Genomic DNA, 57671 nt, shown 5'->3' on the forward strand with positions numbered 1-57671 from the left:
GAACTCCCCTTCGCCCACCCGCCCACCCGACTCGGTCGGCTGCGAGGGCGCCGTAGAGGGTGATTCCGCTTGCCGGTGTGGGTTGGTTCGGAGTGGGCTGCCCGCTGGTCCGGCTCGGTCGGCTGTGGGGGTGCCGTTGAAGGTGATTCCGCTTGCCGACGTGGATTGGGTTCGGGTGCCGTCAAGGCGGTGTTGGTGCGGCCCGCCTGCGGGTCGGGGGCGGGTCACGGCAGGTGGCGGCGGGCGTGTGTCGCGGGGCCGCCGAAGCTCGTCGGGGGGCCTCCGTCCGGTTCCTCGGCCAGGAGGATCCCGCCCAGCACGGCGCCCGCGAGTCCGGCCGCGGAGCCGTCCGCCGCGGCGTAGGGGTTCCCGTGCACCCCCACGTCCCGTTCGGCCAGCTCACGGGCCTGGCGGGCCAGCGTGTCCGCCTCACCGGCGGCGCCCGAGCCGAGCGCCCGGCCCGCCTCCGCCAGCCGTGCCCGTGCCGGTGCACCCACCGCCCCCCGGTGCACGGCGACGAAGTCCTCCGCCCCGCCCACCGCACTGCGCGCCACGAGCAGCGCGGCCGCCCGCACCACCCCGGACCGCCCCGACTCCAGCCGCTCCACGGCCCGTGCGACGCGCCGCAACGCGTCCAGCGGGTCGTACGGCCCCTCGGTCAGCTCGGTGCGTACGGCGCCGAGCACGCCGTCGGCGTGGGCGAGCCGGGCGTGCAGTTCCCCGGCCGTCAGAGAGGTCCGCCCGGTCTCCTTGCGGGCCTCGGCGATCTCCGCCTCCCCGCCGGTCAGCGCGGCCGGCACCAGCGCGGCCGCCTCCCGCAGTCGTGCCGAGAGCCGCTCGACCCCGCCGACGAGAACACCGGCCTGGGCGATGGCACCCTCGGCCGCGCGCAGCTGCCGGGCCGCCTGCGCCCCACCGCCCGAATCGGCGGCCTGGCGTGCTTCGTTGAGCCGTGACGTGGCGAACAGCAGCCGGTCCTGGGCCTGTTCGACACAACCGGTCACGGGGGCCCCGGCCGAAGGCGCGTACCGCCGGTGCACCTCCGCCGCCGTGGTCCGGGCCGCCGCCGTCCGCGCGGTCAGCTCCCGGAACCGTCCCTCGGCCACCGCCAGCGCCGGACCCGTGTCCTGCTCCAGCCCCCGCAGCCGGTCCAGCGCCGTCGCCTCGGCGTCCAGCCGCCGCCCGGCCTCCGCACACCGCCCGATCACTCCCACCAGCGCCTGCCGCCGGGCGTCCTCGTCCCCCGGAACCCCCTCCTCGTACCGCCGCCATATCGCGAACGCGGCCGAAAGCTCGGTCTCCGCGGCCCGCAGCGCATGCCCGAACGGCTCGGCCGCCTCCTGCCCGAACAGCTCCTCGACGAAGGGAAGTTCCTCCGCGCTGCCGCGTACACAGTCGTCGGCCAGCACCAGCGCGGCACGGGCCTGCCGCTCGGACTCCCGCGGCGTGGGCACGGGCGGCGCCGCCGAGACCACGCCCGGTGTCGTCCGGGTCCGGGCCCGCCGGGTGCGCCGCAGGTACCCGTATCCGGCCAGCGCCCCGGCCGCGCCGAGCGCGACGAAGGGCATGACGAGGTCGGTCGCGGACGTCCCGTCGTGCTGTGCCGCGGCGGCGGTCGCGACCGGCCCGCACGGGTCGGCGGGAACCGGATGCCGGTCACCGACCGTCATCACCGGCAACACCAGCCACCCGGCCCCCACGAGGGCACCCACCACGGCACGCGTCACCCGCATCCGTATGTGGGCCGTGGCGCGCCGGGGCCGGCCCCGAATCAGGGAGGACGTCACATTTTGGAGCGTATGGGCAGGTAGGCGCCGCCGCGAGCGGGATGGATACGGGTGGGGGAAGAAGGAGACAGGGGGACAGAAATGGTCGAGGAAACCAACGAACGGCAACCGGACCCGACGCCGGCCGAGGTCGGAACACCCTCACAAGGACGCCCCGCGCCGACCGACAGCGAAGGCCCCCCGAGCGAGCCCCCCACGGCCACCGACGCCGCGGAGTCCCAGGGAGGGGTTCCCGTGTCGGCGGATGGCGCAGAGTGCCCGGGAAGAGTTCCCGTGTCGGCGGATGGCGCGGAGTCCCCAGGAGGGTCTCCCGTGCCGGTGGATCCTGCAGGTTCCCCCGGAGGGGTTTCCGCGTCGGGGGAGGGTGCAGGTTCCCCGGAAGGGGTTCCCGTGTCGGCGGAGGGTGCAGAGTCCCCGCCGGAGCACACCGCGGCAGCCGGCGGCGTGAAGCCGTCGCGCGAGCGGCCGGCAGACGAGGGCGGGTCGGCAGACGAGGGCGGGCCGGCGGCGGCGCAGGGACGGCCGGCGGTCGCCGACGGCGAAGGCGCCGCACAGGGGCCACCCGCGCCTGACGACGAAAGGTGCACGGGTGGTGCGGGTGGGAGCGCGAAGACCGATGGCGAAGCCGAGGAGGCGAAACGTTCCCGCCGTCTCCGTCCCGGTCTCCGCCGCCGCCCCCGCCGCACCCTCCTCGCCACCGCCCTCCTCCTCCTGCTCCTCCTCCCCCTCCTCACCGCCGAAGCGGCCCTCCGCCTCAACTACACCGGCACCCCCGGCCCCGGCACCCACACCCGCGGCAAGGACACCCTCTGGCTGGGCCACGCCTGGGTGGACGGCCGTAAGACCGCCGGGGACGTCCGGACGCTGGCCCACCGCCTCAAAGACACCGGCATCCGGGACGTGTACGTCCACGCGGGCCCGCTGGAGCACGACGGCACCCTCCCGAAGTCGGCCTACCCGAAAGCACGTTGGTTCATATCGGCCCTGCACGAAGCGGCGCCCCGGGTCCGCGTGCAGGCCTGGCTCGGCGACAAGCTGGCCACCGAGAGCCCCGACGGCCTGCACCTGGACCGCGCCGCCACCCGTGCCGCGATCCTCACCTCGGCCGGCCAGATCCTCGCGGCCGGCTTCCAGGGCACCCACTTCGACCTGGAGCCCCTGCACTCCGGCGACCGCGACTACCTCGCCCTCCTGGACGACCTGCGCACCCTCACCCACGCCCACCACGCACTGCTCTCCGTGGCCGCCCACCAGATCGACCCGCTCCCGGCCTTCCACTCCTTCTGGGGGGCGACCACCGGCCACCCCAAGTGGTGGTCGCAGGCCTACTTCGGGCAGGTGGCCCGCCGGGTGGACCAGATCGCCGTCATGTCGTACGACACGATGCAGCCGCTGCAGAGCCTGTACGGCGGCTATGTGGCCGAGCAGACGAGCCTCGCCCTGGAGGTCACCCCGGACTCCACCGACCTCCTGATGGGCCTGCCGTTCTACCACGAGAACCGCTTCGGGCACTGGGCCCACGCGGAGACCGTCCCGGCCGCCGTACGGGGCGTACGCCTGGGCCTGTCCCGCTCCGACGCCGGCCGGTCCCGTTTCGGTGTCGCCCTGTACGTCGACTTCGCGGCCACGGAGGCGGACTGGCGGGCGTACCAGGAGGACTGGGTGGGGTGACACCCGGACCGGCCAGGACCGCGCACGCCTCCCTGACCACGAACACCACCCACCCCACGAACACCACGGGGGCCGTGGGGGCCACCATGGCCACCACGGCCCCCACGGTGATCACCCCCCGCGACCATCACGAGGACCTACGAGGACCTACGAGATCCTACGAAGACCTACGAGGACCGTCTCCTGATCTTCGAGCCCAGCCACACCAGCGGGTCGTACTTGCGGTCGACCGCGCGTTCCTTCAGGGGGATCAGGGCGTTGTCGGTGATCTTGATGTCCTCCGGGCAGACCTCCGTGCAGCACTTGGTGATGTTGCAGTAGCCGAGACCGTGTTCGTCCTGGGCCGTGCGTTTGCGGTCCAGGCCGCTCTCGGCGGCCGCGTCCAGCGGATGCATGTCCAGCTCCGCCACCCGCATCAGAAAGCGCGGGCCGGCGAACGCCGTCTTGTTCTCCTCGTGGTCACGGACCACATGGCAGGTGTTCTGGCACAGGAAGCACTCGATGCACTTGCGGAACTCCTGCGAGCGGTCCACGTCCTCCTGGAACATGCGGTACTCGCCGGGTGCGAGCCCCGGGGGCGGTACGAAGGCCGGGACCTCCCTGGCCTTCTGGTAGTTGAAGCCGACGTCGGTCACCAGGTCGCGGATCACCGGGAAGGTGCGCAGCGGGGTGACGGTGATGGTCTCCTCGCGTGTGAACACCGACATGCGGGTCATGCACATCAGCCGCGGGCGCCCGTTGATCTCCGCCGAGCACGAACCGCACTTGCCCGCCTTGCAGTTCCAGCGGACCGCCAGGTCGGGGGCCTGGGTGGCCTGGAGGCGGTGGATGATGTCCAGCACCACCTCGCCGTCGTTCACCTCGACCCCGAAGTCCTGAAGGCCGCCGCCCTCGACATCACCCCGCCACACCTTGAAGCGGGCCTCATAGCTGCTCACTCGTAGAGCTCCTCTTCGGCGAGGTACTTGACCAGCTCCTCCTTCTCGAAGAGGGCGAGCAGGTCCGTGCGGATGGGATCGGTGGTCTCGCGGGTGAGGCGGATCTGGCCGCGGGCCGGGTCGGTCGCCGCGAGGCCTCCGGTGGGGTCGGCCGGCGCGCACAGCAGGTTCACGTTGCGCCAGCCGCGGTCCATCGTCGGGTGGTCCTCGCGGGTGTGCCCGCCGCGCGACTCCGTGCGTTCCAGGGCCGCCCGGGCCACGCATTCGCTGACCAGGAGCATGTTGCGCAGGTCGAGGGCGAGGTGCCAGCCCGGGTTGAACTGGCGGTGTCCCTCGACGCCGGCCCGGCGGGCGCGCACCCGCAGCTCGGCCAGCTTCTGCAGGGCCTGCTCCATCTCGCCCTCGCGGCGGATGATGCCGACCAGGTCGTTCATGGTCTGCTGGAGTTCCTGGTGGAGGGTGTACGGGTTCTCCGGCGGGCCCGCCTCGCCCTCGGCCTCCGCGGAGAAGGGCCGCAGGGCTTCCGCGGAAGCCAGGTCGATCTGGGCGTCGGCGACCTCGGGGCGCTCGGCCGTGCCCGCCGCGTACTCGGCCGCGTGCCAGCCCGCGCGGCGCCCGAACACCAGCAGGTCGGAGAGCGAGTTGCCGCCGAGCCGGTTGGAGCCGTGCATGCCGCCCGCGACCTCACCGGCCGCGAACAGCCCCGGCACCCCGCGCGCCGCCGCCGTGTCGGAGTCGACCGCGATGCCGCCCATGACGTAGTGGCAGGTCGGCCCGACCTCCATGGCCTCCGCCGTGATGTCGACGTCGGCCAGCTCCTTGAACTGGTGGTACATGGAGGGCAGCCGTCGCCGGATCACCTCGGCGGGCATACGGGTGGACACGTCCAGGAAGACCCCGCCGTGCGGCGAGCCGCGGCCCGCCTTCACCTCGGAGTTGATGGCCCGGGCGACCTCGTCGCGCGGGAGCAGCTCCGGCGGCCGGCGGTTGTGCTCCGGGTCCTCGTACCACCGGTCGGCCTCCTCCTCCGACTCGGCGTACTTCTCCTTGAAGACGTCCGGGACGTAGTCGAACATGAACCGCTTGCCCTCGGAGTTCCTGAGCACCCCGCCGTCCCCGCGGACCGACTCGGTGACGAGGATGCCCTTGACGGACGGCGGCCAGACCATGCCCGTCGGATGGAACTGCACGAACTCCATGTTCAGCAGCGGTGCCCCGGCCAGCAGCGCGAGCGCGTGGCCGTCGCCGGTGTACTCCCAGGAGTTCGAGGTGACCTTGAAGGACTTGCCGATCCCGCCGGTCGCGACGACCACCGCGGGGGCCTCGAGAACGAAGAAGCGGCCGGACTCGCGGTCGTAGGCGAAGACGCCCGAGACGCGGCCGCCCGTGGCGGAGCCGCCGTCGGGCGCGGTCTTCAGGATCCGGGTGACCGTGCACTCCTGGAACACCTTCAGCCGGGACTCGTAGTCCCCGGTCTCCTCCTTGTCCTGCTGCTGGAGCGCGACGATCTTCTGCTGGAGGGTGCGGATCAGCTCCAGGCCCGTACGGTCGCCGACATGGGCGAGGCGGGGGTACTCGTGGCCGCCGAAGTTGCGCTGCGAGATCCGGCCGTCCTTCGTGCGGTCGAACAGCGCACCCCAGGTCTCCAGTTCCCACACCCGGTCCGGGGCCTCCTGCGCGTGCAGCTCGGCCATCCGCCACTGGTTGAGGAACTTGCCGCCGCGCAGGGTGTCGCGGAAGTGGACCTGCCAGTTGTCGTGTTCATTGGCGTTGGCCATGGCCGCCGCGATACCGCCCTCGGCCATCACGGTGTGCGCCTTGCCGAACAGCGACTTGCAGATCACCGCCGTACGCGCGCCCCGCTCCCGCGCTTCGATCGCGGCCCGCAGCCCGGCGCCGCCCGCACCGACCACGACGACGTCCCACTCCTGCCGGTCCACCACGGACATCAATCAGTTCCTCACTAGAAGAAGCGCGGATCGTCGAAGACCCCGGACGCGACGAGATAGACGTAGAAGTCGGCGAGCGCCACGCTCAGCAGCGACGCCCAGGCCAGCTGCATGTGACGGGCGTTCAGTTTCCCGACGAACTGCCACGCCTTGTAGCGCACGGGATGCTTCGAGAAGTGCTTGAGCTTGCCGCCGACGATGTGCCGGCAGGAGTGGCAGGAGATCGTGTACGCCCAGATCAGGGCGATGTTGACCAGGAAGACGACCGTGCCGAGGCCCATGTGGCCCCAGCGGTAGTGCGTGTCGCGGAAGGACAGCACGGTGTCGTAGGTCAGCACGCCGGCGACCAGCAGGGCGGCGTAGAAGAAGTACCGGTGGACGTTCTGCAGGATCAGCGGGAAGCGGGTCTCACCGGTGTACTTCTTGTGCGGCTCGGCGACCGCGCAGGCCGGCGGGGAGGCCCAGAAGCTGCGGTAGTACGCCTTGCGGTAGTAGTAGCAGGTCAGGCGGAAGCCGAGCGGGAAGATCAGGATGATGATCGCGGGCGAGATGCCCCACCAGCTCCCGAAGAGATCGCCGTTCGGGCCGCCGCGCATGGTCCGGCAGTTCTCGGCCAGGCACGGCGAGTAGAACGGGGAGACGTACGGCGCCGCGTAGTAGTGCGCGTTCGCGAAGGCCCGCCACGTCGAGTAGACGACGAAGGCGAACAGACCGGCCGCGGTGACGGCGGGCGCCAGCCACCAGCGGTCGGTCCGCAGATGCGGTGCGGCGATCGCGGCGCGCGTACCGGTGTGTACACCGCCGCTGTTCTGTTGATGTTCCGTACCAGTCGCCAAGGGACAACTCCGGTCGGTTCAGGGTTCAGGGGGCGTGCCGGTCGCGGGCGCCCAGACCCTCGTCGTCCGAGTCCGTCCACAGACTGATGTCGTACGGCGTGTCGGAGATGGTGACGAGGTCGTGCCGGTTCGGAGCGGCCCCGGTGGCGGCCGCCTCCCGCAGCAGCGCCACGCTCTCGCGCAGATGGTCGGAGTCCAGCCGGACCCGGCGCATCTCCAGGCCGCCGCTGCCTAGTTGCTGCTCCAGGCGCCCGAGCGACCGGTGGAGGTCGTCGAGGCAACGCTGGACCGATGTCAGTTCGTCGTGCACGGACATGACTTGCCCTCACTTCCGCGGGTCTTGCGGGCCCTGGGCGGCAACGTTCATGCGCCTTGGAGTGTTGCGCTTCGCACCTGCTGCTGTGAAGAGATGTGCACCGATTGGCCGAGGCGTACGGATGCACATTCGGGTGTATTGCGCCGCACGGGTGGCTTACCGTCCGTCGTCGCCGTGTCGCCCGCTCTCGCCGGATCCTTTCCTCTTCAGTGGGCGCATAGATCTGATCAGCTCCATATACCGCCAAAAGTGATCATAACGCCCGCGGCTTCCCGGAGGTAGCAGAGATGTCCCACGACGGCGTCGGACTGCGCGCGGTGATGCGCTCGGTCGCCTTCCTGACCGCAGGGGCCCTCGCTGTGCCCCTCCTCGCGGGCTGCGGCTCCGACGACGACACGGCGGGACACCCCCTGGCCAAGCAGGACATCGTCCCCGTCGCCCGCGACCAGGTCGCCGCGGGCGGCACCGTGAAGTGGGCCGTCGACGCCGTACCGGAGACCCTGAACACCTTCCAGGCGGACGCCGACGCGGGCACCACCCGCGTCGCCCAGGCCGTGCTGCCGGCGATGTTCCGCCTGGACGCCTCCGGACGCCCGGCGGCCGACCCCGCCTACCTGGAGTCCGCCGAGGTCATCGAGACCGAGCCGCGCCAGGTCGTGCTGTACAAGCTCAACCAGCAGGCCGTCTGGAGCGACGGCCGGGAGATCGGCGCCGCCGACTTCCTCGCCCAGTGGCGCGCCCTGTCCGGCAAGGACAGCGCCTACTGGACCGCCCGCAACGCCGGCTACGACCGCATCGAGAAGATCGAGCGCGGCGCGAACGACCTCCAGGTCCGGGTCACCTTCTCCCGCCCCTACGCCGACTGGAAGTCGCTCTTCTCCCCGCTGTACCCGAAGGACGTCATGGGCACCCCGGACGCCTTCAACGACGGCGCCCGCCGCAAGCTGAAGGTCACCGCCGGCCCCTTCGACCTGCAGAAGGTCGACACCGCGGCGAAGGACGTGGTCCTCACCCGCAACCCGCGCTGGTGGGGCAGGCCCGCCAAGCTCGACCAGATCGTGCTGCAGGCCGTACCCCGCGAGAAGCGGGTGACGGCCCTGGCCGACGGGAGCGTGGACCTGGCCGAGATCGACGCGTCGGACGCCGAGCGGATCAGCCTCGCCGCCCGCGAGAAGGGCAGCGGCACCCCGCTGCAGGGGGCCGGGAAGACCTCCGCCAAGAAGCTGCGCTCCTGGGCACTCGCGCACGGCCTCGACTCCGGCCAGGTGCACGCCGGCAGGAAGAAGCTGCGCAAGGCGATCACCCGCTACCTGGACGAGCAGCAGGAGCTGCGCGCCTTCGACGTCCGCAAGTCGCTGGAGCCCGCGTACACCCAGCTCGCCCTCAACGGCGCCGCCGGCCCCCTCACCGACGAGCGGGTGCGCCGGGCCGTCGCCCGTGCCCTGAACCGCGACGAGCTGGCCAAGCTCGTGCTGACCCCGCTGGGCCTGCCCGCCGTCCCGGTCGGCAGCCACCTCGCCCTGTCCGGACAGGCCGCCTACGCCGACGGCAGCGGCGCGCTGGGCGGCCAGGACACCAAGGAGGCGGCGGCCCTGCTCGCGGACGCCGGCTGGGTGGCCGGGGGACCGGTCAAGGAGGAGAAGAAGGGCGAGAAGGCGGCCGGCCCGCAGAGCGAGAAGCGGGCCAAGGACGAGGAGGAGCAGTCCGAGGGCGGCCAGGACGGCGAGTACATCGTCGGCGAGGACGACAAGGGCAAGCACCACGAGTCGGCCGAGGAGAAGCGGGAGAAGGGCGACGAGGGCGGCAAGCACCTCGCGCAGGACGGCAGGCAGTACTCCGGCAACAGGAGGGGCGGCGCGCCGGGCGCGTACGCGCCGAAGGGCACCGCGGCGCCGGCCGGCGCCGCGACCGGGCAGCTCGCCAAGGACGGCAAGGCGCTCGCGCTGCGGTTCGTGCTGCCGTCGGGGCCCGGCTCCGAGACGCTGAACACGGTCGCCGAGCGGATCTCCGGGATGCTGGAGAAGGTCGGGATCCGCACGACGATCATCAAGGTCTCGGACGAGAGCTACTTCAAGGACCACATCGCCGCCGGCGACTACGACCTCGCCCTGTACTCGTGGCCGTCCACCGCCTTCCCCGCGACCGACGCGCGGCCGATCTACGCGAAGCCGGTGCCGGCGGCGGACGGGTCGGCGAGCATCGAGCAGAACTACACGCGGATCGGTACCGACCAGGTCGACCAGCTCTTCGACCAGGCCGCCGGGGAGCTGGACGAGGACGAGTCCCATGATCTGATCCGGCAGGCGGACTCGCGGATCTGGGCGGAGGCAGGATCGATTCCGCTGTATCAGCGGCCGCAGCTGGTCGGCGTGCGGAAGGGTCTGGTCAATGCGGGCGCCTTCGGCTTCCAGACGCCGGTCTACGAGGACATGGGCTTCCTGAAGAAGGGGGCGAAGGCTGCGCCCGGTCCGTCCAAGGCATAGCGTTGGGGGCGGTGAAAACCGGGGCTGAGCTGCGCTGACGGAGCCCGACGAGCCACAGCGGCGGCGGCAACGTACCATGGGGTGAGGCCGTGGCGTGTCAAGCCCGGCAGGCCCGCGTCACACGGACGTACGCAGCAGGGCCTTCTCACCACTCTGGGAGTTCGCCGCACTATGGCCACGCGCCACGACATCCGCAACGTCGCCATCGTCGCTCACGTCGACCACGGCAAGACCACCATCGTCGACGGCATGCTGAAGCAGGCCGGCGCGTTCGCCGCCCACCAGCTCGAAGGCGTCGACGACCGCATGATGGACTCGAACGACCTGGAGCGTGAGAAGGGCATCACGATCCTCGCCAAGAACACGGCGGTGAAGTATCACCCCAAGGACGGCGGTGATGTCATCACCATCAACATCATCGACACCCCCGGCCACGCCGACTTCGGCGGTGAGGTCGAGCGCGGTCTGTCGATGGTCGACGGCGTGGTGCTCCTCGTCGACGCCTCCGAGGGCCCGCTTCCGCAGACCCGCTTCGTGCTGCGCAAGGCGCTCCAGCAGCGCCTGCCCGTCATCCTGTGCATCAACAAGACGGACCGCCCGGACTCCCGGATCGACGAGGTCGTCAACGAGACCTACGACCTCTTCCTCGACCTGGACGCGGACGAGGAGCAGATCGAGTTCCCGATCGTCTACGCGTGCGGCCGTGACGGCATCGCGTCGCTGACCAAGCCGGACAACGGCACGGTCCCGGCCGACAGCGACAGCCTGGAGCCGTTCTTCTCCACGATCCTGGAGCACATCCCGGCCCCGATCTACGACGAGGAAGCCCCGCTCCAGGCCCACGTCACCAACCTGGACGCCGACAACTTCCTCGGCCGTATCGCGCTGCTCCGCGTCGAGCAGGGCGAGCTGCGCAAGGGCCAGACGGTGGCCTGGATCAAGCGCGACGGGTCGGTCAGCAACGTGCGCATCAGCGAGCTGATGATGACCGAGGCCCTCACCCGCAAGCCGGCCGAGAAGGCCGGCCCGGGCGACATCTGCGCCGTCGCCGGTATCGCGGACATCATGATCGGCGAGACCCTCGCCGACCCCGAGAACCCGGTCCCGCTGCCGCTGATCACGGTCGACGAGCCCGCGATCTCCATGACCATCGGCACCAACACCTCGCCGCTGGTCGGCCGTGGCGGCACCGGCAAGGGCGCCGACAACAAGGCGGCCGTCAAGGACCGCAAGGTCACCGCCCGCCAGGTCAAGGACCGCCTCGACCGCGAGCTGATCGGTAACGTCAGCCTCCGGGTCCTGGACACCGAGCGCCCCGACGCCTGGGAGGTGCAGGGCCGCGGTGAGCTGGCGCTGGCCATCCTGGTCGAGCAGATGCGCCGCGAGGGCTTCGAGCTGACCATCGGCAAGCCGCAGGTCGTCACGAAGGACGTCGACGGCAAGACGTACGAGCCGGTCGAGCGCATGACGATCGACGTGCCCGAGGAGCACATGGGTTCCGTCACGCAGCTCATGGGCGTCCGCAAGGGCCGGATGGACAACATGTCCAACCACGGCTCGGGCTGGGTCCGCATGGAGTTCGTGGTGCCGTCCCGTGGCCTGATCGGCTTCCGCACCGAGTTCCTGACCCAGACCCGCGGCACCGGTATCGGCCACTCGATCCACGAGGGCTTCGAGCCTTGGTTCGGCACCCTGCAGACCCGTAACAACGGCTCGCTGGTCGCCGACCGCTCCGGTGCCGTCACCGCCTTCGCGATGACGAACCTCCAGGAGCGCGGTGTGCTCTTCACGGAGCCGGGCACCGAGGTGTACGAGGGCATGATCGTCGGCGAGAACTCCCGCTCCGACGACATGGACGTCAACATCACCAAGGAGAAGAAGCTCACGAACATGCGGTCCTCGTCGGCCGACTCGTTCGAGGCGATCGTGCCGCCGCGCAAGCTCTCGCTGGAGCAGTCGCTGGAGTTCTGCCGCGACGACGAGTGCGTCGAGGTGACCCCGGAGGCCGTTCGCATCCGCAAGGTGAACCTGGACGCCCGCGAGCGCGCCCGCGCCGCGAGCCGCGCCAAGCACGGCTGATCCGGAAGGCCGGCGCCGGTCCCATAACACGGCCGGACTCGGCCCCATAGCACTCCACTTGAGCCCGGGTGCCCCCAGCATGGGGGTGCCCGGGCTTTGTGCAACCCATTTTTCCGCGGCTTGTGTCCGAAATGCGGAGATCCTCGACCGATACCCATGTAACACGTCCGTTTCGCGGCCTTCACCCGGCGAACAGTTTGTCCAGTTTTTGGAAGTTGTTCGCTCCAGCTGTGACTGAATTGAGATTTAAAGACAGTGGTCGCCACCTGGCTCATGGCAGATAGTTAGCCGCGTAGCGCTCGGGTCAATGGGTCTCGCGCTGTGGGGACAGCGCCGACTCACGAGCACCAGGGGGTGTCTGACCCTCCGTCAGGGGTGTCGGAGGGAAGACGGAAACCCTCTTCCGTCGGTGAACGCGTGAAGTCATGAGGAGGAACCCCCATGTGCGGCGTCACAAGCACCAGATGGGTCCGTTCGTCACTTCCAGCGGTGTGATTCGGCCGTAGAACTACGCGCGTCCGGCTGCGGTTACGCGCGTTCTCGGAGTACCCGGAAACCTCTCACACCCATATCTGTGAAACGGACAAACCGTGACAAGTCCTATCGACATCGAGGGCGGCGGGACGTCGGTCGTCGTCGACGGCGAACCAGGGCCCCCGACGCAGACCGAGGCCAAGAAGCTCCAGGGGCGGTCCCCCGGCCAGCTGATGTGGATCCGCTTCAAGCGCGACCGGACCGGCGTCATCTGCGCGATCGTGGTCATCGGCTACTTCGTCGTGGCCCTGCTGGCACCACTGCTCGTGAAGCTGCCGGGCACCGATCCGTACACGCTGTACGGCCAGGATCCCACCTACGCCGACAAGCCCGTGCTCGATCAATTCGGGCTGCCGCTCGGCTACTTGGGCGGCGTCTCGGGCGACCACTGGTTCGGCGTCGAGCCGCAGTACGGGCGTGACCTCTACGCCATGCTGCTGTACGGGATGCGGACCTCGCTGTACATGGCGCTCGGCATCACCGTCCTGGTCATGGTCACGGGTGTCGTGGTCGGCCTGATCGGCGGCTACTTCGGCGGTCGTACGGACTACTGGATCGGCCGGGCCACCGACTTCTTCCTCTCCTTTCCGCAACAGCTGTTCTTCATCGCCTTCATGCCCGTCGTGACCTCCTTCTTCGTGAACCCGCGCGAGGAGACCCCGACGTACTTCCGCGCCCTGGCCATGCTGATCGTGCTGTGGCTGCTGGGCTGGATGGGCATGGCCCGGCTCGTCCGTTCCACCGTACTGTCGCTGCGGGAAAGGGAGTTCGTAGAGGCGGCCAAGGTCTCCGGCGCCTCGCCCTGGCGGATCGTGCGCAAGGAGATCCTGCCCAACGTCGTGACCCCGATCCTGGTGCAGTTCACATACACCCTGCCCAGCACCATCCTCAGCATCGCCTTCCTCTCCTTCGCGGGCGTCGGGTTCGTCGAGCCGACGCCCGACTGGGGACGCCTCTTCGCGGCCGGTGCCCGCTACGCCGAGCAGGATCCGGCGTTCATGTTCTTCCCCGGAGTGGCACTGGTGATCTTCGTCCTGTGCTTCAACCTCCTCGGGGACTCCGTACGGGATGCGTTCGACCCCAAGTCCGGGCGATAGGCCGTCCGTTGGGTGGGGGGTGGCTGCCGCCCCCGCCGGCCCCCGGGGCCGGCGCCCGGCAGAACTCACGGATAACAACACCGACAGGTAGGTGGATTCGCCACATGTTGTCTCACAGCTCACGCAGAGCGCGCGCCGTCGTGATAGCCCTCGCGGCCGGCTCCCTGGTCCTGACGGCGGCCTGCTCGAAGAACACGGGCGGGAAGTCCGGCACGGACTCCAAGAAGGACCAGAAGCAGGCGGCGGTCCAGTCGAAGGCGGTCACCTACGCCGACGCCGCCGGGTCGACCGGCCCCGCCAAGGACGTCCCCGGCGCCAGGAACGGCGGCACGGTCACGGTCTACCAGGAGGCCGGCCTCTCCCACCTGGACCCGGGCCAGATCTACGTCTCCGACGCCGGCCAGGTCGCCAACCTGCTCTTCCGCCGTCTGACCCAGTTCCAGGAGGACGACAAGGGCAACGTCACGGTCGTCGGCGACCTCGCCACCGACTCCGGCAAGTCCTCCGACGGCGGGAAGACCTGGACCTTCACGCTGAAGGACGGGATCAAGGACCAGAACGGCAACGCCATCACCTCGGCCGACGTCCGGCACAGCATCGAGCGCCTGTACGCGAAGTTCATCTTCGACGGCCCGACCTATCTGCAGACCTGGCTGAGCGGCGCCGACTACCGCAAGGCGCTGCCCGGCGGCGGCTTCGACGGCAAGCACCTGCCGGCCAAGGTGCTGGACACCCCCGACGACAAGACGATCGTCTTCCACTTCGACACACCGCGTCAGGACCTGCCGCAGACGCTCGCCATGGCCGGTTACGCCATCGTCCCGGCGAAGACCGACACCAAGGAGAAGTACGAGAAGAACCCGGTCGCCACCGGCCCGTACAAGATCGCCGAGAACAAGGCCGGCAAGCTGCTGAAGCTGGTGAAGAACACCAACTGGGACCCGAAGAGCGACTCCGTGCGTCACCAGTACCTCGACGGCTTCAACATCCAGTTCGGCGTCACCGAGTCGACCCAGACCAAGCGGCTGATCGCCGACGAGGGCGACAACAAGAACGCCATCCAGCTCACCGGCGGCGTCGAGGCCACCCAGATCCAGGACGTCATCAACAACCCCGAGGCCAGCAAGCGCACGGTCAAGGGCTACCAGCCCTACGTCATGGAGCTGACCTTCAACCTCGACCGGGTCAAGGACCTCAAGGTCCGCAAGGCCGTCGCCTACGCGGTCAACTCCAAGTCCCTCATCGCCGGCGAGGGCGGTGTCTACGGCGGTGACGTCGCCCCGAACTACTTCGCCCCGACCCTGCCCGGCTACGAGCCGACCTACGACCCCTACGGCCGGCTGAAGAGCCCGCAGGGCAACATCGCCAAGGCCCAGGAGATCCTCAAGGGCGTCCCGGCGTCCGAGAAGAAGATCGTCTTCGCCTACGCCAACAGCGAGAACGGCCAGAAGCGCAAGGTCGCCATCGAGGACGCGCTCACCAAGGTCGGCTTCAACGTGGTCTCCAAGGAGGTCGACGCCGCGAGCTACTACGAGCAGATCGGCAAGCTCAACAACCCGTACGACATGTACATCAGCGGCTGGGGCCAGGACTGGCCGTCCCCGGCCACGGTCGTCACGCCGATCTACGACGGCTCGCAGGTCTTCGACGGCTCGGCGAACTACTCGCACGTGAAGGACCCGAAGGTCGACGCCCTCATCAAGCAGGCGCTGACCGAGCAGCCGGCCGAGGCCGCCAAGACCTGGAAGGACGCGGAGCACTACCTGCTGGAGAACGTCGTCCCGGCGGCTCCGCTCTGGTACACGAAGCAGTTCCAGATCTCCGGTTCCAACGTGGGCGGTGCCCGCTACGGCTCGGTGTCCAGCCTCATCGACATCACCCGGCTGTACCTGAAGTCGTGACCCACGGCTGACGGCGGGGGGCACGCACCAGGCGGGCGTGCCCCCGCGTCCGGGCCGTGCGCCAGGGCCGTGCGTCCGGGGCGTGCGTCCGGGCCGTGTGTCCGGGGCGTGCGTCCGGGCCGTGTGTCCGGGGCGTGCGTCCGGGCCGTGTGTCCGGGGCGTGCGTCCGGGCCTCGCGTGTCCGGCCGTGTGTCCGGGCCTCGTGTCCAGGCCATTCGTCCGGCCGTGTGTCCGGGCTCGTGTCCGAGCGAAACCTCCCCATCGTCCGACCAGAGAGCAGCCAGCCCGCCATGCTTCAGTTCATCATCCGGCGCACGGTCGGCGCCTTCATCACGCTCTTCCTCATCGGGGCGGCGACGTTCTTCCTGTTCGTGGCCGCCCCCTCCGACTACGCGTCCCTGGCCTGCGGCAAGGACTGTTCGCCCCAGCGGCTGGCGGACATCCGCGATGCACTGGGCCTCAACCTGCCCCTGGCCCAGCAGTTCTGGGACTTCATGTCCGGCATCGTGACGGGCCGCGACTTCCCGACCGGTCACTGCTCGGCACCCTGCCTGGGCGTGTCGTTCTACTCGGGGGACATGGTCTGGAGCACCATCATGGACCGGTTCCCGCTGACCCTCACGCTGACCATCGGGGGTGCGATCGTCTTCCTGATCCTCGGCATCGGCTCGGGCATGATCGCCGCCTACCGGCGCGGGACGATGGTGGACAAGGTCGCGACGGGCGCGTCCATGGTGCTGAGTTCCTTCCAGATCTACTTCCTCGGCCCGGTCGTACTGACCGTCCTCGTCTACAGCACGGGCTGGATGGAGGACCCGAAGTACGTCCCCATCACCCAGGACCCGGTCGGCTGGTTCGTCGGCATGTCGATCCCGGTCTGCGTGATGGCGACCATCTTCACCGCGCAGTACACCCGTATGGCCCGCTCCTCGATGATCGAGCAGCTGGCCGAGGACCATGTACGCACCGCCCGCGCCAAGGGCATGTCACGCAAGTACGTCTTCTTCCGCTACGCCTGGCGCGGCTCGCTCATCCCGATCGTCACCGTCTTCGGCATCGACCTCAGCTCCATGCTGGGCGGTGCCGTCGTCACCGAACTGACCTTCTCCCTGCAGGGAATCGGCCGGCTGGCCGTGGACGGCGCGGTCAACAAGGACCTGCCGCTGACGATGGGCGTCATGCTCTTCGGCGCCTTCTTCATCCTGATCCTGAACATCCTGACCGACATCACCTACGCGTGGATCGACCCGCGCATCCGGCTCTCCTAGGAAGAACCACATTGTGACCACCATGACCAAGGCCACGGGCGAACCGGCCCCGGCCGGGCCGGACGGTTTCCTGTCGGTTCGCGACCTGCAGGTGACGTTCTCCACGGAGGACGGCCCGGTCAAGGCCGTCGACGGACTCTCCTTCGACCTGCACCGCGGGAAGACCCTCGGAATCGTCGGCGAATCGGGCTCCGGCAAGTCGGTCACCAACCTGACGATCCTGGGGCTGCACGACCCGATGTTCACCACGGTCGACGGCGAGATCCTGTTCGACGGCAAGGAACTCATCACCGCCACCGAGAAGGAGATGGAGAGGCTCCGCGGCAACCGGGTGGCGATGATCTTCCAGGATCCGCTGACCGCGCTGTCGCCCTTCTACACGGTCGGCCGGCAGATCGCCGAGCCCTACATGAAGCACCGGGGCGTCTCCAAGAAGGCGGCCTGGGAACGCGCGGTGGAGATGCTCGCCAAGGTCGGCATCCCCAACCCCGGCCAGCGGGCCCGGGACTATCCGCACCAGTTCTCCGGCGGTATGCGGCAGCGCGCGATGATCGCCATGGCGCTGGTGTGCAACCCGGACCTCCTGATCGCCGACGAGCCGACCACGGCGCTGGACGTGACCGTGCAGGCGCAGATCCTCGACCTGCTCAAGGACCTCCAGCAGGAATTCGGCTCGGCGATCGTCTTCATCACCCACGACCTCGGTGTCATCGCCGACATGGCCGACGACATCATGGTGATGTACGCGGGGCGCGCGGTGGAGCGCGGCACGGTCGACGAGGTGCTCAGATCCCCGCAACACCCGTACACCTGGGGCCTGCTGAACTCGATGCCCCGGCTGGACTCCGACCTCGGCACCCCGCTCTCGCCCATTCCGGGCGCCCCGCCGAGCCTGCTCACCCCGCCGTCCGGCTGCCGCTTCCACCCCCGGTGCACCTTTCCGGGGCGGGTCGGCGGCAACCGCTGTGCCACCGAGCGTCCGCTGCTGGCACCGGACCGCTCCTCCGCGTGTCATCTGACGGCGGAGCAGAAGCGGACCATCTTCGCAGAAGAGATCAGGCCCCGACTGGGCTAGGAGGACACCCGTATGAAAGAGGACCTGGTCCTCCCCACCACCCGTGAGGCCACCGAGAGCACGGCGCCCGAGCCGCTGCTGGAGGTCGCGGGCCTGACCAAGTACTTCCCGGTCAAGGGCGGCTTCCCGATCCGCCGTACGGTCGGGCACGTCCAGGCCGTCGACGGGATCGACCTGACCGTGCACGTCGGCGAGAGCTTCGGCCTGGTCGGCGAGTCGGGCTGCGGAAAGTCGACCACGGGCCGGCTGATCACACGGCTGCTGGAGCCGACCGACGGCAGGATCACCTACCGCGGCCGGGACATCGGCCACGCCACCCGCAGGCAGCTGGCGCCGATCCGCTCCGAGATCCAGATGATCTTCCAGGATCCGTACTCGTCCCTGAACCCGCGCCAGACGGTCGGAAAGATCATCTCCGGTCCGATGGAGATCAACGACATCAACCCGGCCGGCGGCCGGGAGAAGCGCGTGCGCGAACTGCTGGAGATCGTCGGCCTCAACCCCGAGCACTTCAACCGGTTCCCGCACGAGTTCTCCGGCGGTCAGCGCCAGCGCATCGGCGTGGCCCGCGCGCTGGCCCTGGAGCCGAAGCTGATCGTCGCCGACGAGCCGGTCTCCGCGCTCGACGTCTCCATCCAGGCGCAGGTCGTGAACCTCCTGCAGCAGGTGCAGCGGGAACTCGGCATCGCGTTCCTGTTCATCGCCCACGACCTGGCCGTCGTGCGGCACTTCTCGCAGCGCGTCGCCGTCATGTACCTCGGCAAGATCATCGAGGTGGGCGATCGCGAGTCCATCTACATCCGCCCGCGCCACCCCTACACCCATGCCCTGCTGTCCGCGGTCCCCGAGGTGAACCTCACGGACGACGAGGCGCCCCAGCACGAGCGCATCCGGCTGGCCGGCGACGTCCCGTCCCCGATCGACCCGCCCTCGGGCTGCCGCTTCCGCACCCGCTGCTGGAAGGCCCAGGACAGGTGCGCGAGCGAGGAGCCGCCGCTCGTGCGGATCTCCGGCAACCGTGCGGGCCACCTGACGGCGTGCCACTTCCCGGAGGAGCCCACGACCGAGGGCCGGGACGAGGACATCGTGCTGGATCCGGCGCTGGCGGCGCTGGAGGAGTCCTCGGAGGCGGCGTCCTCGGGGGAGGCGGCCTCGGGGGAGTAGGCCTCAGGCCCGCCGGGCCACCGTGATGATCTCCGGGCCGGCGGGGGTGAACGGCCCCCGCCCCCAGTCCCCGTACTGTTCCACGACGACCAGGCCGGCCTCGGCGAGGAAGCGGGAGAGGGCCTCGGTGCCCAGGAAGCGCAGGGTCGCCGTGCTGACCCTGGGCCGGTCCCAGCCCTCGCCCTCGAAGGTCTCGGTGAAGGTCACCCGGTCCCCGACGGGAGCGCCCTGGACCTCGTGCCGGACGCGTACGGCGGTACCGTCCGGGCGCGTCACCTCGTGCACCCGGTCCGGCGTCCAGCGCTCCCACGGCCGGGCGGCCGGATTCCGCGTCTCGAAGACGAACCGCCCACCGGGTGCCAGCGCCTCCCGCACGGCACTCAGACAGATGCGCAACTCCTCGTCCGCGAGCAGCACTTGGAAAGCGTGTCCGGTCATGACGACGAGGTCGAACTCCGGCGCCCACAGCCGTGAGCGCAGATCCCCGAGCACCCACTCCACGCCCGGCTCGGCGCGCCGCGCCTGAACGAGCATGGCGGCCGCCGGATCGAGCCCCACCAGCCGCCCCTGATGCCCCTCGGCCCGCGCCTGCCGCAGCAGCTGCCCGGTACCGCAGCCGACGTCCAGCACGCGGGGGGCGGACCTCACCAGCTCCAGATAGAAGTCATCACCCGGGCCCCAGGGATTGAGGCTGTCGTAGAGCGAGGCGAGCGAGAGATCGGCGAACGAGTGATCTACCACCGCGGCAGTGTGACACACGATGTTGAACGGTGCGTCAGGAACGGGTGCACTTCATGAACGACTTTCATCTTCCCGTGACTTGAGGGTGCGTCACCCGCCCGTCGCACCCAGTCCCGCGATGAGGAGCCCGACCAGCCGGCGTGCGTCGTAGCGGGGGTCGCTCTCGGCGCCCACGCAGAGGTTGCCCACGCCGCGCATGAGCTCGTAGGCCTCCGGGCCGGAGCGGATCTCGCCGGCCGCGGCCGCGGCTTCGAGCAGCCGGGCGCACACGGGCACGAGGCGGTCCAGGAAGTAGGTGTGCAGCGCCTCGAAGCCCGCGTTGTCGGACTGCAGCACGGCGGCGAGTCCGTGCTTGGTGACCAGGAAGTCGACGAACAGGCTGATCCACTGCTCCAGCGCCGCGAAGGGGGTCGCGCTGCTCGCCAGCAGGGCCGGGCCGGCCTCGGCGCAGGCGTCGACCTGGTGGCGGTAGACGGCGATGATGAGGTCCGCCCGGGTCGGGAAGTGGCGGTAGATGGTGCCCACTCCGACACCGGCCTCGGCCGCGATGTCCCGTACCGGCGCGTCCACGCCCGCCGTGACGAAGAGCGCGGCGGCCGCGTCGAGCAGGTTCTCCTTGTTGCGCCGGGCGTCCGCCCGCTTGGAGGGGGGTGCGCTCCCCGGGTCCTTGCCGCCGTCGTTCACCGCGCCACTCCCTTCGCCGCCGGGGCCGCATAACCGGGACGGCGTTCCGCTCCGTCGTAACGGAATGAAGTTCCGTTTGCTCATCATGCCAGAGCGGGGACCCGGCACCAAGTGGTGGCGGGTCACCGCCATGCCTGATCACCGCGGATCACCGCAGGCGACCGAGCAGCCTCGGCCGATGCGGTGGACGGGCTGCTCCGGGCTCTGCTGCCCGGCGAGACCGCCCTCTCCGCTGCACGGAGGGGAACGGCGCCTGCGCCTGTCCCAGCTGCGCGGTGACGCCGTCGACAAGGACTCTCACCCCACCTGCTTCCGCATCCAGTGCGTCAGCAAGCTCTCCTGCCCCGATGCCACCGTGGCGTCGAGCAGCGAGGAAGCGGGGAAGAGGGGAAGCTCAGGTGATCGACGCGGAACCGCTGCCCGTGCGGGTCCCGGTCGCCGGCGAACTTCGGGCCCAGGCCGGTTGGCGGGCACGCGCGGACCTGTCGGCCTGCCGCGGAATCGTGTGCGCCACCTGAGGCCGCCTCCCACGAGAAGGGCCCGCACATACAGAGATGTGCGGGCCCTCGTTCCCCTGGATCGGACACTCATGGGCTCGGGTCAATGGGCCGGTGAAAGTCCGCTCCTGAAGGGGGCGGCTGACGGAAAGGGGTGTGTCAGGCCGCCGCCTCGGGGTCCTTGGAGAGACGCGGGCCCGGAACGGTCTCCGCGGTCTCGGGGTAGTGGCAGGCGGTCAGGTGGCCGGGCTTGTTGCCCTCGACCTGGACCAGCGGCGGGGCCTCCGTCGCGCACTTCTCCGTCGCCTTCCAGCAGCGGGTGCGGAAGCGGCAGCCGGAGGGCGGGTTGATCGGGGAGGGCACGTCGCCGACCAGGCGGATGCGCTCGCGCGGCTCCTCGTCCACCGTGGCCTCGGGCACGGCGGAGAGCAGGGCCCGGGTGTAGGGGTGGCGCGGGTTGTCGTACAGGTCCTCGCGGTCGGCGATCTCGACGATCTTGCCGAGGTACATGACCGCGACGCGCTGCGAGAAGTGCCGGACGATCGCGAGGTCGTGGGCGATGAACACGAACGCGATGCCGAGTTCCCGCTGGACCTTCTGGAGCAGGTTGACGACCTGGGCCTGGATGGAGACGTCGAGCGCGGAGACCGGCTCGTCGGCGACGATCAGCTTCGGCTCCAGGGCGAGCGCGCGGGCCACGCCGATGCGCTGGCGCTGGCCGCCGGAGAACTCGTGCGGGAACCGGTTGAAGTGCTCGGGGTTCAGACCGACGATCTCCAGCAGTTCCCGGACCCGGTTCTCGCGGCCGCCGGGCGGGTTGATGCCGTTGATCTCCATCGGACCGGAGACGATCTTGCCCACCGTCTGCCGCGGGTTCAGCGAGGCGTACGGGTCCTGGAAGATCATCTGGATCTCGGAGCGGATGGGCGCCAGCTGGCTGCGGCCCGCGTGCGTGATGTCCTGGCCCCGGTAGGTGATCTTGCCGCCGGTCGGCTCCAGCAGCCGTGTGATCAGCCGGCCCGTGGTCGACTTTCCGCAGCCGGACTCACCGACGAGGCCGAGGCTCTCGCCCTCGGACACCTGGAAGTCCAGGCCGTCCACGGCCTGCACCGCGCCGACGGTGCGCCGGATCGGGAAGCCGCCCTTGATCGGGAAGTGCTTGGTCAGCCCCGAGACGTCCAGGAGGGGGGTTGTGTTGCTCATGGTCGTGAAGTCCCGTCTCGTGTCCGTCAGTTGTGCCGGGTTGCGGCGTAGTCGGCGAAGAGTTCCTGCTTCTGCTCCTGGGTGAGGTGGCAGGCGGAGCCGCGGCCCTCGACGACCTCAAGGGTCGGCCGCGTGCTGGAGCACAGCCCGTCGGACACCTTCTCCGCGAAGGTGCAGCGCGGGTGGAAGCGGCAGCCGGACGGCGGGTTGAGCAGCGAGGGCGGCGAGCCGGGGATCGGCGTCAGCGGCACGTCCACCGGCCCGTTCAGGCTCGGCATCGAGTTCAGCAGGCCGACGGTGTAGGGGTGGTCCGGAGTGCGGAGCACCTCCTGCTTGGTGCCCCGCTCCACGCACCGGCCGCCGTACATCACCAGGACGTCGTCCGCGATGTCGGCGATGACGCCGAGGTCGTGCGTGATGAAGATGATCGCGGTGCCGAACTCCTGCTGGAGGTCCTTGAGCAGGTCCATGATCTGGGCCTGCACCGTCACGTCGAGGGCCGTGGTCGGCTCGTCCGCGATCAGCAGCTCGGGGTCGCAGACCAGCGCCATCGCGATCATGGCGCGCTGGCGCATACCGCCGGAGAACTGGTGCGGGTAGTCGTCCACCCGCATGTCCGGCTGCGGGATGCCGACTCGCCGCAGCATCTCGATCGAGCGCTTGCGGGCCTCGGCCTTGGAGGCGCCCGTGTGCTTGCGGTAGGTCTCGCCGATCTGTGCGCCGATGGTGTGGTACGGCGACAGGGAGGCCAGCGCGTCCTGGAAGATCATGGCCATCTTGTTGCCGCGCAGCCGCTCCAGCTCCCTTTCGGAGGCGGTGAGCAGCTCCTTGCCGTCCAGCAGGATCTCGCCCTCGATGGCGGTGTGGGCGCGGTCGTGCAGGCCCAGGATCGTCAGGTTGGTGACGGACTTGCCGGAGCCCGACTCGCCCACGATGCCGAGGGTCTGCCCCTTGGCCAGGTCGAAGCTTAGACCGTCGACGGCCTTGACGACTCCGTCCTCGGTGGAGAAGTGGACCTTTAGGTCCTTGATGGAGAGGAACGGCTGCTGATCGGTGCTCGTCACGGGGACGCTCCTGGGGTGATGCGAGGGGTAGGGGGTGGGGCGGAGGTCAGGCGAGCCGGATCCGCGGGTCGATGACGGCGTAGACGGCGTCCACGATGATGTTGAAGATCACGATCGCGCCGGCGGACAGCAAGGTGACGCCGAGCAGCATGGGAAGGTCGCTCTGGTCCACGGACTTCAGCGCGAGCCGGCCGATGCCCTGGAGGCTGAAAACGGACTCGGTGATGATCGCGCCGCCGATGAGCGTGGCGAGGTCGATGCCGAAGATCGTGACGATCGGACCCATCGCGCCGCGCCAGGCGAACCGGAAGAACACCTTGCGCCGGGAGAGTCCCTTGGCCCGCGCGGTACGGACGTAGTCCTCAGTGAGCGTCTCGACCAGCTGGGAACGCGACATACGCGTGTAGTTGGCGGTCCAGATCAGGGCCAGCACCAGCCACGGCAGGAGCAGGCCGGAGGCCCACTGGACGGGATCCTCGGTGATGGGGGTGTACGACGGGTTGTCCAGGATGTCGAGCTTCGCGACCAGGAAGTACATCGCGATGTAGCCGACGAAGTAGATCTGCAGCGAGGAGGCGATGAGCGAGCCCGAGCTTGCGAGCTTGTCCTGCCACTTGCCCTGCTTGACCGCCGCGAGCATGCCCGCGCCGACGCCGAAGATGAGGAAGACCACGGCCGAGCCGAAGGCGAGCGAGAGGGTCAGCGGGAGCCGGTTCATGATCGTGCCGAGGACGGGCTCACGGTTGGCGAACGAGTACCCGAGGCAGGGGGCGCTGCAGTTGCCGAAGTCGCCGTAGCTGCGCCCGACGAAGATGCCCTTGAGCCAGTACCAGTACTGGACCGGGACCGGGTGGTCGATGCCCAGGTTGTGCCGGACCTGCTTGAGCATGTCGGGCGTGCAGTTCTTGCCGCAGGACATCGTGGCGGGGTCACGCGGGATGGCGTAGAAGAGCCAGAAGGTGACGGCGCTGATGATCAACAGAATGACCAGCGCGCCGAGAACTCGGCGGACAAGGAAGCGGAGCATGGGGCGTGACTTTCCGGACGGGGCGCCGTCGCCGGGGGTAGGGGGGTGGGCCGTAGGGGGCGGCCAGGTCGTGGCCGCCCCCGGAGGATCTAGCGCGCTTACTTCATCGCGTAGAGCTTGCAGAGCGCGACGCAGGTGTTGCCGGCGTCGTACACGACGTTGCCGACCTTGGAGCCGTGCATCCAGTTGCGGATGGAGTGGTAGTCCGGGACCACCGGCGCCAGCTCCATGATCTGGCGGTCGATGGCGCCCCAGGCCTTGTTGGCGGCGTCGACGTCGGCGATCTTGGCGGCCGCGTCGATCGCCTTGTTCACGCTCGGGTCGTTCAGCTGCGCGTAGTTGCTGCGGCCGTCACCGATGTTCTTGCCGCTCCAGCAGGGGTAGAAGACGGAGTAGCCGTTCGGCCAGTCCGGGCTCCAGCCGGCCGCGAACAGGTCGAAGTCGTTGTCGATCTTGCCGATCTGCGTGTAGAAGGTCGTCTTGTCGACCTGCTTGTTGACGACCTGGAAGCCGGCAGCCTCCAGGGAGTTCTTGATCTGGACGGCCTGCTTCACCGCGTTGTCGGACTGCTGGTAGGCGATGACCAGCTTCTGGCCGACCTTGCCGGCCTCCTTCAGCAGCGCCTTGGCCGCGGCCGGGTCGCCACCGGGCTTCTTGTCCGTGCCGTAGAGGTCGAACTTCTGGTAGCCGGGCGTGACCGGGCTCAGGATCGTGGTGGCCAGCTCGCTGGTGGAGGCGCCACCGCGGATGGTCTGCAGCTGCTGGTGCGGCCAGGCCAGGTTGATGGCCTTGCGGACCTTGACGTCCTTGATGCGGGTCATGTTGATCGGCCAGTAGTACGTGACCGTGTCGACCTGGGTGAGGACGCGCTTCTTCAGCGCGGCGTTGGTCATGACCTGTGCGACGCGCTCGGGCGCGACCTCGTTGAAGATCGACATCGCGTACTGGTCGTTGCCCTTGTCCGCGACATAGCGGTCGGTGGAGGCGACGAGCTCGAAGCCGAACTGGAAGATGTACTGGTCCGGGTAGGCGTTGCGGATCGCGTCCGTCTTCGGGTCCCAGTGGTCGTTGCGCACGTAGGTCAGCGACTTGCCGATGTCACGGCTGCCGATCTTGTACGGACCGAGCGCGAACGGGCGCTTGTCGTACTTCTCCTTGGTGTCGTGCTTCTTGTTGACCAGGCTGTAGCCCGCCATGGCCAGCGTGTAGTTGAAGTCGGTGCGCGGCTCGGTGAGGTGGAAGGTGATGGTCTTCCCGGAGACCTCGAGCGAGGAGAGGTGCTTGCCGTCGTACGGGCCCTTGTACTTGTCGCCGCCGACCAGCCACTGCTGGACGTAGCGCGGACCCTCGGTCACGAAGGAGGCGAAGAGGCGCTCGAAGGTGTGGCGGAGGTCGTCCGAGGAGAAGTCGGAACCGTCCTCCCACTTGATGCCGTCCTTGATCGTGAACGACCAGGTCTTGCCGCCGTCCTTCATGGTGCCGGCGTCGGTGGCGACGTCGCCGACGAGCGTGCAGCCGCCCTTCTCGTCGATCTTGTAACCGGTCAGACCACGGAGGATCGGGCGGGTGATGGCCTGCTCGGTCGAGACGTAGATCTGCGCCGGGTCCAGGTGGTCCATGTCGAACTGGTCGAGCGAGTAGATCGTCCCGCCCTTGACCGCACCCGTGACCTCGGGGGCCGGACCCGCCGAGTCGGCCTTGGTGCCGACCGGGATGTTCATGGTCTTGGCCTTGCTCACCGACGGGACGTTCTTGTCGGTGGAGCTCTTGCCGCTGCTGCAAGCGCTCAGCACGGTCGTGGAGGCCGCGGCAACACCGGTGGCGATCAGGAAGTTTCTACGAGAAAAGGACATGCTGAGCCTGCCTGTAAGGGTCGATTCGGACGGTCTGCGCCAGCCGGACGCCATCGAGCCGGGCCGGTGGAAAGGAAGTGCTACCGCTTGGACTTGGGGTCGAGCGCGTCGCGCACGGAGTCGCCGAGCAGGTTGAAGGCGACGACGAAGATCACCATCGAGATGCCCGGGAAGAGCATGAAGGTGAGGTCCTGGGAGTAGAACTGCGAACCTCGGGCGATCATGACACCCCAGTCCGGGGTCGGGTCGATGATGCCTACGCCGAGGAAGGACAGACCGGCTTCGGTGGTGACGAGCGCCGGGAGCAACAGCGTGGACTGGATGATGATCGGTGTCCACAGGTTCGGCAGCAGTTCCTTGAACACGATGCGCATCGGGGATGCGCCCGTGACCTTGGCCGCTTCGACGAACTCGCGCTCGCGCAGGCCGAGGACCTGACCGCGCAGCAGACGCGCGATGGAGGCCCAGCCGAACGTGGTCAGCACCACGATCAGGGCGATGGCGCGCAGAGATGTCGGGATGTTGTCGTCGGGGGCGACGAAGAGTCCGTAGACGACCGGCATGAACGCGATGAAGAACAGCGTCGACGGGAACGACAGCAGGATGTCGATGACCCGGCCGACCAGGTAGTCGGTCTTGCCGCCCAGGTAGCCGGCCGTGATGCCGACGATGACGCCGACGACCACGGTCAGGATCGTGGCGGCCACGGCGAGGCCGAGCGACGTCCGGATGCCGTACAGCAGGAAGGTGAAGACGTCCCGGCCGAGCTGGGGCTCGATGCCGAACCAGAAGTCCGAACTCATGCCACCGTTCGGGCCCGCCGGGTAGGCGAAGGGGTCGAGCAGGCTCGGGTCCTGGCTCGCGTACGTGGTGTACGGGTCCTTGCCGTACAGCTTCGCTATGAGCGGTGCTGCTATCGCGATCACGAAGAAGAAGATCACGACGTAGGCGGATATAACGCCCGTCCGGTCGCGCTTGAAGCGCTTCCAGGCCAGCCGGCCCGGAGAGCGGTTCTCGCTCCCCTTCAAGTCGCCCGAAGTGGTCGACTTCGCAGCGGACTCGTCGGTCACCTCAAGCGGGGCAGCCGCAGATGGAGTTGGGGGGGTCATGGTGCTCCTGGCCCACGGGAGGGTCTGATGACTCCGCAGGGCGCTCCCCTACGGGCTACGCCGGACTTTTTCAACGCAATTCATTCAAGGTCAATAAATTCTCGACGCCCTTGGGTTTCTATTTACCTTCTTTGCTTGGACTTGACCATTCTGTAGCTACGCGGGTAGCACGCCGTAATCAATCCGTGCTTCACATCGGACCAATCGGACTATTCAGTCAAGGAGTTCGATATGCGGACGCTGGTGTGTCGAAATGCGTACATCGACCTGTCGTAATCCAACGTTTCGGCATCGTTGCGCGGAGATCCATTGCGCCGCGGCGGCAAGATCGTCGGGGTGCGCCCCGGAGGCTGCCTGCATTTGGCTGACGTGTCCCTCTAAAGGCCGCTCAATCGGACGGCGGGCATGCGGTATGTCTCCTTCCAGCCGATATTGACCGGTAATGGATCATTGGTCACGGAGGAGGCACGCCATGCGGGGAACCGCGTACGCCCGATGGGCCGCCGGCGCGGCGGCAGTGGCGCTCGTGGCCACCGGCTGCGGGGGTGGCGGCTCAGGCGGCGGGAACGACGCCGCCGTGCTCAGCTCCTCCTGGGGCGACCCGCAGAACCCGCTGGAACCGGCCAACACCAACGAGGTCCAGGGCGGCAAGGTCCTCGACATGGTCTTCCGGGGCCTGAAGCGCTACGACCCGAAGACCGGCCAGGCGAAGGACATGCTCGCCGCGAGCATCGACACCAAGGACTCGCAGAACTTCACCATCAAGATCAAGGACGGCTGGACCTTCTCCAACGGGGAGAAGGTGACCGCCAAGTCCTTCGTGGACGCCTGGAACTACGGGGCGAGCCTGAAGAACAACCAGAAGAACGCCTACTTCTTCGGTTACATCGACGGTTACGACAAGGTGCACCCCGCCGGCGGCTCGCAGAGCGCCGAGATCCTGTCCGGTCTGAAGATCGTGGACGACCACACCTTCACCGTCCACCTCAACCAGAAGTTCTCCAGCTTCCCGGACACCCTGGGCTACGCGGCCTTCGACCCGCTGCCCCGGTCCTTCTTCACCGACCACTCGGCCTGGCTGAGCAAGCCGGTCGGCAACGGGCCGTACACCATCGAGTCCTATACGAAGGGCTCGCAGATGTCCCTGAAGAAGTGGGACGGCTACCCCGGGGCCGACAAGGCCCTGAACGGCGGCGTGACCCTGAAGGTCTACACCGACAGCAACACCGCCTACACCGACCTGATGGCCGGCAACCTCGACCTCGCCGACGACATCCCCGCCTCGCAGCTGAAGAACGTCAAGAGCGACCTCGGCGACCGCTACATCAACACCCCGGCCGGCATCATCCAGACCCTCGCCTTCCCCTATTACGACAAGGCCTGGAACCAGCCGGGCTCGGAGAAGGTCCGCACGGGCCTGTCCATGGCGATCAACCGCAAGCAGATCACCGACACGATCTTCCGGCAGACCCGCACCCCGGCCACCGACTGGACCTCGCCGGTGCTCGGCCCGAAGGGCGGCTTCAAGGCCGGCCTGTGCGGCACCGCCTGCGACTACAACCCCGCCGAGGCCAAGCGGCTGATCAAGGAAGGGGGCGGGCTCCCCGGCGGACAGGTGAAGATCACGTACAACGCGGACACCGGCTCGCACCGGGAGTGGGTGGACGCGCTGTGCAACTCCGTCAACAACGCGCTCGGCAATGACAAGGCGTGCGTGGGGAACCCGGTGGGCACCTTCGCCGACTTCCGGAACCAGATCGGGCAGCACAAGATGAGCGGGCCGTTCCGGGCGGGCTGGCAGATGGACTACCCGCTCATCCAGAACTTCCTCCAGCCGCTCTACTACACCGACGCCTCCTCCAACGACGGCAAGTGGTCCGACAAGGACTTCGACAAGCTCGTCGACCAGGCCAACGCCGAGACGGACACCGCCAAGGCGGTCTCCACCTTCCAGCAGGCCGAGGGGGTGGTCCGCGACAACATGGCCGCCATCCCGCTCTGGTACCAGAACGGCAGCGCGGGCTACTCCCAGCGGCTGTCCGATGTGGCGCTCAACCCGTTCAGCGTCCCCGTCTACAACGAGATCAAGGTCAGCTGAGCCGCCATGGGACGCTACGTCGTCCGGCGACTGCTCCAGATGGTCCCGGTGTTCATCGGGGCCACGCTGCTGATCTTCCTGATGGTGAACGTGATGGGCGATCCCGTCGCGGGGCTGTGCGGCGAGCGGGCCTGCGATCCGGCGACGGCGGCGCAGCTGAAGAAGGAGTTCGGCCTCGACAAGCCGCTCTGGCAGCAGTACCTGACCTACATGGGGAACGTCTTCACCGGAGACTTCGGTACGGCGTTCAACGGTCAGCCGGTCACGGAGCTGATGTCCACGGCGTTCCCCGTCACCATCCGGCTGACCGTCGTCGCCATCCTCTTCGAGATCGTCATCGGGATCACGCTCGGCGTCCTGACCGGCCTCAGACGCGGGCGCCCCGTCGACACGGGAGTGCTCCTCGCCACCCTGGTCGTGATCTCCGTGCCCACCTTCGTCACCGGTCTGCTGCTCCAGCTGCTGCTCGGCGTCGAATGGGGCTGGATCAGGCCGTCCGTCTCCCCGGACGCCGCCTTCGGCGAGCTGATCGTGCCCGGCCTGGTCCTCGCCTCCGTCTCGCTCGCCTACGTCACCCGGCTGACCCGGACCTCCATCGCGGAGAACAGACGGTCCGACTACGTCCGTACGGCCATCGCCAAGGGCCTGCCCCGCCGGCGGGTCATCACCCGGCACCTGCTGCGCAACTCCCTCATCCCCGTGGTCACCTTCATCGGTGCCGACATCGGCGCGCTGATGGGCGGTGCGATCGTCACCGAGCGGATCTTCAACATCCACGGCGTCGGCTACCAGCTCTACCAGGGCATCGTGCGCCAGAACACCCAGACGGTGGTCGGCTTCGTGACCGTCCTGGTGCTGGTCTTCCTGGTCGCCAACCTGCTCGTGGACCTCCTGTACGCCGTACTCGACCCGAGGATCCGCTATGCCTGAGCAGCCGTACGAGTCAGGCCGGGCCATCGCCGGGACCGGGGCGGGCGGGGCGATGGACCTCGCGGCGAGCGAGGCGGCGACGCTGGAGCGGACGCCCGGCGGACCGCAGGGCACCGGACCGCAGGGCAGACCGCGCTCGCTGTGGTCCGACGCCTGGCGGGACCTGCGGCGCAACCCCGTCTTCCTCGTCTCCGCGCTCGTCATCCTCTTCCTGGTCTTCATCTCCCTGTGGCCCTCGGCGATCACCACCGGCAGCCCCCTCGTGTGCGACCTGTCCAAGGCCCAGGACGGGCCCGGGCCGGGGGCCCCCTTCGGCTACGACGGCCAGGGCTGCAACGTGTACACGCGGACCGTGTACGGCGCCCGTACCTCCGTCACGGTGGGCGTGTGCGCCACGCTCGGGGTCGCTCTCCTCGGGTCGGTGCTGGGCGGACTCGCGGGCTTCTTCGGCGGCGTCTGGGACTCGCTGCTGTCCCGGACCACCGACATCTTCTTCGCCATCCCGGTCCTCCTCGGCGGACTCGTCCTCCTCTCCGTGGTGACCAGTAATACGGTCTGGCCGGTCATCGGGTTCATGGTGCTGCTCGGCTGGCCGCAGATCTCCCGTATCGCGCGGGGCTCGGTCATCACCGCCAAGCAGAACGACTACGTGCAGGCGGCCCGTGCCCTCGGCGCCTCCAACTCCCGCATGCTGCTGCGGCACATCGCGCCCAACGCCGTGGCGCCCGTGATCGTCGTGGCGACCATCGCCCTCGGCACCTACATCGCCCTGGAGGCGACCCTGTCCTACCTCGGTGTGGGGCTGAAGCCGCCGAGCGTCTCCTGGGGCATCGACATCTCCGCCGCCTCCCCCTACATCCGCAACGCCCCGCACGCGCTGCTGTGGCCCTCCGGCGCGCTGGCGGTCACCGTCCTGGCGTTCATCATGCTCGGCGACGCGGTGCGCGACGCCCTCGACCCGAAGCTGAGGTGACGGCGATGCTGCTCGAAGTGCGCGATCTGCACGTGGAGTTCCGCACCCGGGACGGGGTCGCCAAGGCCGTCAACGGGGTGTCGTACGCCGTCGACGAGGGAGAGACCCTCGCGGTGCTCGGCGAGTCGGGCTCCGGGAAGTCGGTCACCGCGCAGGCCGTGATGGGGATCCTCGACATGCCGCCGGGGCGGATCACCGGCGGGGAGGTCCTCTTCAGGGGCGCGGACGTGCTGAAACTGAAGGAGGAGGAGCGGCGCAGGCTCCGGGGCGCCGGGATGGCGATGATCTTCCAGGACGCGCTGTCCTCCCTCAATCCCGTGCTGTCCGTGGGCGACCAGCTCGGCGAGATGTTCGTCGTGCACCGGGGCATGTCGAAGAAGGACGCCCGGGCCAGGGCGGTCGAGCTGATGGACCGGGTGCGCATCCCGGGCGCGGCCCAGCGGGTCCGTGACTATCCGCACCAGTTCTCCGGCGGCATGCGCCAGCGCATCATGATCGCCATGGCGCTGGCGCTGGAGCCGGCGCTCATCATCGCCGACGAACCCACCACGGCCCTGGACGTCACCGTGCAGGCCCAGGTCATGGAGCTGCTCGCGGAACTGCAGCGAGAGTTCCACATGGGGCTGATCCTCATCACCCACGACCTCGGTGTGGTCGCGGACGTGGCCGACCGCATCGCCGTGATGTACGCGGGCAGGATCGTCGAGTCGGCCCCCGTGCACGACATCTACAAGGCGCCGGCCCACCCCTACACCCGGGGCCTGCTGGACTCCATCCCGCGCCTGGACCAGAAGGGGCAGGAGCTGTACGCCATCAAGGGGCTGCCGCCGAACCTGATGGACATCCCGCCCGGCTGCGCCTTCCACCCCCGCTGCCCGATGGTCCAGGACGTGTGCCGCACGGACGTGCCGCCGCTGCACGAGGTCTCGCAGGAGCGCGGCAGTGCCTGCCACTTCTGGAGGGAGTGCCTGCATGGCTGAGCCGATCCTGGAGGTCAGCGGCCTCGTCAAGCACTACCCGCTGGTGCGGGGGATCCTCTTCAAGAAGCAGATCGGCGCGGTGAAGGCGGTCGACGGCGTCGACTTCACCCTGGCCAAGGGCGAGACCCTGGGCATCGTCGGCGAGTCGGGCTGCGGCAAGTCGACGGTCGCGAAGCTGCTGTGCAACCTGGAACAGCCGACGGCGGGTTCGATCAGATTCAAGGGCGAGGACATCACCCGGCTGTCCGGCCGGGCCCTGAAGGCCGTCCGGCGCAACATCCAGATGGTCTTCCAGGACCCGTACACCTCCCTCAACCCGCGCATGACGGTGGGGGACATCATCGGGGAGCCGTACGAGATCCACCCCGAGGCGGCCCCCAAGGGCGACCGGAGCCGCCGGGTGCGGGAACTCCTCGACGTGGTCGGCCTCAACCCCGAGTACATCAACCGCTACCCGCACCAGTTCTCCGGTGGCCAGCGCCAACGCATCGGCATCGCCCGCGGGTTGGCGCTGCGCCCCGAGGTGATCGTCGCCGACGAGCCGGTGTCGGCCCTGGACGTCTCGGTCCAGGCACAGGTGATCAACCTGCTGGACCGGCTCCAGTCGGAGTTCGACCTCTCCTACGTCTTCATCGCGCACGACCTGTCGATCGTCCGGCACATCTCGGACCGGGTCGGGGTCATGTACCTGGGCCGGATCGTGGAGATCGGCACCGACACCGAGATCTACGACCACCCCACGCACCCCTATACACAGGCGCTGTTGTCGGCGGTCCCGGTGCCCGACCCGGAAGCCCGCGAACTCCGTGAGCGGATCATCCTCAGCGGCGATGTGCCGTCCCCGACGAACGTCCCCTCGGGCTGCCGCTTCCGCACCCGGTGCTGGAAGGCCCAGGAGCGCTGCGCCAGGGAGGTGCCGGAGCTGGCGGTCCCCGCGGAGTTCCGGGGCGCGGGCGGTCCGGTGGCCCACGACTCGGCCTGCCACTTCGCCGAGACGCTGCCGGTCAGGCACTCCGCGCCGGTGCACGGGGCGGCCCCGGAGGAGCCGCAGAAGCCCGCGCGCAACGGCAACGGGCCGGGATGACATGGCGCACCCCGGCCCGTTTCACGGCACCCGCACGGCCGTACGCTGTTCAGCCTCGCGCGTCCGCAATTCGGCACCGCTTCCGTGAAGTTACTTGCGCGTAAACGCATTTCACGGCGGTTTGTACGGCTATGCCAGCGAGCGCTTGAGGAAGTCCACCTGGAGCAGCAGCAGGTTCTCCGCGACCTGTTCCTGCGGGGTCATATGGGTGACGCCGGACAGCGGGAGCACCTCGTGCGGGCGGCCCGCGGCGAGCAGTGCCGAGGACAGGCGCAGGGTGTGGGCGGCCACCACGTTGTCGTCGGCCAGGCCGTGCACGATCATCAGGGGGCGGTGCGGTGCGGCGGGGGAGGACAGGCCCTCGTCGGTCACCAGGGAGCTGCGGAGGTAGGCCTCGGGGTCCCGGCCGGGGTCCCCCAGATAGCGCTCGGTGTAGTGGGTGTCGTACAGGCGCCAGTCGGTGACCGGGGCGCCGGCGATGCCCGCGCGGAAGACGTCGGGGCGGCGCAGGACGGCGAGGGCCGCCAGATAGCCGCCGTAGGACCAGCCGCGGATCGCCACCCGGGAGAGGTCCAGCGGGTAGCGCTTCCCGAGGTCCTGGAGGGCCTCGACCTGGTCGTCCAGGGTGAGGGTGAAGTCGCGGTGGACGGCCTTCTCCCAGGCCGGCGAGCGGCCGGGGGTGCCCCGGCCGTCGGCGACGATCACCGCGAAGCCCTGGTCGGCGAACCACTGCGAGGTCAGGTGCGCGTTGTGCGCGGCCACCACGCGGGCGCCGTGCGGGCCGCCGTAGGGGTCGAGCAGCACCGGCAGGGGAGTGTCACCGGGGTAGTCCTTGGGCATAAGCACGGCGCACGGAATTCGGCGTGCGCCCCCCTCGGTGAGCGTCACGCCGGTGGACAAACCAGGATCTTCGGCGTAGGACCGGACAGTCGCCGCCGGTTTTCCGTCACGCAGCACCTGGACACGCGAGCCCGGCCTGTCCAGTGTGGCGGACACCAGGACCGTCACGTCCGCCGCACGCACCGCCGTGTGCACACCGGGCTCCTGCGACACGCGCTCCACGCCGAGTTCGTTCACCCGGTAGACATGGATCTCGCCGGTCCGCGGGGACTCCGCCTCCTCGCCGGCCGACGCCGTGACCAGCACATCGCCGCGGCCCACGTCCAGCACCGCACGAATGTGCAACTGCGGCCCCGTCAGTGGACGTTCGCCGACCGCGAGCACCCGCGCGCCGCCCTCGTCCGCGATCCGGACAAGCTGACCGGACGGGTTCCAGCAGGGCACACCGGCGAAAAGTTCCAGCCATGTTGGATCTTCATCGGCATGCACCATCCGGGTCGCCCCGGATGCCGGGTCCACCGCCAGGAACAGCTGGCTGCGCTGGTCCCGCGCCTGTACCAGGAGCAGCGGTGCCCCCGCCTCCGACCAGTGCACACGCGCCAGATACGGATAGCGTGCACGGTCCCAGACGACCTCCGTGCGGACGCCGTCGAGGCCGAGGACGAACAGTCGTACGTCCGCGTTGTCCGTCCCCGCCGCGGGGTAGGCGACGTGGTCCGGCTCACGCTCGGGGCGGGTCGGGTCCGCGATCCACCACCGCCGCACCGGCGTGTCGTCCACGCGCGCCACGAGCAGCCGGTCCGATTCCGGTGCCCACCAGAAACCCCGCGAACGCGACATTTCCTCGGCCGCGATGAACTCGGCGAGGCCGTAGGTGACTGCGTCCGACTCCGGTTCGGCCAGCGCCCGGTCGTTCCCGCCCTCGGCGTCCACCACCCGCAGGGCGCCCTGCGCGACGTACGCCACATGCCGCCCGTCGGGCGAGGGCCGCGGGTCGATCACCGGTCCCGCGACGCGCAGTTCGCGCGCCGTACCGGCCCGCAGTTGCGCCGTGAAAAGCCGCCCTGACAAGGCGAAAGACGCCAACTCCAGGGCCGAGTCGGTGGCGTAGCCGACGATGCCGGCGCCCCCCTCGCGGCTGCGCTCCCGGCGTGCCCTCTCCTCGGGCGAGAGCTCTTCGGAGGCGCCGCCCAGGAGGGTGCGCGGGTCGGCGGCGATCCGCTCGGTACCGTCCGCCGGATCAAGAATCCACAGGGAGTTGGCCCGGTCCGTGCCCGAACCGGAACGCAGGAACGCGACACGCGAACCGTCGGGTGCCACGGTGAACGCACGCGGCGCGCCGAGCGTGAACCGCTGCGTGCGCGCGTGCCGACGGGGGAAGGAGTCAGCCTCGGTCGTCATACCCCGACCATATTGGCCATGCGCCCCCTTGTGCGGCCGTGCGCCGAGCGATGCGCGAGCACGGATAGTTATGATCACTACCGCTGAGTGGGTATGAACCCGCTGGCGTCTGCATGGATTTGGTCTACCGATCTACAACCGAGTCACAACCCCCATAGTCCGAACCCCCCGTGTACCCGGGATCTTTGGAGGTGAGCCGCCGTGGCACTCTCGATTTCGGCGGTGGTGCTGCTGGCGATCATCGTCTTCCTGCTGATCAAGAAGTCAGGGCTGAAGGGCGGCCACGCGGTGGTCTGTGTCCTGCTCGGCTTCTATCTCGCCTCTTCGACCGTCGCCCCCACGATCAGCGAGCTGACGACGAACGTGGCCAGCATGATCGGCAGCATCAAGTTCTGACGCGTTCTGCTGCCTCCTGCTGCCCGGCTTCGTAAGGTTCACCCTCCGGGGGCGAGCGAACGCTGAGGGCAGCGGGTGTACGAGCGGGACGTGGACAGACGGCTGAGGGAACGGGCGAAGGCGTCACCCGACTTCGGGCGTCCGTACGGGTACCAGCCCCTCCTCGCGATCCATGGCTCACAGGCCGAGCTCACTGTTCCGACCAACCCGAACGCCGCCTACGTCAGCGCAGGTCAGTTCGGCGAGGTGTTGGCCGAGGAGTTCGTCACCCGTACGGGTACCTGCGTCCAGGGCACGACACAGTTCGACCGCGGACCGTATGCCCAAGCGGCGAGGACGTCACGATCGCCGACTGGACGATCTCGACGGACGGGCTGCCGCTCTACAAGGACGAGAGCACCAAGGACGGCGCAGCTTCGCAGCCGCTATCCGGAGATCACTCGGCGTCGCAACAAAATCGCCCACGACGCCGACCTGATTGACGGCGATCTCGAGCAGCGCCGCCCCATGGACGAGGCGGAGGTTACCGGCGCTATCGACTGGATCGAGCGGATTGCACCGGCAGTCGCCCATGTGCTGGACGGCGAAGAGTGGGAAGCGGCCACGGGGTGGCAGGCAAGAAGGCGACCGCCTCGTAGGGTGGTCCCATGACGGAACGGCCCTCCCGGCGCCTCCTGCTGGTGCACGCACACCCGGACGACGAGTCGATCAACAACGGCGCGACCATGGCCCGGTACGCGGCCGAGGGTGCCCATGTGACCCTGGTCACCTGCACCCTCGGAGAGCGCGGGGAGGTCATTCCGCCCGGGCTGCGGCATCTGACCGGCGCCGCCCTGGGCGCGCACCGGCGCGGCGAGCTGATCGCCGCCCTGCGCGAGCTGGGCGTCGAGGACGTCCGGCTGCTCGGCGGCGCGGGCCGCTACGGCGACTCCGGGATGATGGACACGGCGGACAACGACGACCCGGGCTGCTTCTGGCAGGCCGACGTGGACGAGGCCGCCGCCTCTCTCGCGGAGGTGATCCTGGAGGTCCGCCCCCAGGTCCTGGTCGCCTACGACGACAACGGCGGGTACGGCCACCCCGACCACGTCCAGGCCCACCGCGTCGCCATGCGCGCCGTGGAACGGGCGGCCGGACAGGGCCACCGGATCGCCAAGATCTACTGGAACCGGGTACCGCGCTCCGTCGCCGAGGCCGCCTTCGCCCGGCTGGACGACGAGCTGTCCGCACTGCCGTTCGACAAGGCCGCCTCCGTCGCCGACGTGCCGGGCGTGGTCGACGACGAGCGGATCACCACCGCCGTCGACGGCACCGCGTACGCCGCGGCCAAGGCCGCCGCGATGCGCGCCCACGCCACCCAGATCGCGCTCGCCCCCGGCCGGCCTTACTTCGCGCTCTCCAACGACCTCGCCCAGCCGCTGTTCACCACCGAGTACTACCAATTGGTGCGCGGCGAGGCGCAGCCCGGCGAGACCGATCTGTTCGCGGGTGTGGAGGAGGAGTCATGAGCACCGCCGGACGCGGGTCGATGCTCGCTCAGCCGCTGCAACGCCCCTCCGCCGGGCGGACGGCCGCCTACTTCGGGCTGTTCCTGCTCGGCGCGCTCGTCGGGCTCGCCGGAACCCTGGTGCAGGCCGCCTGGTTCCCCGGCGGGCTGCTGCTCGCCCTCGCGGGCGCCGCCGGACTGTTCCTCGGCGGGGCGTACGCGCTCGGCGGGCGGGGCGGGGCGGTCGCGCCGGTCGTCGGCTGGATCATCGCCGTCATCCTGCTCGTCAACAGCCGCCCGGAAGGCGACTTCCTGTTCGGCGCAGGAGGCGGCTCCTACCTCTTCCTGCTCGGCGGCATGGCCCTGGCTGTGATCTGCGCCACTCTTGCCTCCGTGCGGCAACCCGACGGCCGCCCCGCCCGACTTGGCAAGTGACGTACCACTTCGCCGTGCGGCGCACGTGCGAGTCCGGTGTGGGTTTCCCCGGCGGTCATGGGATACGCGCCAGGCGTGGACAGTATGGTGGTGCGCGCCGCCGAGCTGCCCGCTGAGGTCGTAACGGGCGGCGGAGCCAACCGGGAGAACCTGCCTTGAGCCGTGAAACTGACACTCCGTCCTCCGGGCCCGACGGGCGCGGCGGAGCCGCTTACCCCTCGGGGACGCCGCCGTACGGGACCCCCATGGCTTCCGACGCCGGTGCGGACGCGGGCCGTTCGGCCACCCGGCCGGAGGAACGCAAGACCGAGACCACGCTGACCACCCGGATCCGGATCAACATTCCCGGATCACGGCCCATCCCGCCGGTCGTCGTGCGCACACCCGTCACCGACGGCGAGGGCGCCGGGGGGGACACGGGCGCCGAGACGCGCCCGGCCCCTGCCGCCGCGCCGCCCGCGGGAGCCGCCGAGCCGCCCGCCGAGCCCGGCCCGCAGGCCGAGGAGAAGACCAGCGACTGGTTCGCGCCCCGCAAGTCCGGCGCGCCCAAGGGCGGTCCGGGCGGCGGCGGTACGAACGGCGCCGGAATGCCCGGCGGTTCCGCGGCTGCCCCGGGCGGTCCGGCCGCCCCGGGCGGTCCGGCCGGGCCGGGTGCCGGCGGTACCCGCCCCGGTGGCGGCCGTCCCGGCGGTGTGGTCGGCTCCATGAGCGCGCCGGGCGCCCGGCCCGGCGGTACGAACGGCTCGGGCCTGCCGGGCGCCACCGGCGGCCCCGTGGCCCCGGGTCACGGCGGCGGCACCGGCTCCTTCGACGTCACCGAGGCACTGGCCGCGGGCCCGCTGGGCGGCCCCCGTCCCGGCGCCTCCGACGGCGAGCCCCGCCGCGACGATCTGCCCTACTTCGCGGAGAACGGCGGCCAGGGCGGTCTCGCCGGTGCCGGCGGCACGGCCGGCCAGGGCGGCCCCGGCGGCCCCAGCGGCTTCAACGGGCCGAACGGACACGGCGGCCCCGGCGGCCCGCAGGGCCCCGCGGGCCCGACCGGCGGCCCGGTCACCGGCGACGGCCCCCTCGCCCCGCCCGCCAGCTCGCTCACCGACCTCGTCGGCGAGGTCTTCGACGGCCCGGGCGGCTACGGCGGCCCCGGTGGCTCCGGCGGCCCCGGCGGCGCGAACGACCGTGACGGCCGCGGCGGCCCGCTCGTCCCCGGTGCCCACACGGGAACGGGCGTTCCGGGAGTCCCCGGCATTCCAGGCATTCCGGGTGGCGGGCTCAGTGACGACACCGCGATCCTCACCCCGCAGAAGCCGGCCCCCGACCCGGGCACGCCCGGATACCGAGCCCCGGACAACGTCTCCGGACACACCGTCACCAGCGGTATCCCGGTCGTCCCGGCCTCCGGGAACTCCCCGTTCGGCACCGGCACGAACCCGGACGGCCCGGTGCCCCACACGGCACCCAAGCTGCCCGATCCCGCTCCGCAGCCCAAGGCGGCGGCCAGGCCGAAGAAGAAGGGCCGCAGCAAGCTCGTGCTGCTCGGCGTCGGCGCGTTCGTCGTCGCGGGCGGTGCCTACGGCGCCGGGCTGCTGATGAACCACACCGACGTGCCCAAGGGCACCACCGTGCTCGGCGTGGACATCGGCGGCGGCACCCGTGACGACGCCGTCAAGAAGCTCGACGACGCCTTCGGCACCCGGGTGAACAAGCCGCTGAAGCTCTCCGTGAACGGCAGGACGGTCTCCCTCACCCCGGACAAGTCCGGCCTGCAGTTCGACTTCCAGACCACGGTGAGCGCAGCCGCGACGAGCGACTACAACCCCGTCTCCGTGATCGGCTCCCTCTTCGGGCAGAAGCGGGAGGTCGAACCGGCCATGCCGGTGGACGAGGAGAAGCTCCAGGCCGCGCTCCAGCAGGCCGGCGGCGGCTCCGGTTCCGGCTCGGTCACCGAGGGCACCATCAAGTTCGAGTCCGGCAAGGCCGTGGCCGTCCACGGCAAGGCGGGCAAGGCCATCGACGCGACCCAGTCGGGCCGGGCGGTCGAACAGGCCTATCGCACGCTGGTGGAGACGGGCACCGCGACCCCGGTCGCCGTGCCGACCGCCACCAAGCAGCCGGCCGTCTCCAACGCCGAGGTCGACCGTGAGATGAAGGAGTTCGCCGAGCCGGCGATGTCGGGCAAGGTGACGGTGCAGACCGACGCGGCGCACTCGGTCCCGATGAGTCCGCAGAACTCGCTGTGGAAGTTCCTGCGGGTGAAGGCCACCCCCGACGGCAAACTGACCGACGCCCCGGACCTCAACGCCCTGCAGCAGCTCTACGGCCAGGCGTTCGACGGGGTGCTCATCACCCGGGCCAACGGCAAGAAGACGGCGGTCACGCCCCAGGACGTCTACGTCGCCCTGCGCCAGGCGCTGATGAGCAAGACCAACCGGCTCGCCGTCATCGCCACCAACCCGAACTAGTCCGTCTCACCAGGGGGGCGTCCACGGGGCGCCCCCCTTTTTCCTGTCTGTCATCCGATCCGCATGACATCTGTCATCCCACACCGGGGACCCCCGACACTGCCGGGATCCGGGCCCCCTCGGCCAGCATGGAGGGCATGACAACGACAGCGGCACCGGCCACCACCAGCCCGGTGGTCGGGTTCGACCAGGTGACCAAGACGTACGGGAACGTGAAGGCCGTCGACGGCCTCTCGCTCCGGCTGTACCCGGGCGAGACCGTCGCCCTCCTCGGCCCGAACGGGGCCGGCAAGTCCACCACCCTCGACCTGCTCCTCGGCCTCAAGCAGGCCGACGGCGGCACGGTGAGCCTGTTCGGCTCCACCCCGCGCGAGGCGATCGTCGCCGGCCGCGTCGGGGCCATGCTGCAGAGCGGCGGGCTGATGGACGAGGTCACCGTGGCCGAACTGGTGAAGCTGGCCTGCTCGCTGCACCCGAAGCCGTACCGGGCCGCGGACGTGATGGCCCGCGCCGGCATCGCACAGATCGCCGACCGCAAGGTCAACAAGCTCTCCGGCGGTCAGGCCCAGCGCGTCCGGTTCGCCCTGGCCACCGCAGGCGACAGCGACCTGATCATCCTGGACGAGCCGACCACCGGCATGGACGTCTCCGCCCGCCAGGCCTTCTGGGCCACCATGCGCGAGCAGGCCGACCAGGGCCGTACCGTCCTCTTCGCCACCCACTACCTCGAAGAGGCCGACGCCATAGCCGACCGGGTCCTGGTGCTGCACCGCGGCCGGCTCCTCGCCGACGGCACCGCCGCCGAGATCAAGGCCAAGGCGGGCGCCCGGAGGGTCTCCTTCGACCTGGAGGGCGCGATCGACGAGACCGCCCTGCGCGCCCTGCCGTTCCTGACCTCGATCGACGTGTCCGGCCAGACCGTCCGCGTCCAGTCGTCCGACGCCGACGCCACCGTCCACGCGCTGTACGGCCTCGGCGTCTACCCCCGCAACCTCGAAGTCGCCGGCCTCGGCCTGGAGCAGGCCTTCGTCGCCATCACGGAGGCCGAGGAGGCCAAGCAGTCATGAACGCCCTGATCAAGCTCGAACTCGCACGTGCCCTGCGCAACAAGAAGTTCCTGTTCTTCTCGGTGCTCTACCCGTCGTTCATCTACCTGATCTTCTCCAGCAGCTCCGGCTCGAACGAGAAGGTCGACGGCACCGGACTGACCGTCGCCACCTACCTGATGGTCTCCATGGCCTCCTTCGGCGCCCTGACCGCCGTTCTCATGGGCAACAGCGAGCGCATCGCCAAGGAGCGCGAGAGCGGCTGGGTACGGCAGCTGCGGCTCACCCCGCTGCCCGGGCGCGGCTACGTCCTCGCCAAGACGGCCAGCGCGGCCGTGGTCAGCCTGCCGTCGATCATCATGGTGTTCCTGGTCGCCGCCGTCGTGAAGCACGTACGGCTGGACGCCTGGCAGTGGCTCGCCCTCGCCGGCGTCATCTGGGCGGGCAGTCTCGTCTTCGCCGCGCTCGGCGTCGCCATCGGCTACGTCGCCTCCGGTGACGCGGTCCGCCCGATCACGATGATCGTCTACTTCGGGCTGTCGATCCTCGGCGGACTGTGGATGCCGTCGACCACGTTTCCGCAGGTCCTGCAGGACATCGCCAAGTGGCTGCCCACCCACGCGTACGCTGCACTGGGACGGGCGATCGAGCAGAGCCAGGCGCCCAGCGCGACGGACGTCGCCATCCTCGCCGTCTACTTCGTCCTCTTCGCGGGCGGCGCGGCCTGGCTGTACCGGAAGGACACGCTGAAGGCGTGAGCACGATGACGGAAGACCCACTGGCCCGTGAGACGGGGCCCGAAGTGCAGGTGCGGATCGGCCAGGGCGTCGGCAACCGGCGCGAGGTGCTGGTGAAGGCGCTGTGGATCGGTGTCTGGCTGGTCTTCCTCAGCTCCCCGGTCGAGGACCTGGTCAACGGAGATCACTCCACCGCGGCCACCGTGGCCGGAGCGCTCGGTCTGAGCGCCTTCGTCGGGACCTACCTGACGCTGGTCTTCCGGAACATGGGCAAGCAGTTCTCGCCGCGGGCCGTCGTCACCCGGCTCGCCGTCCTCGGCGTCCTGGCCCCGGTGCTCGCTCTCGCCTTCGGCGGCTCCTGGCTCGGACTCTTCGTCTACCTCTCGGTGGCCTGCGGGGCGACCCTGCCGGTCCGGGCGTCGTACTGGGCGATCCCGGCCACGGCCGTGGTGATGTTCCTCATCGGGCTGCACGTCGGCAGCGAGGACACCGACGAGGCGCTCCTCGTGCTCCTCATCGGGTTCGCGATGGTCGGCGTCGGCCAACTGGTCCGCACGACCGTCGAGTTGCGCAAGGCCCGGGCCACCGTCGCCCAGCTCGCCGCCAACGAGGAGCGACTCCGGCTCGCCCGCGACCTGCACGACCTGCTCGGCCACTCGCTCTCCCTGATCACGCTGAAGAGCGAGCTGGCCGGCCGGATGCTGCCCGACCACCCCGACAAGGCGGCCCAGCAGGTCGCCGACATCGAACAGGTCAGCCGGCAGGCCCTGGTCGACGTCCGCGAGGCCGTCACCGGCTACCGCCGCCCGCGCCTGGCCGCCGAACTCGCCGGCACCCAGGTCGCCCTGACCGCCGCCGGTGTCGTCGCCGAGATCCCGGCCGAACCCGACCTCACCGGCACCACCGACGAGGCCGAGGCCGCCCTCGCCTGGGCGTTGCGCGAGGCGGTCACCAACGTGGTCCGGCACAGCGGCGCCGACCGGTGCGCCGTCCAGCTGCTGCACCGCCAGACCCTGAACGGCCCGATCCTCGAACTCACCGTCGAGGACAACGGATCAGGCGGTGCCGGAAACGGCCCGGGCAACGGTCTGACCGGTCTGACCGAGCGCCTGGAGAAGGCGGGCGGCACCCTGGAGGCGGGCCGGATCAAGCATGGATTCCGGCTGGTCGCCCGCGTACCCACGGCCACTTCGGTGGACGTAGGATCCGGGGCATGACGAGCACGATCAAGGTTCTTCTGGCCGAGGACCAGTCCATGGTCCGGGAGGCGCTGGCCGCACTCCTCGGCCTCGAGGACGACATCGAGGTCGTCGCGCAGGTCGCCCGCGGGGACGAGGTACTGGCCGCCGTCGGCGCACACGGCGTCGACGTGGCGCTGCTCGACATCGAGATGCCCGGCTGCACCGGCATCGAGGCGGCGGCCCGGGTGCACCGGGAGTTTCCCCAGGTCAAGCTGGTCGTCCTCACCACCTTCGGCCGCCCCGGCTATCTGCGCAGCGCCATGGAGGCCGGAGCCGACGCCTTCCTCGTCAAGGACGCGCCGGCCGCGCAACTCGCCGCCGCCGTCCGCAAGGTGCTGGCCGGCGAGCGGGTCATCGATCCCACCCTGGCCGCGGCCGCGCTGGCCGAGGGCGCCAACCCCCTCACCGAGCGCGAACGCGAGGTGCTGCGCGCGGCGGCCGACGGCTCCACCAACGCCGAGCTGGCCAAGGTCCTCCACCTCTCCCAGGGCACGGTCCGCAACTACCTCTCGACGGCCATCCAGAAGCTGGCGGTGCGCAACCGGGCCGAGGCGGTACGGATCGCCCAGGAGAAGGGCTGGCTCTGAGCGCAGGGCCTTCCCCCTGCGCCCTGCTCCCCGCGCTGTGCCCCTTGGGCCCTGTTCCCCGTGCTGTGCTCCCTGGGCTCTGGGCTCCGGGCTGTGCTCCCAGCGTTCCGCGCTCTGCGCATGATTTCCGGGCTCCGCGCCCTGCGGTCCGGGCTCCGGTCTCCGTGCCCCTGTGCCCTGTGCTTTGTGCGCCGCACTCCGGCCCCGCGGCCCGAGCCCTGATCTCCGGTCTCCCTGCCCGTGTCCCTGCCCGTGCCCCTGCGCGCTGGGCCCTGCTCGCCGTGTTCCGCTGGGTGGGCGTGTGTGTCAGTTGAGCATCGCGCGTGCCGAGTGGGCCTGTTGCCGGACCCGGCGGGCGGTCGGTTCGTCCACGACCTCGATCAGATGGGCGTACGCGTCCAGCTCCTCCGCCCCCTGCGTGAACTCGCCGCGCTGCACCAGCAGCTGACCGCGCTCGTAGCGCAGCCTGGCCGGATGCGCGGGCAGCAGCAGGGCCAGCTCCACGCCCCACAGCCCGACGTCCGAGCGCTCGGGCCGCGCCGAGGCCCACGCCCGGATGTTGTTCAGGATCCGCTGCACGACGTCCAGCGGCGCCGCCGGCACCAGCATCGACGGCTGCAACGGCGCCCCGGTCGCCCCCGCCACGAGCAGCTCCGCATCCGTCCCGGTGAGCACCCGCCCGCCGTCGAACGGATCGGCCAGCACCTGCTCCTCGGCCGGACCGAACCCGACCACGAAGTGTCCCGGCAGCGCGACCCCGTACACCGGCGCCCCCGCCCGCCGCGCGACCTCCAGCCACACCACGGAGAGCAGGATCGGCAGCCCGCGCCGGCGCCGCAGCACCTCGTGCAGCAGCGAGGACTCCAGCCGCTCGTAGTCCCCGCCCGACCCCGCGTACCCGTAGCGCTCGCCCAGCAGCCCGCACAGCGCCTGGGCCCATGCGTGCGGGCCGCCCGGACGGTACGGCAGCTGCCCGGCCAGCCGGTCCAGCTCCAGCTGGGCCGCGTCGATCCCGGTCTCGTCCAGCGAGCCGTCCGCCTCCGCGCCGATCAGCAGGCACAGCGCCGACAGATCCGGCCGCTCGGACCGCGCCTCCTCGCCGAACCGCCGCCGCACCTCGGCGGACCGCTCCGGAGGGGGCGGATACGGAGGAGGGAGACGGGGGTGCCGCATGCCTGGCTCATGCCCTTCCACGACGGTTCCTACGACCGTCCGGGGCCGGAAGTGTCCGGCTCCCGGTAATGGTGGTACGTGTGGTGCGGGGCGAAGCCGAGGGCGCCGTACAGGGCCCGGGCGGCCTCGTTGCCGTTCTCCACCTGGAGCCAGGCCGCCGAGGCGCCCTCGTCCAGGGCGCGGCGGGCCAGCGCGGCCATCACCTCGGTGGCCAGTCCCTGCCGGCGCCGGCCGGGATCGACCTCGACGGCGGCGAACCCGGCCCACCGTCCGTCCACGACACACCGCCCGATCGCTGCCGGCGGCCCACCGGCCGCTTCTCCCGGTCCCGGCTGCGCCCGGCCGGCGGAACCCGCGTCGGGCACGGTCGCGAACCACACCGACGGGCCGCTGCCGAGCACCCGCAGGGCCACCTCGCTCACCCCCTTGCGCCGGTACCGGGCGAGCCATGCCTCGTCCGCCTCGCGGGACAGCACCACCGAGGCGCCCTCGGCCCGGTCCGCGACCGGCGCCAGCGCTCCGATCCACAGCTCGGAGCTCACCTCCCGCACCCAGCCGCGCCGCTCCAGCTCCGCGCACAGCAGCTCCTGCGTGCCCTCGGCGCCGGTGGCGGTCTGGATGTACGCGGGCAGGCCGCGCTCGTCGTACCAGCGTCGTACGGCATCCAGGGCCGCGTCGAGCGGAAGCCCCGGATCGCCGAGCGGCAGCACACTGTTGGCCCGGCGGGTGAACCCGTGGGCGGCCCGCAGCTCCCACTCCCCGAGCCGCTCGCTCTCCACCGGTTGCCACGCGCGCGCGGCGACGTGCGCCAGCTCGGAGTAGCTCGCGGCGGGCCCGCGCCGGCGCGCCGGCGCGGCCGGTACCACCTTGCCCGCGACCAGCTCGGACTCCGGGACCCGGACGCTCCGCCCGTCCCGCCGTGTGATCATGAGCACGCCGTCGTCCCATGATGTGAGAACACCCACCGTGTCGGTGAACTTCTCTTCCGTGGTCCCGGGCGTGTTCAAGCGCCGTACGGAGACCCGTTTGCCCACGTCAGCAGCGGTGATACGGACCTCGAGCCGTCCGTGCGCCGATATTTCCACTGGTCAGTTCACCCCTCCTGTATGGATCATGCCCCGGAACGGAGATACTAGGGGCGGGCATCGACGACGCCGCGCTCCCGCGCGCCAGGCGGCGGAGCCTGAGGAGGCCCGCCGGCGCCCTATCGAGGAGGAACGACAGCGTGACCTACGTCATCGCGCAGCCTTGTGTCGACGTCAAGGACAAGGCGTGCATCGAGGAGTGCCCGGTCGACTGCATCTACGAGGGCCAGCGGTCCTTGTACATCCACCCGGACGAATGCGTCGACTGTGGTGCCTGTGAGCCGGTCTGCCCGGTCGAGGCGATCTTCTACGAGGACGACACTCCGGAGGAGTGGAAGGACTACTACAAGGCGAACGTCGAGTTCTTCGACGAGCTGGGTTCTCCCGGCGGCGCCAGCAAGCTGGGGCTGATCGAGCGCGACCACCCCTTCATCGCCGCGCTGCCGCCGCAGGGCGAGTGACCGTCTAAGCGGCCAGCGGCCCGCTCTCCTGGTTCCCGGCTCCGCCCGGACCGGGGGACCCTCAGCGCCGCCTCGGTCCCGTACGGCCCGATCGCCTTGATCACCGCCGTACGGGGCCGAGGCGTTTGCCGTACCGATGAAAGTGAGCCACCCCGTGTCCGCAGTCTCCGACCGTCTTCCGACCTTCCCCTGGGACAAGCTCGAGCCGTTCAAGAAGACGGCCGCGGCGCACCCGGACGGCATCGTCGACCTCTCCGTCGGCACCCCGGTCGACCCGGTCCCCGAGCTGATCCAGAAGGCCCTGGTCGACGCGGCCGACTCCCCGGGCTACCCGACGGTGTGGGGCACCCCCGCACTGCGCGACGCGATCACCGGCTGGCTGGAGCGCCGCCTGGGCGCCCGCGAGGTCACCCACCGCCATGTCCTGCCGATCGTCGGCTCCAAGGAACTGGTGGCCTGGCTGCCGACCCAGCTGGGCCTCGGCCCCGGCGACCGGGTGGCCTACCCGCGCCTGGCCTACCCCACGTACGAGGTCGGCGCCCGCCTGGCCCGCGCCGGGTACGAGGTCTACGACGACCCGCGCGAGCTGGACCCGGCGAACCTGAAGCTCCTCTGGCTGAACTCGCCCTCCAACCCCACCGGCAAGGTGCTGGGCAAGCAGGAGCTGACGGAGATCGTCGCCTGGGCCCGCGCGCACGGCGTGCTGCTGGTCTCCGACGAGTGCTACCTGGAGCTGGGCTGGGAGGCCGACCCGGTGTCGGTCCTGCACCCCGACGTCAACGGCGGCTCCTACGACGGCATCGTGGCCGTCCACTCCCTCTCCAAGCGCTCGAACCTGGCCGGCTACCGCGCCGCCTTCCTGGCGGGCGACCCGGCCGTCCTCGGCCCCCTGCTGGAGATCCGGAAGCACGGCGGCATGATGACCTCGGCGCCCACGCAGGCGGCGGTGGTGGCGGCCCTGGGCGACGACGAGCACGTGCACGTCCAGCGCGAGCGCTACGCGGCCCGCCGTGCGCTCCTGCGCGAAGCGCTCCTCGGCCACGGCTTCCGCATCGAGCACAGCGAGGCCAGCCTGTACCTGTGGGCCACCCGCGACGAGTCCTGCTGGGAAACGGTCGCCCACCTGGCCGGCCTGGGCATCCTGGTCGCCCCCGGCGACTTCTACGGCGAGGCGGGGGAGAAGTTCGTCCGCGTGGCGTTCACGGCGACGGACGAGCGGGTCCGGGCAGCGGTGGCCCGACTGAAGGCGTAGGACCGTCCGCAGGCCCGGGCCCGGTGGCAGGACGTCTGCGGTCTGGACCCGGCTGAAGGACGTCCACTACGGCCTGGGGCCCCGCCGGAGGGCGTCCACGGCCTGGGCCCGGCTGCCGGGCGGTTGTGGGAACAAAGCGATGGGGTCCAGGGACATCCCTGGACCCCATCGCCGTCAGGTCAACGAGACCGAAGTCAGCGGCCCAGCGGAACGCCGGTCACCGGCGGCAGCCCGCCCTTGCCGATGGAGCCCGTCGACAGCCCGGTCTTCGTCGCGGTGGACGCGGTCTCCCCGAGGGTGTTCCCCAGGGTCCCGGCCGCAGTGCCCGCGGTCCTCTGCACGGTGGGCGTCGCGTTCTTCGTGGCACCGCCGACGGTCTTGTTCACGGTCGGGCCCGCCTTCTTGATCGCCTGGGTGCCCGCGTCACCCGCGACGCCGGTGACGTGAGTCGTCGCACCGTCGACGGCGGTGCCGGCGTTCGCCGTGTCCAGGGCGGACAGGCCGCTCAGTTCCGGGGCGGTCGTCGGCTGGTTAGTGGCCGCGCCGGCAGAGCCGGCCGCACCGACCCCGGCAGCCGCTCCCGCTGCGACAAGCAGCGCGGCACGGGCGATCCGGCGGGTCAGAGGGAGGGACATGATGCTCCATTCGACGGGAGAGAACGGTGATGTGTGTCCGGTCTCGGACGCCGTGACTACCGCTCGAAGCCGACGAAGGTTGCGGACGCCGAAGGTAAAGAATGGATAACGCATCGCATTATCGGTTGTGGATAAAAACGGGCAAAGGGCACCTGTCCGAGATCGTGCAGAATCCTTACGGCCCCTGATTTCCCGGGGATTTCGCCAATGCGCCGAAACTCCCGGGGAAACGCGCCCGCCCCGAGGCCGCGCAACCCGGCCGGGGGAGGTCTCGTACTACTGTCCGGCCACGATCCGGACCGTTCCCAGCGACTTCTCCGCACCGGCGGTCCCCTGCGCGCCGGCCGTGTGCCACTGGCCGTCGCCGTCGGCCCCGGTCCACTCCCGGCCCCCGTAGAGCACCCGGTCGATGTGCAGCGCCGAGGAGTTGGCCACGGCCCAGTGCGCCAGCTGCCAGCCGCGCTCCTGCTCCCCGCGCCCGGTCGCGTCCGTCCTCGCGCCGTCCGGCACCGGCACGGTCACGGTCCGCCCGTGCGCGGTCGCCGTCACGCTCGGCGACGGCGAGGGCGAGGGAACCGCCGCACCGCCCACCTCCGCACCGGTCTCCTGCAGCGCGTCCCGCCCGAAGTCCCGCACCAGCGCGGCCCGTACCGCGTCCGGACCGGTCGCGGCGGTCGTGCGCTCCGGACGTCCGTCGCAGGTCAGTGTGGCCGCCGCCTGGCCGGTCAGGGCCGTCGCCAGCAGCGTGGCGTCCGGCTCGTGCTTGGCGTACGCCTCCGGATAGCCGCTGCGCTGCACCCGCTGCGCGGCCACCGTCAGCGGCAGGTCGGCGTAGTCCGGCACCTTCGCCAGGTGCGCATAGAAGATGCCCGCCGCGTAGTCCGGGTCCATGATCTGCTGCTCGGTGCCCCAGCCCATCGAGGGCCGCTGCTGGAACAGGCCCAGGGAATCCCGGTCGCCGTGCTCGATGTTGCGCAGCCCCGACTCCTGGAGGGCGGTCGCCAGCGCGATGGTCACCGCCCGCTCGGGCATGCCCCGCCCGGTCCCGACGGCGGCGATCGTCGCCGCGTTCGCCGCCTGCTCGGGCGTGAACTCGTACGACGTCCCGTCACCCGCGCCGGAGACCACCTTGCAGCCCGCACCTCCGCCCCCGGTGACGTACTGCACCACCAGGTAGGCGGCCACGGCGGACAGGACCAACAGCGCCGCACTGATACGCAGGAGGCGGCCGCGGCGCTTGGGACGAGTGGGGGACGGCTCTGGCACGCGTACAAGGTACTGGAGCCCCTCACGGCCCTCGCGTCCGGTCCTGGGGCTTCGCCGACCGGCCCCCCGGCGGCCGCGCGCTAGGGTCGGGGCCATGGCCGACACCTCGCTTGACCTCACGCTGGACGCCGCCGCGCTCACCGCGCAGCTCGTCGACTTCCCCTCCGAGAGCGGCACCGAGAAGCCCCTCGCGGACGCGATCGAGACCGCCCTGCGGGCCCTGCCGCATCTGACCGTGGACCGCCACGGCAACAACGTGATCGCCCGGACGGACCTGGGCCGCGCGGAGCGGGTCGTGCTGGCCGGCCACATCGACACCGTGCCGATCGCCGGCAACGTGCCGTCCCGGCTCGACGAGGACGGCGTGCTGTGGGGCTGCGGCACCTGCGACATGAAGTCCGGCGTGGCGGTACAGCTGCGCATCGCGGCGACGGTCCCCGCCCCCAACCGCGATCTGACCTTCGTGTTCTACGACAACGAGGAGGTCGCCGCCGAGCTCAACGGGCTCAAGCAGGTGTCCGAGGCCCACCCGGAGTGGCTGGAGGGTGACTTCGCGGTCCTGCTGGAGCCCTCCGACGGACAGGTCGAGGGCGGCTGCCAGGGCACCTTGCGGGTGCTGCTGAAGACCACGGGCGAGCGGGCCCACTCGGCGCGCGGCTGGATGGGTTCCAACGCGATCCACTCGGCGGCCCCCGTCCTGGCCCGGCTGGCCGCCTACGAGCCCCGGTGGCCGGTCATCGACGGCCTGGAGTACCGCGAGGGCCTGAACGCGGTGGGCATCTCCGGGGGAGTGGCGGGCAACGTCATCCCGGACGAGTGCGTGGTGACGGTCAACTTCCGCTACGCCCCCGACCGCACCGAGGAGGAGGCGATCGCCCACGTCCGCGAGGTGTTCGCGGACTGCGGGGTGGCGGAGTTCGTGGTCGACGACCACAGCCCCGGCGCACTGCCCGGCCTCTCCCACCCGGCCGCGGCGGCCTTCATCGAGGCGGTGGGCGGCACCCCGCAGCCCAAGTACGGCTGGACGGACGTCTCGCGCTTCTCCGCGCTCGGCGTGCCCGCGGTCAACTACGGACCGGGCAACCCGCACTTGGCGCACAAGCGGGACGAGCGCGTCGAGGTGGCGAAGATCCTCGCGGGCGAGGAGCGCCTGCGGGACTGGCTCACGGCGTAAGGATCCCGCACGGCGCTGCACGGCGGACATGCGCGCGTCCCCCCTCCGTAACCCGGGTGGATCTAGGCTGAGGTCGAACTACCGGCAAGCGGAGGGAGCGCACATGGCTACCGGCAACCCCGAGGGGAAGAAGCAGCCGCCGGACGAGCAGCGGCTCGGACCGGTCCTCCGACGGCGCGGCCAGGTCACCGCGAGCACCACCGACCAGCGGCTGCTGGACGCGGGCGGGCCCTCGGACTGGGTCCACACCGACCCCTGGCGGGTCCTGCGGATCCAGTCGGAGTTCATCGAAGGCTTCGGCACGCTCGCCGAACTCCCGCCCGCCATCAGCGTGTTCGGCTCCGCCCGTACGCCGGCGGACTCGCCCGAGTACGACGCGGGAGTGCGGCTCGGCCGAGGGCTGGTGGAGGCCGGCTGGGCGGTGATCACGGGCGGTGGGCCCGGAGCCATGGAGGCGGCCAACAAGGGCGCGTGCGAGGCGGGCGGCATCTCGGTCGGCCTCGGCATCGAGCTGCCCTTCGAGCAGGGTCTGAACCCCTACGTCGACATCGGCCTGAACTTCCGCTACTTCTTCGTGCGGAAGATGATGTTCGTGAAGTACGCGCAGGGCTTCGTGGTGCTCCCGGGCGGCCTCGGCACCCTCGACGAGCTCTTCGAGGCCCTCACCCTGGTCCAGACCCAGAAGGTCACGCGCTTTCCGATCGTCCTGTTCGGCAGCGAGTACTGGGGCGGGCTGGTGGACTGGCTGAGGAACACGCTGGTGGCCCAGGGCAAGGCGGCCGAGAAGGACCTGCTGCTGTTCCACGTCACGGACGACGTGGACGAGGCGGTGGCCCTGGTCTCCAAGGAGGCGGCCCGCTGACCGGGTGCTCCTGCCCCGGCTCCCGTTCGCCCACCTGTGCACCCGCCCGCCGGCTTCGGCGGGCCGAAAGCGGGCGGAGGAGCGAGAGCCGGGGTCGGCGGGGCGGGGAGCGGGCGGAAGAACGAGAGCCGGGGGTCGGGGCGGGGAGCGGGTGGTGAGCGGGGTGGGGCCTCTGCCTCGCTCTTCAGCCGACCGCGACGTGTGGGCGGGCGGGACATGGAGGTCAGGGGGGCGGAGCCCCCTGGTGCTCAGGCCAGGCCCCGCCGAGCCACCGCGGGGGGACGGTGCCCGGCGATCGACGCCACCATCTCGAGCACCTGGCGGGTCTCGGCGACCTCATGGACCCGGTACACCTGCGCCCCCAGCCACGCCGACACCGCCGTCGTGGCCAGCGTGCCGAGCAACCGCTCCTTCACCGGCCGGTCCAGCGTCTCCCCGACGAAGTCCTTGTTGGACAGGGACACCAGCACCGGCCACCCCGTGGCGACCATCTCGTCCAGCCGCCGCGTCGCCTCCAGGCTGTGCCGCGTGTTCTTCCCGAAGTCGTGCCCGGGATCGATCAGCACCGACTCCCGGGGCACCCCCAGCGACACCGCCCGCTCCGCCAGCCCCAGGGTGACCTGCAGGATGTCGTCCACGACGTCGTCGTACGTCACCCGGTGCGGCCGGGTACGCGGCTGCACACCCCCCGCGTGCGTGCACACCAGCCCCACCCGGTACCGCCCCGCGACCTCCGCCAGTCCCGGGTCCACCCCGCCCCACGCGTCGTTCAGCAGATCCGCCCCGGCCTCGCACACCGCCTCGCCGACCGATGCCCGCCAGGTGTCCACACTGATGATCACGTCCGGGAAGCGCCGCCGTACCTCCGCGACGAAACCGACGGTCCGCCGTGCCTCCTCCTCGGCCGTGACCTCCTCGCCCGGCCCGGCCTTCACCCCGCCGATGTCGATGATCGCGGCTCCCTCGGCCACCGCCTGCTCCACGCGCGCGAGCGCCGGCTCGTCGCGGAACGTGGCCCCCTGGTCGTAGAAGGAGTCCGGGGTCCGGTTCACAATCGCCATGATCACCGGCTCGTGCGGCCCGAATTCCCGCCTGCCCAGCCTGAGCATCCGCTGTGACCTCTCCTAGTACGTTCCGCAGTACGGCCGCCTGCGACCATAACTGTCAGACTCGCATGGCACGATCGGACCTGAGAGATTCTGCTTCCGGCACATCGAGCGTGGGGACCTCTAGCGATGGTTATGTTCTTGTTCCTGGTCGTCGCCCTCGCCGTCGTGGTGGCCGCGGTGACACTCGCCGTGGTGGGCGGCGGCGAGAGCGGCCCGCTGCCGGAGGTGGACCCTGAGCGGCTGCAGGACCCGCTGCCCCCCGACCGCCCGGTCGGCAGGGCGGACGTGGAGAGCCTGCGCTTCCCGCTCGCCCCGCGCGGCTACCGCATGGCCGACGTGGACGACGCGCTCGGCCGCATCGCCGCGGAGCTCGCCGAGCGGGACGCCCGCATCGCCGACCTGGAGTCCGCGCTGGCCGGAGCCCGCGCCGCCGCCCACGCCCGGCTCGACAAGCCCGGCCGGGCGGAGGAGCAGCGATGAGCGACGGAGCGGCCCTCGCCGGGCCCGACGGCACGCTGCGCTGCCCCTGGGCCCTGTCCACCGAGGACTACGTCGCGTACCACGACGAGGAGTGGGGCCGTCCGGTCCACGGCGACGACGCCCTTTTCGAGCGGATCAGCCTGGAGGCCTTCCAGTCGGGCCTGTCCTGGATCACGATCCTGCGCCGCCGCCCCGGCTTCCGCGCGGCCTTCGCCGGCTTCCGGATCGAGAAGGTCGCCGCGTTCACGGACGAGGACCGCGAGCGGCTGCTGGCCGATCCGGGCATCATCCGCAACCGCGCCAAGGTGGACGCGACCCTCGCCAACGCGCGCGAGCTCGCCGGCTGGGCGGAGGGCGAACTGGACGAGCTGATCTGGTCCCACGCCCCCGACCCGGCCGGCCGTCCCGCCCCGAAGACCCTGGCCGACGTCCCCGCGGTCACCCCGGAGTCGACGGCCCTGTCGAAGACGCTGAAGAAGCGGGGCCTCAGATTCATCGGCCCGACGACGGCCTATGCGTTGATGCAGGCGTGCGGGCTGGTCAACGACCACCTGGAGACCTGCGCGGCGAGAAGCGCCGGACAAGCCGGATAAGCCGGATACGGGGGCAAGCCGGATACGGGGTGCGGGGCTGGATACGAGGGTGCGGAGCCGGATACGGAGTGCGGAGCCGCATCGGCATGCGGCTCCGCCGCGTGGGCGCGACCGGCCACGACGCGCCCGCGGTCCCCTACGGCACTCCCGCCCCCCGGCTCAGCGGCCCAGGTACTTCGGCTTCTCCTTGTTCACGAACGCCTGCACCGCGATCGTGTGGTCCTCGGACTGCCCCGCCCGGGTCTGCAGCTCGTCCTCCTTCTCCAGCGTCTCGGCGAGGGAGTGCGTCAGCCCGTAGGCCATCGCCTCCTTGATCGCCGCGTACGCCACCGTCGGGCCCTCGGCCAGCGCCCGCGCCACCTTCTCGCCCTCGGCGCGCAGGTCGGCGGCGGGCACCAGCCGGTTGGCGATGCCCAGCTCCAGCGCGTCCTGGGCGCTGATGCTGCGCGGGAAGAGCAGCAGGTCGGCGGCGCGGCCCGGACCGATGACCCGGGGCAGCGTCCAGGAGATCCCGGAGTCCGCCGTCAGGGCGACACCCGCGAAGGAGGTGTTGAAGGCCGCCGTGTCCGCCACCACCCGGTAGTCCGCGGCGAGCGCGAACCCGAAGCCGGCCCCGGCGGCCACCCCGTTCACCGCGGCGACCACCGGCTTCGGCGCCCCGGCCAGCGCCTTCACGATCGGGTTGTAGTGCTCCTTGACCGTGCTCATTGTCTGCCCCGACCCGGTCTCCCGGTCGGTGGCCAGCAGCCCGATGTGCTCCTTGAGGTCCTGGCCCACGCAGAACGCCCGGTCCCCGGCGGCGGTCAGCAGGATCGCCCGTACGGCTGTGTCCGCGGCCGCGGATTCCGCCGCCTCCCGGAGGGCGGCCTTGGTCGCGATGTTCAGCGCGTTCATCGCCTCGGGGCGGTTCAGTGTGATCGTCGCGAGTCCGTCGCTCACCTCGTAGAGCACGGTGTCGGCCATGGCGCATCCCCTCCGGTGTCACGGCTGGTGACGTACCGCTCAGTACGTCGCTGTCCGAAGGACAGCATGGCGGAGATCGCCGCCCAAGAGCCGGACCCGACGTGTGACCTGCGTCAAAGAATTCGGGAGCGAAGTCGGGCAGAGGGCGTTCGGAAGGTGGCGCAGTATCGCAGTCACATCGCCGAATTGAGTGGTTTTGCTCGCGCGCGTTGCCCAAGCGATGCCGACTGATGTTGGTCATCGGGTCCTGGGATGCGGGATAATGGCTGGGAAGCAATGTGTTCGATGCCGGTGTCGCGTGTCCGTTTCGGATCGTGCGTGCCCTGCCAGGGGGCCGTCGGCAGACGATGAGCTGGTTTCAGGAAGGGGAACGAGCATGGCGGCCATGAAGCCGCGGACGGGCGATGGTCCGCTCGAGGTGACCAAGGAGGGGCGGGGCATCGTCATGCGCGTTCCGCTCGAAGGCGGCGGGCGGCTCGTCGTCGAGCTGACCCCTGACGAGGCCGAGGCGCTCGGCGACGCCCTCAAGAAGGTCGTCGTCTGACGCGCCCGCGATCATGTCCTTTCGGCTGCCCCGGCATCGCATGCGATGCCGGGGCAGCCGCGTTCCGGGCCCCTGATACGGGATCACCCGTCCACGGCTTCCCGGAGATCGCCGAAGGCCGGACGCCCGGGAGCACCGCGGAGCGCCCTTCCGGGATCACCTGAGGACATCCTTCGGGGGGCGCACCGAAGTGCAGCGGCTCACGGGAACACCGAAGCGCAGCGGTTTCCGGGAACACCGAAGGGCGGCGCGCGGGGATCACCGTTCGTCCGCGGGGATCACCCTTCGTCCGCGGGGATCACCGTTTGACGGCGCACAGCAGCCCGTCGCCCACTGGCAGCAGCGACGTCACCAGCTCCTGGCTCTCCCGCACCGTGCGCAGCAGCTCGCGCAGCCGCAGCACCTCGGTCGGCTGCGGCCCCGAGTCGACCGTACGGCCGTTGGCGAAGACGCCCTCGAACACCACCAGGCCCCCCGGTCGCAGCAGGCGCAACGATTCAGCGAGGTAGTCCGAGTACTCCTGCCGGTCCCCGTCGCAGAACACGAGGTCGTAACCGGCGTCCGCGAGCCGCGGCAGCACTTCCAGGGCGCGGCCCGGGATGAACCGGGCCCGGTTGCTGGCGAAACCGCAGGCCCGGAACGCCTGCCGGGCGAACTGCTGGTGCTCCGGCTCCGGATCGACCGTGGTGAGCACCCCGTCCGGCCGCATGCCGTGCAGCAGATGGATTCCGGACACTCCGCAGCCGGTGCCGATCTCCGCGACCGCCTTCGCGTCCACGGAGGCGGCGAGCAGTCGCAGCGCGGCGCCCGCGCCGGGCGACACCGAGCGCAGCCCTGCGTCCCGGGCCCGGTCCCTGGCCCAGCGCAGCGCTTCGTCCTCGGCGACAAAGGCGTCGGCGAACGCCCAGCTCGTCTGCCGGTTGCCGGTAATGACCCTCTCCTGTCCCCCTGGAATGCCTGGGCGTGACTGTATCCGTTGGCGCCGGGAACCCGCAGATGGGACTGGGCGTTTAAAGGGTTGGGCCGGTGAGCCGGGACGCGATGGGGGGTAAGAGGTGGAACAGGACGCCGAGCACATGCTGACGCAGCCGTATGAGCCGTATCAGCGCGTATCAAATTCTCGTAAAACCGCTTATCCGGAGCTAACGGGCGAGGTGGCTATGGTAGGGGCTCCACTGGACACCACCAGAGCCGACAGGGGAGGTGCGGCTGCGCCTGTGGATCGGGGAGGAGTGCTACGGCGCTTCCTCGGATCGGCAGGGAAGCCGAAATCCGTGAACGACACCGCTGACAGCCACGCCACCGGCACCGCCGTGGGCGACACCCAGACCGCGACCTTCTCCACCGACGCGGACGGGCAGGCATGGACTCCGCCCACGTGGGAGGAGATCGTCAGCACGCACAGCGGCCGGGTCTACCGGCTCGCCTACCGCCTCACGGGCAACCAGCACGACGCGGAGGACCTGACCCAGGAGGTCTTCGTCCGTGTCTTCCGCTCCCTGTCGACGTACTCGCCCGGCACCTTCGAGGGCTGGCTGCACCGCATCACCACCAACCTCTTCCTGGACATGGTCCGGCGCAAGCAGCGCATCCGCTTCGACGCCCTCGGCGAGGACGCGGCCGAGCGCCTGCCCAGCCGTGAGCCCACCCCGCAGCAGGTCTTCAACGACGCCCACTTCGACGCGGACGTCCAGCAGGCCCTCGACACCCTTGCGCCCGAGTTCCGCGCCGCGGTCGTCCTGTGCGACATCGAAGGCCTCTCGTACGAGGAGATCGCCGCGACCCTCGGCGTGAAGCTCGGCACGGTCCGCTCCCGGATCCACCGCGGCCGCTCCCAGCTGCGCAAGGCCCTGGCCCACCGCGCGCCCGAGGCGCGCAGGGCCGAGCGGCGCTCCTTCATGCCCCGCGTCCCCGCTCTGGGAGGAGGGGGCGCGACCGCGTGAGTGGATCACGACCGAAAGCCGCGGAGGCACACTTCGCAGAGCAGCACCTGGGAGACCGGCTCTCCGCCCTGGTGGACGGGGAGCTGGGTCATGAGTCGCGCGAGCGCGTCCTCGCCCACCTGGCCACCTGCGCCCGGTGCAAGGCGGAGGCGGACGCCCAGC

General features: G+C 70.3%; 50 protein-coding genes (1 of these 50 cut by a window edge). 30 read left to right on the forward strand and 20 right to left on the reverse strand.

The genetic code is table 11. From position 1 onward, the window contains the following. Positions 1 to 224: 224 nt before the first annotated feature. The gene (locus ACZ7P3_RS22160; RefSeq protein WP_472084191.1) at positions 225 to 1787 is read right to left on the reverse strand and encodes a hypothetical protein; all 1563 of its coding nucleotides are present in this window, start codon (positions 1785 to 1787) and stop codon (positions 225 to 227) included. A gap of 390 nt (positions 1788 to 2177) precedes the next feature. Between ACZ7P3_RS22160 and ACZ7P3_RS22165 the strand changes: the two genes are divergently transcribed. Beyond that, complete coding sequence (locus tag ACZ7P3_RS22165; protein WP_472084193.1) at positions 2178 to 3458, forward strand: glycoside hydrolase family 18 protein; 1281 nt, start codon at positions 2178 to 2180, stop codon at positions 3456 to 3458. Between the two features lie 167 nt (positions 3459 to 3625). On the opposite strand, the gene ACZ7P3_RS22170 is transcribed toward ACZ7P3_RS22165, so the two are convergent. Genes ACZ7P3_RS22170 through ACZ7P3_RS22185 form a run of 4 tightly spaced genes read right to left on the reverse strand, consistent with a single transcriptional unit; the run spans position 3626 to position 7497 of the window. Beyond that, a complete protein-coding gene (locus ACZ7P3_RS22170; protein ID WP_472084195.1) occupies positions 3626 to 4396 on the reverse strand; it encodes a succinate dehydrogenase/fumarate reductase iron-sulfur subunit in 771 nt (256 codons plus the stop codon). Beyond that, entirely contained in the window at positions 4393 to 6345 is a 1953-nt protein-coding gene (locus ACZ7P3_RS22175; protein ID WP_472084197.1) for a fumarate reductase/succinate dehydrogenase flavoprotein subunit, read from the reverse strand. The genes ACZ7P3_RS22170 and ACZ7P3_RS22175 overlap by 4 nt, the downstream gene beginning before the upstream one ends. Positions 6346 to 6359: 14 nt before the next feature. Further along, positions 6360 to 7181 carry a hypothetical protein gene (locus ACZ7P3_RS22180; RefSeq protein ID WP_472084199.1) on the reverse strand — a complete coding sequence of 274 codons (822 nt, stop codon included), beginning with the start codon at positions 7179 to 7181 and terminating at the stop codon, positions 6360 to 6362. Between the two features lie 25 nt (positions 7182 to 7206). Continuing rightward, positions 7207 to 7497 carry a hypothetical protein gene (locus ACZ7P3_RS22185; protein ID WP_472084201.1) on the reverse strand — a complete coding sequence of 97 codons (291 nt, stop codon included), beginning with the start codon at positions 7495 to 7497 and terminating at the stop codon, positions 7207 to 7209. Positions 7498 to 7784: 287 nt separating this feature from the next. On the opposite strand from ACZ7P3_RS22185, the gene ACZ7P3_RS22190 reads away from it, so the two are divergent. The 7 genes from ACZ7P3_RS22190 to ACZ7P3_RS22220 all read left to right on the forward strand — a co-directional run bounded on the left by ACZ7P3_RS22190 (position 7785) and on the right by ACZ7P3_RS22220 (position 19098). Continuing rightward, positions 7785 to 9980: an ABC transporter family substrate-binding protein gene (locus ACZ7P3_RS22190; RefSeq protein WP_472084203.1), complete on the forward strand. Its 2196-nt coding sequence runs from the start codon at positions 7785 to 7787 to the stop codon at positions 9978 to 9980. Positions 9981 to 10151: 171 nt separating this feature from the next. Beyond that, positions 10152 to 12059: a translational GTPase TypA gene (typA, locus tag ACZ7P3_RS22195; protein WP_472084205.1), complete on the forward strand. Its 1908-nt coding sequence runs from the start codon at positions 10152 to 10154 to the stop codon at positions 12057 to 12059. Positions 12060 to 12649: 590 nt separating this feature from the next. After that, a complete protein-coding gene (locus ACZ7P3_RS22200) occupies positions 12650 to 13690 on the forward strand; it encodes an ABC transporter permease (RefSeq protein WP_472084207.1) in 1041 nt (346 codons plus the stop codon). A 104-nt stretch (positions 13691 to 13794) separates the two neighbouring features. Continuing rightward, entirely contained in the window at positions 13795 to 15591 is a 1797-nt protein-coding gene (locus ACZ7P3_RS22205) for an ABC transporter substrate-binding protein (protein ID WP_472084209.1), read from the forward strand. A gap of 290 nt (positions 15592 to 15881) precedes the next feature. Beyond that, the gene (locus ACZ7P3_RS22210; protein WP_472084211.1) at positions 15882 to 16859 is read left to right on the forward strand and encodes an ABC transporter permease; all 978 of its coding nucleotides are present in this window, start codon (positions 15882 to 15884) and stop codon (positions 16857 to 16859) included. Between the two features lie 13 nt (positions 16860 to 16872). Continuing rightward, complete coding sequence (locus ACZ7P3_RS22215) at positions 16873 to 17934, forward strand: ABC transporter ATP-binding protein (protein ID WP_472084213.1); 1062 nt, start codon at positions 16873 to 16875, stop codon at positions 17932 to 17934. A gap of 12 nt (positions 17935 to 17946) precedes the next feature. After that, positions 17947 to 19098, forward strand: a complete 1152-nt coding sequence (locus ACZ7P3_RS22220) for an ABC transporter ATP-binding protein (protein ID WP_472084215.1) — start codon at positions 17947 to 17949, stop codon at positions 19096 to 19098. Positions 19099 to 19101: 3 nt separating this feature from the next. Here ACZ7P3_RS22220 and ACZ7P3_RS22225 read toward each other — a convergent pair whose 3' ends face one another. From ACZ7P3_RS22225 to ACZ7P3_RS22255, 7 genes are all read right to left on the reverse strand, one after another. Beyond that, positions 19102 to 19839, reverse strand: a complete 738-nt coding sequence (locus ACZ7P3_RS22225) for a class I SAM-dependent methyltransferase (RefSeq protein WP_472084217.1) — start codon at positions 19837 to 19839, stop codon at positions 19102 to 19104. A gap of 90 nt (positions 19840 to 19929) precedes the next feature. Continuing rightward, positions 19930 to 20523, reverse strand: coding sequence for a TetR/AcrR family transcriptional regulator (locus ACZ7P3_RS22230; RefSeq protein ID WP_472084219.1), 594 nt, complete (start codon positions 20521 to 20523; stop codon positions 19930 to 19932). Positions 20524 to 21179: 656 nt separating this feature from the next. After that, positions 21180 to 22223 (reverse strand): ABC transporter ATP-binding protein, encoded by a 1044-nt coding sequence (locus ACZ7P3_RS22235; RefSeq protein ID WP_472084221.1) that lies wholly within the window; start codon positions 22221 to 22223, stop codon positions 21180 to 21182. Positions 22224 to 22249: 26 nt separating this feature from the next. Next, on the reverse strand, positions 22250 to 23287 hold the full coding sequence (locus ACZ7P3_RS22240) for an ABC transporter ATP-binding protein (RefSeq protein ID WP_472084223.1): 1038 nt from the start codon (positions 23285 to 23287) through the stop codon (positions 22250 to 22252). Positions 23288 to 23333: 46 nt separating this feature from the next. Further along, positions 23334 to 24314: an ABC transporter permease gene (locus tag ACZ7P3_RS22245; RefSeq protein WP_472084225.1), complete on the reverse strand. Its 981-nt coding sequence runs from the start codon at positions 24312 to 24314 to the stop codon at positions 23334 to 23336. A 98-nt stretch (positions 24315 to 24412) separates the two neighbouring features. Continuing rightward, the gene (locus ACZ7P3_RS22250) at positions 24413 to 26167 is read right to left on the reverse strand and encodes an ABC transporter substrate-binding protein (protein ID WP_472084227.1); all 1755 of its coding nucleotides are present in this window, start codon (positions 26165 to 26167) and stop codon (positions 24413 to 24415) included. An 80-nt stretch (positions 26168 to 26247) separates the two neighbouring features. Further along, the gene (locus ACZ7P3_RS22255) at positions 26248 to 27237 is read right to left on the reverse strand and encodes an ABC transporter permease (protein WP_472084229.1); all 990 of its coding nucleotides are present in this window, start codon (positions 27235 to 27237) and stop codon (positions 26248 to 26250) included. A 511-nt stretch (positions 27238 to 27748) separates the two neighbouring features. Here ACZ7P3_RS22255 and ACZ7P3_RS22260 point away from each other — a divergent pair. Genes ACZ7P3_RS22260 through ACZ7P3_RS22280 form a run of 5 tightly spaced genes read left to right on the forward strand, consistent with a single transcriptional unit; the run spans position 27749 to position 33341 of the window. Beyond that, positions 27749 to 29374 (forward strand): peptide ABC transporter substrate-binding protein, encoded by a 1626-nt coding sequence (locus ACZ7P3_RS22260; RefSeq protein WP_472084231.1) that lies wholly within the window; start codon positions 27749 to 27751, stop codon positions 29372 to 29374. Positions 29375 to 29380: 6 nt separating this feature from the next. After that, the gene (locus tag ACZ7P3_RS22265) at positions 29381 to 30304 is read left to right on the forward strand and encodes an ABC transporter permease (RefSeq protein ID WP_472084233.1); all 924 of its coding nucleotides are present in this window, start codon (positions 29381 to 29383) and stop codon (positions 30302 to 30304) included. Beyond that, complete coding sequence (locus ACZ7P3_RS22270) at positions 30297 to 31277, forward strand: ABC transporter permease (protein WP_472084235.1); 981 nt, start codon at positions 30297 to 30299, stop codon at positions 31275 to 31277. Before ACZ7P3_RS22265 ends, ACZ7P3_RS22270 begins: the two co-directional genes overlap by 8 nt. 5 nt (positions 31278 to 31282) lie before the next feature. Next, entirely contained in the window at positions 31283 to 32257 is a 975-nt protein-coding gene (locus ACZ7P3_RS22275; RefSeq protein WP_472084237.1) for an ABC transporter ATP-binding protein, read from the forward strand. Next, positions 32250 to 33341, forward strand: a complete 1092-nt coding sequence (locus ACZ7P3_RS22280; RefSeq protein ID WP_472084239.1) for an ABC transporter ATP-binding protein — start codon at positions 32250 to 32252, stop codon at positions 33339 to 33341. The genes ACZ7P3_RS22275 and ACZ7P3_RS22280 overlap by 8 nt, the downstream gene beginning before the upstream one ends. A gap of 129 nt (positions 33342 to 33470) precedes the next feature. Here the strand turns inward: ACZ7P3_RS22280 and ACZ7P3_RS22285 are convergent, their stop codons facing one another. Beyond that, a complete protein-coding gene (locus ACZ7P3_RS22285) occupies positions 33471 to 35582 on the reverse strand; it encodes a S9 family peptidase (RefSeq protein WP_472084241.1) in 2112 nt (703 codons plus the stop codon). Positions 35583 to 35783: 201 nt separating this feature from the next. On the opposite strand from ACZ7P3_RS22285, the gene ACZ7P3_RS22290 reads away from it, so the two are divergent. The 8 genes from ACZ7P3_RS22290 (at position 35784) to ACZ7P3_RS22325 (ending at position 43969) form a co-directional block, all read left to right on the forward strand. Next, a complete protein-coding gene (locus ACZ7P3_RS22290) occupies positions 35784 to 35978 on the forward strand; it encodes a hypothetical protein (RefSeq protein WP_161287201.1) in 195 nt (64 codons plus the stop codon). 647 nt (positions 35979 to 36625) lie between these two features. Continuing rightward, positions 36626 to 37486, forward strand: coding sequence for an N-acetyl-1-D-myo-inositol-2-amino-2-deoxy-alpha-D-glucopyranoside deacetylase (gene mshB / locus ACZ7P3_RS22295; protein WP_472084243.1), 861 nt, complete (start codon positions 36626 to 36628; stop codon positions 37484 to 37486). Further along, on the forward strand, positions 37483 to 37899 hold the full coding sequence (locus tag ACZ7P3_RS22300) for a DUF6113 family protein (protein WP_472084245.1): 417 nt from the start codon (positions 37483 to 37485) through the stop codon (positions 37897 to 37899). Before mshB ends, ACZ7P3_RS22300 begins: the two co-directional genes overlap by 4 nt. A 155-nt stretch (positions 37900 to 38054) precedes the next feature. Beyond that, complete coding sequence (locus ACZ7P3_RS22305; RefSeq protein ID WP_472084247.1) at positions 38055 to 40358, forward strand: hypothetical protein; 2304 nt, start codon at positions 38055 to 38057, stop codon at positions 40356 to 40358. Between the two features lie 137 nt (positions 40359 to 40495). Beyond that, positions 40496 to 41425: an ABC transporter ATP-binding protein gene (locus ACZ7P3_RS22310; RefSeq protein WP_472084249.1), complete on the forward strand. Its 930-nt coding sequence runs from the start codon at positions 40496 to 40498 to the stop codon at positions 41423 to 41425. Continuing rightward, positions 41422 to 42162 carry an ABC transporter permease gene (locus ACZ7P3_RS22315; protein WP_472084251.1) on the forward strand — a complete coding sequence of 247 codons (741 nt, stop codon included), beginning with the start codon at positions 41422 to 41424 and terminating at the stop codon, positions 42160 to 42162. The genes ACZ7P3_RS22310 and ACZ7P3_RS22315 overlap by 4 nt, the downstream gene beginning before the upstream one ends. 5 nt (positions 42163 to 42167) lie before the next feature. Continuing rightward, the gene (locus tag ACZ7P3_RS22320; protein ID WP_472084592.1) at positions 42168 to 43358 is read left to right on the forward strand and encodes a sensor histidine kinase; all 1191 of its coding nucleotides are present in this window, start codon (positions 42168 to 42170) and stop codon (positions 43356 to 43358) included. Then, entirely contained in the window at positions 43355 to 43969 is a 615-nt protein-coding gene (locus ACZ7P3_RS22325) for a response regulator transcription factor (RefSeq protein ID WP_472084253.1), read from the forward strand. Before ACZ7P3_RS22320 ends, ACZ7P3_RS22325 begins: the two co-directional genes overlap by 4 nt. Positions 43970 to 44275: 306 nt before the next feature. Here ACZ7P3_RS22325 and ACZ7P3_RS22330 read toward each other — a convergent pair whose 3' ends face one another. Continuing rightward, complete coding sequence (locus ACZ7P3_RS22330) at positions 44276 to 45142, reverse strand: transglutaminase family protein (protein WP_472084255.1); 867 nt, start codon at positions 45140 to 45142, stop codon at positions 44276 to 44278. Between the two features lie 29 nt (positions 45143 to 45171). After that, positions 45172 to 46227: a GNAT family N-acetyltransferase gene (locus ACZ7P3_RS22335; protein ID WP_472084257.1), complete on the reverse strand. Its 1056-nt coding sequence runs from the start codon at positions 46225 to 46227 to the stop codon at positions 45172 to 45174. Between the two features lie 140 nt (positions 46228 to 46367). Here ACZ7P3_RS22335 and fdxA point away from each other — a divergent pair, with 140 nt between their 5' ends. Next, positions 46368 to 46688, forward strand: a complete 321-nt coding sequence (gene fdxA / locus ACZ7P3_RS22340; protein ID WP_018561461.1) for a ferredoxin — start codon at positions 46368 to 46370, stop codon at positions 46686 to 46688. 154 nt (positions 46689 to 46842) lie between these two features. Next, positions 46843 to 47940: a bifunctional succinyldiaminopimelate transaminase/glutamate-prephenate aminotransferase gene (locus ACZ7P3_RS22345; RefSeq protein WP_472084260.1), complete on the forward strand. Its 1098-nt coding sequence runs from the start codon at positions 46843 to 46845 to the stop codon at positions 47938 to 47940. Between the two features lie 194 nt (positions 47941 to 48134). Here the strand turns inward: ACZ7P3_RS22345 and ACZ7P3_RS22350 are convergent, their stop codons facing one another. Together ACZ7P3_RS22350 and ACZ7P3_RS22355 are read right to left on the reverse strand one after the other, a co-directional pair. Beyond that, entirely contained in the window at positions 48135 to 48575 is a 441-nt protein-coding gene (locus ACZ7P3_RS22350) for an ATP-binding protein (RefSeq protein WP_472084262.1), read from the reverse strand. A 276-nt stretch (positions 48576 to 48851) separates the two neighbouring features. Further along, positions 48852 to 49841, reverse strand: coding sequence for a VldE C-terminal domain-containing protein (locus tag ACZ7P3_RS22355; RefSeq protein ID WP_472084264.1), 990 nt, complete (start codon positions 49839 to 49841; stop codon positions 48852 to 48854). 94 nt (positions 49842 to 49935) lie between these two features. Here ACZ7P3_RS22355 and dapE point away from each other — a divergent pair, with 94 nt between their 5' ends. Both dapE and ACZ7P3_RS22365 read left to right on the forward strand, forming a co-directional pair. Further along, positions 49936 to 51015: a succinyl-diaminopimelate desuccinylase gene (dapE, locus tag ACZ7P3_RS22360; RefSeq protein WP_472084266.1), complete on the forward strand. Its 1080-nt coding sequence runs from the start codon at positions 49936 to 49938 to the stop codon at positions 51013 to 51015. A 103-nt stretch (positions 51016 to 51118) separates the two neighbouring features. Further along, complete coding sequence (locus tag ACZ7P3_RS22365; protein WP_472084268.1) at positions 51119 to 51877, forward strand: LOG family protein; 759 nt, start codon at positions 51119 to 51121, stop codon at positions 51875 to 51877. Positions 51878 to 52125: 248 nt separating this feature from the next. Here ACZ7P3_RS22365 and folP read toward each other — a convergent pair whose 3' ends face one another. After that, positions 52126 to 52986, reverse strand: coding sequence for a dihydropteroate synthase (folP, locus tag ACZ7P3_RS22370; RefSeq protein ID WP_472084270.1), 861 nt, complete (start codon positions 52984 to 52986; stop codon positions 52126 to 52128). Positions 52987 to 53112: 126 nt separating this feature from the next. On the opposite strand from folP, the gene ACZ7P3_RS22375 reads away from it, so the two are divergent. Together ACZ7P3_RS22375 and ACZ7P3_RS22380 are read left to right on the forward strand one after the other, a co-directional pair. Beyond that, positions 53113 to 53466 carry a DivIVA domain-containing protein gene (locus ACZ7P3_RS22375; RefSeq protein WP_472084272.1) on the forward strand — a complete coding sequence of 118 codons (354 nt, stop codon included), beginning with the start codon at positions 53113 to 53115 and terminating at the stop codon, positions 53464 to 53466. Next, positions 53463 to 54059, forward strand: coding sequence for a DNA-3-methyladenine glycosylase I (locus ACZ7P3_RS22380; RefSeq protein WP_472084274.1), 597 nt, complete (start codon positions 53463 to 53465; stop codon positions 54057 to 54059). The genes ACZ7P3_RS22375 and ACZ7P3_RS22380 overlap by 4 nt, the downstream gene beginning before the upstream one ends. A gap of 159 nt (positions 54060 to 54218) precedes the next feature. Here ACZ7P3_RS22380 and chcB read toward each other — a convergent pair whose 3' ends face one another. Continuing rightward, a complete protein-coding gene (gene chcB, locus ACZ7P3_RS22385; protein ID WP_472084276.1) occupies positions 54219 to 55022 on the reverse strand; it encodes a 2-cyclohexenylcarbonyl CoA isomerase in 804 nt (267 codons plus the stop codon). Positions 55023 to 55398: 376 nt separating this feature from the next. Here chcB and ACZ7P3_RS22390 point away from each other — a divergent pair, with 376 nt between their 5' ends. After that, positions 55399 to 55566 carry a DUF3117 domain-containing protein gene (locus ACZ7P3_RS22390; protein WP_018544333.1) on the forward strand — a complete coding sequence of 56 codons (168 nt, stop codon included), beginning with the start codon at positions 55399 to 55401 and terminating at the stop codon, positions 55564 to 55566. A 298-nt stretch (positions 55567 to 55864) separates the two neighbouring features. Here the strand turns inward: ACZ7P3_RS22390 and ACZ7P3_RS22395 are convergent, their stop codons facing one another. Next, entirely contained in the window at positions 55865 to 56644 is a 780-nt protein-coding gene (locus ACZ7P3_RS22395; protein WP_472084278.1) for an O-methyltransferase, read from the reverse strand. Positions 56645 to 56798: 154 nt separating this feature from the next. On the opposite strand from ACZ7P3_RS22395, the gene sigE reads away from it, so the two are divergent. Next, positions 56799 to 57509, forward strand: a complete 711-nt coding sequence (gene sigE, locus ACZ7P3_RS22400) for an RNA polymerase sigma factor SigE (RefSeq protein ID WP_472084594.1) — start codon at positions 56799 to 56801, stop codon at positions 57507 to 57509. Then, positions 57506 to 57671, forward strand: the start of a protein-coding gene (locus ACZ7P3_RS22405; protein WP_472084280.1) for an anti-sigma factor family protein. The gene runs 866 nt beyond the window's last position; 166 of the gene's 1032 nt are visible here — the first part of the coding sequence; its start codon is at positions 57506 to 57508; its stop codon lies beyond the right edge, outside the window. The genes sigE and ACZ7P3_RS22405 overlap by 4 nt, the downstream gene beginning before the upstream one ends.

This window comes from Streptomyces sp. NPDC107581, from assembly GCF_055657175.1.

Bases quoted from the DNA above. Each gene is read 5' to 3' on its own strand.
- ACZ7P3_RS22175 (WP_472084197.1), bottom strand. From the start codon at position 6,345: ATGTCCGTGGTGGACCGGCAGGAGTGGGACGTCGTCGTGGTCGGTGCG.
- ACZ7P3_RS22185 (WP_472084201.1), bottom strand. From the start codon at position 7,497: ATGTCCGTGCACGACGAACTGACATCGGTCCAGCGTTGCCTCGACGAC.
- ACZ7P3_RS22190 (WP_472084203.1), top strand. From the start codon at position 7,785: ATGTCCCACGACGGCGTCGGACTGCGCGCGGTGATGCGCTCGGTCGCC.
- typA (WP_472084205.1), top strand. From the start codon at position 10,152: ATGGCCACGCGCCACGACATCCGCAACGTCGCCATCGTCGCTCACGTC.
- ACZ7P3_RS22205 (WP_472084209.1), top strand. From the start codon at position 13,795: ATGTTGTCTCACAGCTCACGCAGAGCGCGCGCCGTCGTGATAGCCCTC.
- ACZ7P3_RS22210 (WP_472084211.1), top strand. From the start codon at position 15,882: ATGCTTCAGTTCATCATCCGGCGCACGGTCGGCGCCTTCATCACGCTC.
- ACZ7P3_RS22220 (WP_472084215.1), top strand. From the start codon at position 17,947: ATGAAAGAGGACCTGGTCCTCCCCACCACCCGTGAGGCCACCGAGAGC.
- ACZ7P3_RS22235 (WP_472084221.1), bottom strand. From the start codon at position 22,223: ATGAGCAACACAACCCCCCTCCTGGACGTCTCGGGGCTGACCAAGCAC.
- ACZ7P3_RS22245 (WP_472084225.1), bottom strand. From the start codon at position 24,314: ATGCTCCGCTTCCTTGTCCGCCGAGTTCTCGGCGCGCTGGTCATTCTG.
- ACZ7P3_RS22250 (WP_472084227.1), bottom strand. From the start codon at position 26,167: ATGTCCTTTTCTCGTAGAAACTTCCTGATCGCCACCGGTGTTGCCGCG.
- ACZ7P3_RS22260 (WP_472084231.1), top strand. From the start codon at position 27,749: ATGCGGGGAACCGCGTACGCCCGATGGGCCGCCGGCGCGGCGGCAGTG.
- ACZ7P3_RS22265 (WP_472084233.1), top strand. From the start codon at position 29,381: ATGGGACGCTACGTCGTCCGGCGACTGCTCCAGATGGTCCCGGTGTTC.
- ACZ7P3_RS22270 (WP_472084235.1), top strand. From the start codon at position 30,297: ATGCCTGAGCAGCCGTACGAGTCAGGCCGGGCCATCGCCGGGACCGGG.
- ACZ7P3_RS22275 (WP_472084237.1), top strand. From the start codon at position 31,283: ATGCTGCTCGAAGTGCGCGATCTGCACGTGGAGTTCCGCACCCGGGAC.
- ACZ7P3_RS22280 (WP_472084239.1), top strand. From the start codon at position 32,250: ATGGCTGAGCCGATCCTGGAGGTCAGCGGCCTCGTCAAGCACTACCCG.
- ACZ7P3_RS22285 (WP_472084241.1), bottom strand. From the start codon at position 35,582: ATGACGACCGAGGCTGACTCCTTCCCCCGTCGGCACGCGCGCACGCAG.
- mshB (WP_472084243.1), top strand. From the start codon at position 36,626: ATGACGGAACGGCCCTCCCGGCGCCTCCTGCTGGTGCACGCACACCCG.
- ACZ7P3_RS22300 (WP_472084245.1), top strand. From the start codon at position 37,483: ATGAGCACCGCCGGACGCGGGTCGATGCTCGCTCAGCCGCTGCAACGC.
- ACZ7P3_RS22310 (WP_472084249.1), top strand. From the start codon at position 40,496: ATGACAACGACAGCGGCACCGGCCACCACCAGCCCGGTGGTCGGGTTC.
- ACZ7P3_RS22315 (WP_472084251.1), top strand. From the start codon at position 41,422: ATGAACGCCCTGATCAAGCTCGAACTCGCACGTGCCCTGCGCAACAAG.
- ACZ7P3_RS22320 (WP_472084592.1), top strand. From the start codon at position 42,168: ATGACGGAAGACCCACTGGCCCGTGAGACGGGGCCCGAAGTGCAGGTG.
- ACZ7P3_RS22325 (WP_472084253.1), top strand. From the start codon at position 43,355: ATGACGAGCACGATCAAGGTTCTTCTGGCCGAGGACCAGTCCATGGTC.
- ACZ7P3_RS22330 (WP_472084255.1), bottom strand. From the start codon at position 45,142: ATGCGGCACCCCCGTCTCCCTCCTCCGTATCCGCCCCCTCCGGAGCGG.
- ACZ7P3_RS22350 (WP_472084262.1), bottom strand. From the start codon at position 48,575: ATGTCCCTCCCTCTGACCCGCCGGATCGCCCGTGCCGCGCTGCTTGTC.
- dapE (WP_472084266.1), top strand. From the start codon at position 49,936: ATGGCCGACACCTCGCTTGACCTCACGCTGGACGCCGCCGCGCTCACC.
- ACZ7P3_RS22365 (WP_472084268.1), top strand. From the start codon at position 51,119: ATGGCTACCGGCAACCCCGAGGGGAAGAAGCAGCCGCCGGACGAGCAG.
- folP (WP_472084270.1), bottom strand. From the start codon at position 52,986: ATGCTCAGGCTGGGCAGGCGGGAATTCGGGCCGCACGAGCCGGTGATC.
- ACZ7P3_RS22375 (WP_472084272.1), top strand. From the start codon at position 53,113: ATGGTTATGTTCTTGTTCCTGGTCGTCGCCCTCGCCGTCGTGGTGGCC.
- ACZ7P3_RS22380 (WP_472084274.1), top strand. From the start codon at position 53,463: ATGAGCGACGGAGCGGCCCTCGCCGGGCCCGACGGCACGCTGCGCTGC.
- chcB (WP_472084276.1), bottom strand. From the start codon at position 55,022: ATGGCCGACACCGTGCTCTACGAGGTGAGCGACGGACTCGCGACGATC.
- ACZ7P3_RS22390 (WP_018544333.1), top strand. From the start codon at position 55,399: ATGGCGGCCATGAAGCCGCGGACGGGCGATGGTCCGCTCGAGGTGACC.
- ACZ7P3_RS22395 (WP_472084278.1), bottom strand. From the start codon at position 56,644: ATGTGCTCGGCGTCCTGTTCCACCTCTTACCCCCCATCGCGTCCCGGC.